The following is a 56,080-nucleotide window of genomic DNA, read 5'->3' on the forward strand; positions in this document are numbered from 1 at the left end:
GAACCCCGACCACTACACCCACCACGAACCCCAAACAACACCCGCCCGAACCAACGACCCCTGGCGCTCCTCCAGCATCTGCGCAAAGGTCACCACCACCAACGAAAACGGCGAAACACAAGAAGTGACCGCCTGCGTCTCCGTCGCCATCATCACCATCTGAACCCCACCAGCCCAAAGATGAAAACACCCACCGGCCCCTGCCGGCGACAATGATCCACACCGCCCATAGAGCAGACGAGAATGAACGGGACGGACACCGTGGCAGACGCAGCGGATGACCACCAGGCTCAGCGGGTCATCGCGGTTCGCGACAGCAAAGATCCCGACGGCCCCAAGCTGTTCTTCAGCGTGAGCGCCTGGCGCGACCTACTGACGCGAATCAAAGCCGGGGAACTGGAACTTCCCGAGGACATGCGCGAGACCCTCGACGAACGCTTCCGCTGATCGGCACAGGGACGCCTCACCGGCGACCGGTCGTCCTCGCCGAACACAACGGCGCCCACGGCAGGCAACACGACTGGGGCGAGGACAAGGGCCGGCACACACGACCACGCCGGCTGCGGTCCTGGTACAAGCTCTGGAAGGGCTGCTCGTACACGTCGCGGTCGGCTGCCTGTAGGGCGGTCTCCCGGGCGAATCCATCGTCATCCTGGCGGAGGACCTCGGAGGAGACGTGATCCTCCGACCTCGTTACCGGTTGGCCTCGGCGAGCAGGACCAAGCCGATAATCATCCGGATGCCCCCGAACTGCATCGGCCGCCGGGCGACGATGTGCACCCCCGCTGCTCCCGGACGCGTGCGAGTACCTGAAGACGGTGTCCAACGACCCGATCACGAAGAACGCCGCGCCGGCACGCCGTGGCGGTATTTCAGCGATCATCAGGAGCCCGACCTTGCCCGGGCTGTTAGTGAGGGCCGCCGTCGGGAGTTCGCCGGTCACGGCTGGGCGTCGGAGGACGTTCCCGACCCGCAGGATCCTGAGACCCACCGGGCCTCGGTTCTGAGTTGGAGCGAACTCGGCGAGCCGGGCCGCCGGGAGCTATACGCGTGGTATCGCGCTTTGATCGCGCTGCGGCGGGCCGAGCCTGAGTTGACCGATCCGCGTCTGACGGAGGTGGCGGTCGAGTACGGCGAGTCCTGGCTAATGATCCACCGAGGTTCGCTCGGGATCGCGGCGAACCTGGGCACGGACCCGCTGCCTCTGCCGGAGGGCGACGTCGTCCTGGCTTGCTCCACCGAGGCGGAGGAGGCGAGACTCCCGGGCGAGTCCTCCGCGACCCTCCGAGTCCTCAGGTGAGGCCGGACGTCACCGCCTGCTTTTGGCGAGCAGGACCAGACCGAAGATCATCCGGCCGGCGCCGAGCAGCATCGCCCCCCAGGTGACGAGGGAGACCCCGCCGCTCTTGGACGAATGCGAGTACGTGAGCACGGCGATCACCAAGGTGCACACGAACACCACCGCGCCGACCCCAATGGCGCGCATGGCCTTGCGCCGCTCCGCGTCCTTGGCGGGCGCGCCCGGGAACGGCCCGTTCGGGTCCTGCGGGTCCTGCTGGGGGGACCCCTGATCCGGTCCGTTCGGATCCGGAGTCTGGAAGCCGCCATACTCCCGAGCGCTCGGGGCGGCGGGCGGAGTGCGCGGGTGATCCGGCTGGGGCGGTACGGCCCCTGGAGAGTGCTCTGTCATCTCTTCGGCTCATTCGATGGCGGACGGCAGCATGATCTTCGCGCCTACCACCGTAGTGGGCCTCTGCCGATCCCACGTGCCATTCGACTGAGAAGAGCGGATTGCGGCGGATGCCCCGGAAGGCTGCGACCATGAAGCCTTGCTCGCCCTTACAGGGCATACCAGGGACCGGGCCGGCTCCCGGGCGAGCCTCAGTCGCGATGCTGCGAACGCCCGGCCAGGGCCGGACGTGACCCGCGTTACCGCCCGCTCTTGGCGAGCAGGACCAAGCCGGTGATCATCCGGATGACGCCGAACAGCATCGGTCCCCAGGCGACGACGTAGACCCCGCCGCTCCCGGACGCGTGCGAGTACGTGAGCACGGTGATGAGCAACCCGATCACGAACAACACAGCACCGACGCCGATGGCGCGCGTGGCCCTGCGCCGCTCCGCGTCGTTCACCGGCACGCCTTGGAACGGCGCGTTCTGCGGCGCACCCGGATACGGCTGCGGCGCGTTCTGGTACGGCGCGTTCTGATAAGGCGCGCTCTGGTAGGGCCCGTTCGGGTAGGGCGGATTCGGCTGGTACGGGCCATGGCTCGGCGGAGCCTGATACGGCGCCTGGTAACCGCCGGCCTGCTGCGGAGCACCCTGGTAGGGGGCGGCGGGCGGCGTCTGCGGGTACTGGGGCGGAGGTGGCACGGCCCCGGGATATTGCTCTGTCATGTTCTCCGCTCATTCGATGGCGGGAGGCCGATCTGAGGCAGGACGCCAGCCACCGTAATGGAGCCCCCATCGACCCCACGTGCTATTTGACCAAGAACGCCCGATCCGGGGGAGTGGCGTGGAAAGTGCGGCGGTAGGCCAGCGGCGAGACGCCGATCGTCGCGTGCAGGTGCTGGCGCAGGGAGACGGCGGTGCCGAACCCGGCCTGCCGGGCGATCTGGTCCACCGGCAGGTCGGTGGTCTCCAGCAGGTGCCGGGCCAGCTCGACGCGCTGCCGGGTGAGCCAGCGGCCGGGGCTCATTCCGGTCTCCTCCTGGAACCGGCGGGTCAGCGTGCGCACGCTCATCCCGGCCCGGGCGGCGAGTTCGGACAGCGAGATCGGCCGGTTGAGGTGCTCCAGCGCCCAGGCGCGGGCGGGCGCGGTGCCCTCGTCGTACGGCTCGGGGACCGGGCGCTCGATGTACTGCGCCTGGCCGCCGTCCCGCCACGGTGGCACGACGGTCCGGCGGGCCACCCGGTTCGCCACCTCGCTGCCGTGGTCGCGGCGCACCAGGTGAAGGCACAGGTCGATGCCCGAGGCCGCCCCGGCCGACGTCAGCACGTCGCCGTCGTCGACGAACAGCACGTCCGGGTCGACCCGGGCCCGGGGGAAGAGCCGCTGCAACTCCGCCGCCTCGTTCCAGTGGGTCGTCGCCGGTCGCCCGTCGAGCAGGCCGGCCGCCGCCAGAACGAATGAGCCGGTGCAGATCGACATGATCCGGGTGCCCGGCCGGATCAGTGCCAGGGCCGCCGCCAGGTCCTCGGGGAGCCGGTCGATCGGCCGGCAGCCGCCGAACGGCGGGATGACGACGGTGTCCGCGGTGGCCAGCACGGAGGCGTCGTGCTCCACGGCGATCGAGAAGTCGGCGTGCGTGCGCACGGGCCCGCCGTCCAGCGTGCAGGTCACCACGTCGTACAGCGGCTCGTCGTCCGGCCCGCGGGCCCCGCCGAAGATCCGTCCGGGAATGCCCAGCTCGAACGGGATCACGCCGTCCAGCGCCAGCACGACGACACGGTGCGGAGATCGGGTCATGGCCAGATCTTTTCACAGGATGTCCATATGGCCACTCCCGATCGGCCTGCGACTGCCAGAGGCTTTGGCTCAACGCAACTCGTTTGGAAGAGGAGATTCGATGAGCACCATGCGGGCGATCATTCAGGAGGCGCCGGGCGGCCCCGAGGTCCTCAAGGTCGCCGAGATCGAGCGGCCGGAGCCGGGCCTGCTGGAGGTCCTGGTCCGGGTGCACGCCGCCGGCGTGAACCCCACGGACTGGAAGGGCCGCGCCCGCGGCACGTCGATGACCGGAGTCGCGCTGCCGAGGCTCGGCTTCGACGTGTCCGGTGTGGTCGAGGCCGTCGGGCGGGGGGTGACGATGTACGAGCCCGGGGACGAGGTGTTCGGGATGCCGCGCTTCCCGCACCCGGCGGGCGCGTACGCCGAGTACGTCACCGCCCCGGCGCGGCACTTCGCCCGCAAGCCCGCCGGGATCGACCACGTCCAGGCCGCCGCGCTGCCGCTCGCCGCGCTGACCGCCTGGCAGGGCCTGGTCGACACGGCGCGGGTCCAGGCCGGGCAGCGGGTCCTCGTGCACGCCGCCGCCGGAGGCGTCGGTCACCTCGCGGTGCAGATCGCCAAGGCCAAGGGCGCGTACGTGATCGGCACCGCCCGCGAGGCCAAGCACGAGTTCCTCCGCGGCCTGGGCGCCGACGAGGTCGTCGACTACACGAAGGTCGACTTCGCCGAGGTCGCCCGGGACGTCGACATCGTGCTCGACCCCATCAGCGGGGACTATGGCCCCAGGTCCCTGGAAACGCTCCGCGACGGTGGCGTCCTGGTCTCCCTCCTGCCCTCGGTCGGGGACGACGTGCTCGCCGCGGCCGAGAAGCGGGGGATCAGGGCCGGCTGGACGCTGGTCGAGCCGGACCACGCGGGCATGAAGGAGATCGCGGCGCTCGTCGAGGCCGGCCGGCTGCGCGCCGAGATCGACTCGGTTTTTCCCCTGGAGGAGGCGGCGAAGGCCCACGAGCGCGGCGAGACGAACCGGACGACCGGCAAGATCGTCCTGACCGTCGTCCGCTGACGTCGTTCACTGGAGTTCCGCGGCACGGCGGGCCTTCATCCGCCGTGCCGCCGGACGATCCGGTCACGTCTCGTGACGCCGTACCCACCCTGAGCAGGGGAGGCCGGGCCGGGGCCAGGAGTCTTTACTTTGCATTAGCGCGGTTATCGGTATGTCTGGTCCAGCCCTATGACTGGAAGATCGCAGGTCAAGGCCCCGCTACTGCCGAGGAAACGTTCTTGAATAGCTCTACGATCGGTTCATGACCTCAGTTCTGCTCGCCGAGGACGACACGTCCATATCCGAGCCTCTCGCCAGAGCGCTGCGGCGGGAGGGATACAACGTCGAAGTCAGTCCCGACGGTCCGCAGGCTCTCGAGCGAGCGCTCGGGGGCGGGGTGGACCTCATCGTCCTGGACCTCGGGCTGCCCGAGCTCGACGGGCTCGAAGTGGCACGGCGCGTACGCGCCGAGGGCCACGGCGTGCCGATCCTCATCCTCACCGCCCGCGCCGACGAGGTGGACACCGTCGTCGGCCTCGACGCGGGCGCCGACGACTACGTCACCAAGCCGTTCCGTCTCGCCGAGCTCCTGGCGCGTGTCCGCGCGCTGCTGCGCCGGGGGAGCACCGAGACGCCGATCGTCCAGGGCGTCCGAATAGACGCCGAGTCCCGTCGCGCCTGGATGGGCGACCAGGAGCTTCAGCTGACGACCAAGGAGTTCGACCTGCTGCGCGTGCTGGTCCGCGACGCGGGCAAGGTCGTCACCCGGGAACAGATCATGCGGGAGGTATGGGACACCAACTGGTGGGGCTCGACGAAGACCCTCGACATGCACATCTCCTGGCTTCGGCGCAAGCTGGGGGATGACGCGGGCAGCCCGCGTTACATCACGACCGTACGAGGAGTGGGTTTCCGCTTCGAGCGCGGTGACTAGTCGTGTGAACCCGGCGTGACCACCCCCTGGTCACGTCCCGGGCGAAAGAGAGGGACCCCCATGAGGCGACGGCTCCTGCTGTCGACGCTGGCCGTCGCGGTCGTCGCCGTGCTCCTGCTCGGCATTCCCCTGGCGTACTCGACCCATCGGCTTCTCTACGACGAGGCCGAACAACAGGTCGAGCGGGAGGCGGCGACCGTGGTGGCCGGCGTGAACCTGAAACAGGAAGGCAAGCAGTCCGTCATCGGCGACCAGATCGCCAAGGAGTTCCCCAGCCGCTACATCGTCATCACCCTGGCCAACGACGAGGTGATCACGGCCGGGGTCGCGCCGCCCAAGGGCGCGCACGTGATCAAGAAGACCGCGAACGACCACGGCGTCCGGGTGCAGGTCTCCCGGGACGCCGCCGACATCGAGGCCGAGGCGCTGCGCACGCTGGTGCTGATCGGCAGTCTCGTCGTGCTCGGCGTCGGGGTCGCGGTCGGGCTGGCGATGGTCCAGGCGCGCAAGCTGACCCTGCCGCTGATCGACCTCGCGGAGACCGCCGACCGCCTCGGATCCGGCAACGCGCGACCGCGCCGCCGCCGGTACGGCGTGCCCGAGGTCGACCGGGTCGCGGAGGTGCTGGACCGCAGCGCCGTCCGGATCGCCGACCTGCTGGCGGCGAGCCGGGAGTTCGCCTCCGACGCCAGCCACCAGCTGCGTACGCCCCTGACGGCGCTGTCCATGCGGCTGGAGGAGATGGTCGAGGCCGCGGAGTACCCCGACGTCGTACGGGAGGAGGGCGCCGCCGCCGCGGCGCAGGTCGAGCGGCTCGCCGCGGTGGTCGAGCAGCTCCTCGCCCGCGCCAAGCACGACCCCACGGGCGACGCGGTGCCCGTCGACGTCGACGACATCGTCGCGCAGCAGGTCGAGGAGTGGGAGCCGGTCTTCCGGCGGGAGGGGCGCCGGCTCGAGGTCTCCGGCGTCCCGGAGCTCACCGCCGTGGCCAGCCCCGGCGGCCTGTCGCAGATCGTCGCCACCCTGCTGGACAACTCGCTCGTGCACGGGGACGGCACCGTCACGATCCACACCAAGGAGACCGCCACGTCGATCGTCGTGGAGGTCGGGGACGAGGGGGTCGGCGTGCCGCCGGAGCTGGAGCGCCGGGTCTTCGACCGCAACGTCAGCGGGCGATGGCAGGGGACCGGGCTCGGCCTCTACCTCGCGCGCTCGCTGGCGACCGCGGACGGCGGGCGGCTGGAGCTCATCCGCGCCCGGCCCGCCACCTTCGCGATCTTCCTGCGGAAGGGCGACGAGGTGCTGCGGGCGCGCGAGCGCGTCGTCAGCGGCCCCGCTTGACGGCCTGCCCGGCGGGCATCCGGGGCGAGGGCAGCGCGGCGTCGCCCCGCGCGGTGTCCTCGTCAGGGTTCTCGGGCAGCCCGGTGTGCGGGTCGACGGGCGGCGCGGTCGGCGGCAGGAACACCCACTTCTTGTACGCCCAGTACCGGAACAGGGTCGCCACGCCGGTGCCGATGATCTGCGACGCGTTGAAGGCCAGGCCGCTGCGGATGCCGAGGACGTAGTGGGTGAAGCCGATGACGATCCAGGTGATCACCAGGCCGACGCCGTTGAACACGAAGAACAGGACGTACTCCCGGCCCAGGCCCGACCGGTCGCGGTGACGGAAGGTCCAGAACCGGTTGGCGAAGTACGAGAAGGTGGTCGCCACGACCGTGCCGACGCCGAACGACGTCAGCGGGCCGACGCCGAACCCCAGATGCAGGATGTCGGAGATGCCGATGGTGATGACGAAGTTGAGCGCGCCGATCGTCCCGAACGCCGCGAGCTCATGGATGAGATGGGCGAATCTCCGATAGAGACGGCTGACGAAGCTCACGAAGCGGGACCTCTCGTTCCGGCGTGGGCGCCTACGAGGTTAGACGGCCTTCCCGCGCCTGTTGTTCCCGCGCCCGTCGCCCGGCGAACCCGCACGCTGAGCACGGCGGATAGGCTTCCCCCGTGACGGACAGGCAAGACATACCAGTCGTCGGCATGGTCGGCGGCGGGCAACTGGCCCGGATGACGCAGCAGGCGGCGATCGCGCTCGGCGTGCCGCTGCGGGTGCTCAGCGACAGCGCTCACGCGTCGGCGGCGAAGGTGATCTCCGGCGTGCGCATCGGCGACCACCGTTCCCTCGACGACCTGCGGGCCTTCGCCAAGGGCGCCGACGTGGTGACCTGGGACCACGAGCACGTCCCCGGCGAGCACATCCAGGCGCTGGAGGCCGCCGGCGTCGCGTGCCGCCCGGGATCCGCGGCCCTGCTGCACGCCCAGGACAAACGGGTCATGCGCGAACGCCTCACCGCCCTCGGCGCGCCGTGCCCGGAGTTCGCCGTCCTCGACCCCGAGGCGCCCCTGACCAGCCTTGAAAGTTTCGCGGAGCGGACCGGCTGGCCGGTCGTGCTCAAGGCGACGCGCGGCGGCTACGACGGCAAGGGCGTATGGGTCTGCGCCTCGCCGGAGGAGGGCCGCGCCGTCGTCGAGCGCGCCGCGGCGGAGGGTGTCGGTCTGCTGGCCGAGCGGCACGTGCCGTTCCGCCGGGAGCTGGCGGCCCTCGTCGCCCGCTCGCCGTACGGGCAGGGCGCCGCGTACCCGATCGTGGAGACCGTCCAGACCGACGGGATCTGCACCGAGGTGATCGCCCCGGCGCCGGGCCTGGATTCCGACCGCGCCGAGGAGGCGCAGCGGCTGGCCCTCGGCCTCGCCGACGCGCTGGGCGTGACCGGCCTGCTGGCCGTCGAGCTGTTCGAGACCGAGGACGGCGTCCTCGTCAACGAGCTGGCGATGCGGCCGCACAACTCCGGGCACTGGACGATCGAGGGCTCCCGCACGTCGCAGTTCGAGCAGCACCTGCGGGCCGTGCTCGACCTGCCGCTCGGCGACACGACGCCCACCGCGCCGTACACCGTCATGGCCAACGTCCTGGGCGGCGACGACCCGGAGATCTACAAGCGCTACATCCACGTCATGGCCCACGACCCCGCCGTGAAGGTGCACTTCTACGGCAAGGAGGTGCGGCCCGGCCGTAAGATCGGCCACGTCACCGCGCTCGGCGACGACCTGGAGGAGACCCGCGAGCGGGCTCGCCACGCCGCCGACTACTTGAGGAAAGGCCCCACCCCATGACCGTCGGTGTCGTGATGGGCAGCGACTCGGACTGGCCCGTGATGAAGGCCGCCGCCGAGGCGCTCGAGGAGTTCGACATCCCGTACGAGGCGGACGTCGTCTCGGCGCACCGGATGCCGCACGACATGATCACGTACGGTTCGGAGGCCGCCTCCCGGGGCCTGCGTGTGATCATCGCCGGCGCGGGCGGCGCCGCCCACCTGCCGGGCATGCTCGCCGCCGTGACCCCGCTCCCGGTCATCGGCGTGCCGGTGCCCCTGAAGTACCTCGACGGTATGGACTCCCTGTTGTCGATCGCGCAGATGCCGGCGGGCGTGCCGGTGGCGACCGTCGCGATCGGCAACGCCCGCAACGCCGGTCTCCTGGCCGTCCGGATCCTCGCCGCGAGCGACCCGGAGCTGCGCGAGCGCATGGAGGAGTTCCAGCGTGACCTGCACGCCCAGGCCAAGCGCAAGGGCGAACGCCTCCGCCGCGGCTGACCCGCGGGCCCCCTGCTCCTGAGGGAGCAGGGGGCCTCGTCGGGGGCGCCGGATCATTTCAGGAGCTGGCGGGCCATCACCACGCGCTGGATCTGGTTGGTGCCCTCGTAGATCTGGGTGATCTTGGCGTCGCGCATCATCCGCTCGACCGGGTAGTCCTTCACGTAGCCGTAGCCGCCGAGGAGCTGGACCGCGTCGGTGGTGATCTCCATGGCCGCGTCGGAGGCGAAGCACTTGGCCGCCGAGGAGATGAAGGTCAGGTCCGCGATCTTCTCGCCCTCCATCGCGCGCTCGGACTTCGCGGCGGCGGCGTAGGTGAGCTGGCGGGCCGCCTCCAGCTTCATCGCCATGTCCGCGAGCATGAACTGCACGCCCTGGAAGTCGCCGATCGGCCTACCGAACTGCTTGCGCTCCTTGACGTACCCGATCGCGTAGTCGAGCGCGCCCTGGGCGATGCCGAGGGCCTGGGCCGCGATCGTGACGCGGGTGTGGTCGAGGGTGGCGAGCGCCGTCTTGAAGCCCGTGCCCTCCTCGCCGATGATCCGGTCGGCCGGGATCCGCACGTCCTCCAGGATGACCTCGCGCGTCGGCGAGCCCTTGATGCCGAGCTTCTTCTCCGGGGCGCCGAAGCTCACGCCGGGGTCGCTCTTCTCGACCACGAAGGCGGAGATGCCGCGGGCGCCCTTCTCCGGGTCGGTGACGGCCATCACGGTGTAGTACTCCGAGACGCCCGCGTTGGTGATCCACCGCTTGGTGCCGTTGAGGACCCAGTGGTCGCCGTCGCGTACGGCCCGGGTCTTCATCGCGGCCGCGTCGCTGCCCGCCTCCGGCTCCGACAGGGCGTAGGAGAACATGGCCTCGCCGCGGGCCACGGGGCTCAGGTAGCGTTTTTTCAGGTCTTCGGAGCCGGAGAGGAGAATGGGGACGGTTCCGAGTTTGTTCACCGCCGGGATCAAGGAGGAGGCGGCACAGGCCCGAGCGACCTCTTCGATGACGATCACCGTGGCGAGGGCGTCTGCGCCGACTCCCTCGTACGCCTCGGGGACGTGGACGGCGTGCAGGTCCGCCTGCACGAGCGCGTCATAGACGGCCTGGGGGAACTCCCCGGTCTCGTCGGTCTCCGCGGCCCGTGGAGCGATCTTGTCATCGGCCAGCGAGCGAACCGTCTCGCGGAGCATCCGGTGCTCTTCGGAGAGTTCGTACAGAGGAAAGTCTGCGGTCATGTGCCGATGGTACGCGGTCAACCTACTCGCCAGTAGGGCCGATAGCATGCCGAGCGGCCCGTGGGGGACGTAAACGGGGTCGGGCACGGAACTCTGAGGAAAGGAGGCGGGACCTTGGCACAGCGTTTGACGGTGATCGGTACCGGCTACCTGGGCGCCACCCACGCGGCATGCATGGCCGACCTGGGATTCGAGGTGCTGGGCGTGGACGTGGACGCCGAGAAGATCGCCCGACTGACCCGGGGCGACCTTCCGGTCTACGAACCGGGCCTCGAGCCGATCCTGCGCCGCAACCTGGAGAACGGCCGGCTGCGGTTCACGACGTCGTACGAGGAGGCCGCCGAGTTCGGCGACGTGCACTTCATCTGCGTCGGCACGCCGCAGAAGCCCGGGGAGTACGCCGCCGACATGAGGTACGTCGACGACGCGGTCGACTCCCTCGCGCCGCTGCTCACCCGCGCCTGCGTCGTCGTCGGCAAGTCCACCGTCCCCGTCGGCACGGCCGAGCGGCTCGCGCGGCGGCTGACGGAGCTCGCCCCCGCCGGGGACGTCGTCGAGCTCGCCTGGAACCCCGAGTTCCTGCGCGAGGGCTACGCCGTCGAGGACACCCTGCACCCGGATCGCATCGTGGCCGGCGTCCGGTCCGACCGCGCGGAGAAGGTCCTGCGCGAGGTGTACGCCTCGATGATCGCCGACGGTGTTCCCTTCATCGTCAGCGACTTTCCCACCGCCGAGCTGGTCAAGGTCTCGGCCAACGCCTTCCTCGCGACGAAGATCTCGTTCATCAACGCGATGGCCGAGGTCTGCGAGGCCGCGCACGCCGACGTGACGAAGCTCTCCGAGGCCCTCTCCTACGACGACCGGATCGGCGGCAAGTTCCTCGGCCCGGGGCTCGGCTTCGGCGGCGGCTGCCTGCCCAAGGACATCCGGGCGTTCATGGCCCGCGCCGGCGAGCTCGGCGTCGACCAGGCGCTGTCGTTCCTGCGCGAGGTGGACGCCATCAACATCCGCCGCCGCATCCGCATGGTCGACCTGGCCCGCGAGCTGCTCGGCGGGTCCTTCATCGGCCGTACGGTCGGCGTCCTCGGCGCGGCGTTCAAGCCCAACTCCGACGACATCCGCGACTCCCCGGCCCTCGACGTCGCGACGTCGATCCGCGCGCAGGGCGGGCAGGTGACGGTGTACGACCCGCAGGCGCTGGAGAACGCCCGCCGGGCGCACCCGGACCTGGGCTACGGCTCGTCCGCGACGGACGCCGTCGAGGGTGCGCACGTCGTGCTGCTGCTGACGGAGTGGAAGGAGTTCCGGGACCTCGACCCGGAGATCCTCGGCACCGCGGTGGCCGAGCGCAACATCGTCGACGGCCGTAACGCGCTGGATCCGGAGCGGTGGCGCGCGGCGGGCTGGCAGTACCGCGCGCTGGGGCGCCCGTAGTCCACGCCCGTGGTCCCACGCCCGTCGTCCCGCCCGGGAAGCCCGCGGGGTGTGCGGCGGTTGGCAGAGTCATGAGCGACTCCTACGCCGATGAGGCCGTGATCCGCCGCGTCCTGCTCGACTCGCGGACGTGGGCGTTCGTCGGGCTGCGCGACAACCCGGGCCGGACCGCGTACGACATGGCCGGGGTGCTGCGGTCGCGCGGCAAGACGATCGTCCCCGTCCACCCCGCCGCCGAGACCGTCCTCGGCGAGCCGGGCGTTCCCTCGCTCGCCGGCGTCCCGGGGCGGGTGGACGTCGTCGGCGTCTACCGGCGCGCCGAGCACGCGGGCGCGGTCGCCGACGAGGCGATCACGCTGTTCGCGGCGTACGGTCCGCGCCGGGACGACGAGGTGCGGGCGGTCTGGTTCCCCCTCGACGTGGTCGACGAGGCCGCCGCCCGCCGCGTCCGGGACGCCGGGATCGACGTCGTCATGGACCGCTGCCCGGCCATCGAGTGGGCCCGCCTGCGCCTCCCGCGCTGAGGGCGTCAGGACGCCACGGCGCCGGCGACGGTGAGGAGGGCGTCGTCGACCGTGTCATGGACCGGGATGGCGGAGGCGATGCCGGTCAGGGCGACGACCCGGGAGGGTCCGCCGCGCAGGCCCGCCAGGCACGGCCGGCCGCCGAGCCGGCGCGTCCGCTCGCCGGCGGCCAGGATGACCCCGAGGCCGCCGGTGTCCATGAAGGTCAGCTCGGCGAGGTCGAAGACGAGGTCGTCGCCTTCGTGCAGGACCTCGGAGAGGAACGTCTCGAGGTGCCGGGCGGTGCCGGCGTCGAGTTCGCCGCCGATCGTGACGACGGTGGTGCCGGGCAGACGTCGGTGCGTGAGCGTCAGCTCTTCCATGGGGCTTCTCCGTGTATCCGGGTGGTGGGCAGGAGAATCACGTCGGTCGGCGTGCCGGGTCCGGCCGGCCGCCGTCAGGCGAACGCCCAGCCGTCGTCCCGCGCGGGCGCGGGTTCCTCGGCGGGCGGCGCGATGAGGACTCCGGTGAGGGGCTCGGCCGTATCGGTGTGGCCCGGCAGCGCTTCGAGAAGGGCCTGGGCGAGGGTCTCCAGCAGGCGGGCGTCGGCGCGGGCTCCGGTGTGCAGCGCGCAGACCCAGACGTTGCGGACGCATCGCTCGATCGTCTCGGCGGGGACGCGGTCGAACCGCTCGATCAGCCGCCGGGTGGCGATGTCGCAGACGATGGAGGGTTCCCAGACGGAAATGGCCATGGTGAGAGTCCTTCTCGCGAAGAGGAGACTGTCCCGAGCCACTTCTTGACCGGTATGCCGGATCTTACGACGTTTGTCCGCTGAACGCCACACCCGCCCGGAGCGTCACATCATTCGCGCGCCGCCACAGCAGCCGCTCTTCACTGCGGACGGCGCATCTCCCGAGTGCCGCCGTCCTCGTCCCGGGGGCTGAACGGTGACCGGCCTCCCTGGGGGCGTTCCGGCTCGTACAGCGGCACGTCGAACTCCGTCTGACCGTACGCGGTGGCGGCCGGCTCCGCGTCGGCGTAGCGGGAGGTGCCGTGCGCGGGGGTGCCGTGCGCGGGGGTGCCGTGCGCGGGGGTGTTCCCGTCGCCGCGCGCGGCGTGCCGGCCCCGGCCGCCGCCGGAGGCCGAACGCCGCCCGTACGTCTCGTCGGACTCGGGCAGGCCGTACTCGTACGCCGGGTCCTCGTCGGCGTCCGGCCGGGCCCTCCACCGCGAGGGGAAGAACGACGCGAACAGCAGGCCGACGCCCGCGAACAGGATGAACCCCTCCTCCTCCAGGCCGGCGAGCGTGACGCGCTGGCCCTTGAAGGGGAACCGGTTGATGAGGTCGGCGGTCGTCTTCTGGGAGACGAAGAACAGCACGCCGGCGGCGGTGAGGATCAGCCCGCCGACCAGCGAGCCCAGCGGCGAGAGCCGGGAGGCCGCGAGGAGGGCGAAGACGACGGCGGCGCCCGCCAGCAGCCCCCCGCCGAGCCACTTGTCGGTCTTGTGGCCCTGCACGACGAAACCGTGCTGCAGGCGGTAGGTGCCGAAGATCAGAAGTCCCGCGAGCGCGGCGGTGAGGACCACGCCCAGGAGAAGCCCCCAGGTGTGACGGGCGCCGTTCGACATCGCTGTCCTCCCAGTGGCCGACGACCGGCGCGGCCGCCGGTACAGCAGAAGGCTAGTGGTCCGGCGAACGCGTCAAAAGGCACATTGAGGTCACTCGTGAGATCACGCGCGGGCTCACTTGCAGAGGTTCTGCGTCGCCGTGCGCGCGGTCACCTGCTGCTGGGAGTCGCCGGACGGCGCCTTGGCGGGCGGGCTCACGGTGACCTTCTTCGCCCCCGACCAGGACGGGCCCACCAGGACCTGCAGCCGCGAGCCGAGCCCGGGCACCTGCCTCAGCCGTGCCCCGGGGATCGCGGCCTTCAGCGTCCGTGCCGAGTCCGCCCGGCCCGGACCGTACTGGATGACGGTCGCCGTGGCCCCCGGCCGGGCGCCCGGCACCACGACCGCGCCGAACCCGGCGTCCCGCAGGTCGCCCGCGGCCCGGGCGGCCAGCCCGCGAGTCCCGACACCGTTGACGACCCGCACGGTGATGTCCCGCGGGGCCACGGTGAGGGCGTCGGGGTCCGGCGAACGCGACGGGGACGCGCTCGCCGAGGCGCTCTGGGCGGGTTTCGGCGGCTCGACGATCGGCTTGTCCCGCTGGATCTCCTCGAAGAGCCGGCCGGCGGCCCGGTCGTCCCACAGCACGGTCGACTGCCGCAGCCCCCCGATCGTCGTCAGGTGGTTCTGGTCGGCCAGCGGCACCGTCGTGAAGGCGATGCCGTCGGTGCTCATCCCCTTCATCTGGGTGGCCAGGGACGTCAGCGTGCCCTTCGACAGCTCCTTGTCGGCCCGGATCGTGCTCAGCGCGGCGCCGAGCACCGCCGGATACTTCGTCGGATCGCTCAGCGCCTGGTGCGCCACCGCCGACATGAACTGCTGCTGCCGCTGGATCCGGCCGAGGTCGCTGCCGCCGGTCAGGGTGTAGCGGGCGCGCGAGTAGGCCAGCCCGGTCTTGCCGTCCACGGTGCTCTTGCCGGCCGGCAGCCGCAGGCCGCTCTTCGGGTCGTCGATCGGCTGGTTCGTGCAGATGGTCACGCCGCCGAGCGCGTCGACGACCTTGATGAAGCCAAGGAAGTTGACCTCGACGTAGTGGTCGACGTGCACCCCGGTGACGCGCTCCACCGTCTGTACGGCGAGCGTCGGCCCGCCGTACATGTACGCCCAGTTGAGCTTGCCCTGCCGCTCGCCGACCGCGGTGCCCTTCGCGCCCTCACTGCCGTTCGACCGGTGCGACGGGATCGTGACCAGGGAGTCGCGCGGCAGGCTGACCACGGTGACCTTGTCGTGCTTGGACGAGATGTGCACCAGCATCATCGTGTCGGAGCGCTCGCCGTCGGCCTTGCCGAGGTGCAGGTCCCGGATCTGCTGGTCGGTCAGCCCCTCACGGCGGTCGACGCCGGCCAGCAGGATGTTCATCGAGCCCTGGGGCCCGGCGTCAGGGCGGTTCTTCAGCCCGTCGAAGGCGTTGACGCGCCGGACGCTGCCCAGCACGTAGTCCTGGAACGCCCAGCCGCCGCCGGAGAACAGCAGTACGGCCGTGGACAGCAGGCCCGTCGTCACGAGGTACCGGCGCTGCCGCCGCGCGCCGTCCGGCGCCACCGCAGCCGGTGCCGGTGCCGCGCGCGAGCGGCGCTCGACGCGCACGTGGGAGGACTCGGTGTCGCCGAGCGCGACGCCCTCCACCTCCGCGGCCTCGTCGTCACCCGGAGCGCCCGGACGGGGACGGAAGTAGCGCTCCTGAGGGTCGGACTCCTCGTCGTGTGCCATGACGGCTCGCCTCTCCGGGGGGTGCGAAGTCTTGCCTTCATTGCGGCGTTCCTCGCGTTCGTACAGTAGCGTGGCGCCGTCATGAATCCCTCGCCCAACACACAGGTCGCCCGAAACCGCGTATGGCCGGCCGTGTCAGTGATCATGCCCGTGCTCAACGAGGAACGACATCTCGCGGAGGCGGTCGGGTCCATCCTCACCCAGGACTACCCCGGTGAGCTGGAGCTCGTCATCGCGGTCGGCCCCTCCCGTGACCGTACGCAGGAGATCGCGGAGAAGCTCGCGGCCGACGACCCGCGAATCGTCGTCGTCGCCAACCCGACGGGCCGCACCCCCAACGGCCTGAACGCCTGCATCCAGGCCTCCCGGCACCCCATCATCGTCCGCGTCGACGGCCACTCGCTGCTGCCGTCCGACTATGTCCTCGCCGCCGTCGAGACCCTCGAGGAGACGGGCGCGGACAACGTCGGCGGCGTCATGGCGGCCGAGGGCGTCACACCGTTCGAGAAGGCCGTCGCCCGCGCGATGACGACCAAGATCGGCATCGGCAACGCGACGTTCCACATCGGCGGGCAGCCCGGTGAGGCCGAGACCGTCTATCTCGGCAGCTTCCGGCGCAGCGCCCTCGACCGGGTCGGCGGGTACGACGAGACGTTCGTGCGCGCGCAGGACTGGGAGATGAACCACCGCATCCGCCAGACCGGCGGCAAGATCTGGTTCACCCCCCGGATGCGCGTGACGTACCGGCCGCGGCCGAACCTTCGCGCGCTGGCCAAGCAGTTCTTCCACACCGGCAAGTGGCGGCGCGTCGTCGGCCGCGAGCACCAGGGCACGCTCAACCTGCGCTACCTCGCGCCACCGATCGCCGTGGTGGCGATCGTGGCCGGCGCGGTCGCGGGCGTGTTCGGCTTCTGGCCCGGCTGGATCATCCCCGGCGGGTACGCCGCCGCGATCCTCGCCGGCTCGGCCGCGACCGGGCGCGGTCTGCCGTTCTCGGCCTGGGTGCGGCTGCCGCTCGTCTACGCGACCATGCACCTCGCGTGGGGCGCGGGCTTCCTGCTCAGCCCGCCGAGCCTCGGCCGCTCTCCGCAGCGCTGACCCGCCCGGTCTCCCCGGCGGTGAGCTGCTCAGCCTGCCGAGCGATGATCTGCTCGGCGATGAGCAGGTCGACCGGGTGCGTGATCTTGATGTTCTGCTCGCTGCCCGGGACGACCCTGATGGGCGTCTCGGGCAGGTAGCGGTGCACGACGCCGCAGTCGTCCGTCGGCGGCCGCTCGGCGAACCCCGGGTCGGCCAGCGCCCGCTCGTACGCCGCGCGGATGACGGCGAGCCGGAATCCCTGCGGCGTCTGGAAGCGGCGCAGTGAGTCCCGGCGCGGCATCTCGGCCACCCGGTCGCCCTCGACCACCACCACGGTGTCGGACGAGGGCACCGCGACCGCGACGGCCTCCTCGCGCTCCAGCGTCGCGACGCACTCGGCGATGATCCGCGCGTCCACGAACGGGCGCGCGGCGTCGTGGAACAGCACGCGCGCGTCGCCGGGCTCGTGCTCCAGCGCGGCCAGCGCCCGCAGCGTCGACTCCGTACGGGTGGAACCGCCCTCGATGACCCGGCGGACCTTGGCGTACGGTTCGGCGATCACCTCGGCCTCGGGGACGTGCCCCGCCGCCATGACGACGATGACCTCGTCGATGTCCGGCGCCGACTCGAACGCCTCGATGGCGCGGGCCAGGATGGGGCGGCCGCCGACCGCGGCCAGCTGCTTCGGCGCGCCGAGTCCGAGGCGCAGTCCCGTCCCACCGGCGAGGACGACCGCAACGGTTCTCATTCGCCGCACTTTACCGACCGGGTGCGTACGGACCGACCACGCGCGTACGGACCGACCGGGTGCGTACGGCCGTGAGGACTCACAGCGCCGAGGCAGCGGTAACCTATGGGGGCTCTCGCCGCGTCACCCGGCTGAACGGATGTTTACGGCGAGGAGGCGGCGCGCTACTAGTCGCGGTATGGTCGGCGCTCGCATCTCACGGCCCCGGCCGGAGAGAGACCCCCACCCCAGACCTGAGGACTACAGAGATGAAGTTCGGAGGGTGCCGATGACGTTGGCAGTGGTTCTCGCGACCGAGGCGGTCGCGTCCGGTTCCACGCCGACGGCCGGCCTCACACTCCCGGGCGGCGCCGCCGTCGTCACCCGGTTGATCGCCCAGCTCCAGTCCCTCGACGTCGCCGACCGGCGCGTGATCGCCCGCCCCGAGTTCGCCGCCGCCCTGCGCGAGGCCGGTTGCGAGGTCGTCGAGTCCAAGGGGCTCGCGGACGACCTGCGCGAGATCGCCCGGGTGGCTCGCACCGCGAACCGGCCGATGCTCGTCGTGCACGGTGACGTCGTCGCCCACCGTGAGGTGTTCGCCCGGCTCATCTACAACTCCAAGGCTCCCGCCTCGGCCGTCGTCGCCCGCGTGCCCGTGAGCGACGACCGGCTGACCCGTCCCCTCATCCGGATCCGCAGGGGCCGCATCCAGTCCGCGGGCTCCCCGTACCACCAGGTGACCGACCCGAACGCCGTCTTCCGCGGCATCGTGCGGGTCTCGCAGGAGGAGACCGGGACCCTCGCCACGGTGGCCGAGGAGCTGGCCGACCTGGCGGACAGGCCGGACGGCTTCACGGAGATCAGCCCGCTCCGCCGGCTGTGGGACGCCCCGGATGACACCGGGGACGTCGAGATCGAACAGGCCGGCGGCGTGCACCTCGAGGCCCTGGCCACCACCCCGGTCACCGGGGACGACGCGCCGGCCCTGCTCGTCGTCGGCCTGGTGCGCTCGGGGGTGAAGGTCACCGGCCGTGGCAACAGCACGCTGGTGTGCGAGCGGGTCCTCGACCAGACGCAGGCGGACGCGGCTCAGCGGGCCGTCGACTCCGTCGACGAGGACAAGGTCCGGCTCGCCGCGGCGGTCAAGAACAACGACGGCTTCTTCACCACCTACGCGGTCAGCACCTACTCCCGCTACATCGCGCGCTGGGCCGGTAAGCGCGGCTGGACGCCGAACGCCGTCACCGCGATCTCGATGGGCATCTCGATCGTGGCCGCGGGGTTCTTCGCCCTCGGCCAGCGGTGGGGGATGATCCTCGGCGCCTTCTCGCTGTACTTCGCGTTCGTCTTCGACTGCGTGGACGGGCAGCTCGCCCGCTACACCCGGCAGTTCAGCACGCTCGGCGCGTGGCTCGACGCGACGTTCGACCGGGCCAAGGAGTACACCGTGTTCGCCGGTCTCGCGGTGGGCTCGACCGCGGCCGTGGCCGGCGGCTCGGTGCACGGCGGTGACGTGTGGTTCCTCGCCGCGACGGCCATCACGGCGCAGACCTGTCGGCACATGGTGGACTTCGCGTTCGGCGCCTCGAAGCGGCGCCTGCCGCCGGAGCCCATCCCGATCGTTCCGCTCGGCACGCCCGGTGACAGCATGCTGGACGAGCCGGAGCCGCCGAAGAGCCGGCCCAAGGGCAGCGGTCTCAGCCACTTCGCGGTGTGGCTGTCCGCGCGCTCGGAGCAGATCCGGGTCTTCCACTGGTTCAAGAAGATGATCGTGCTTCCGATCGGGGAACGGTTCGCGCTCATCGCCCTCACCGCCGCGATCTTCAACGCGCGCGTGACGTTCTTCGCCCTGCTCACGTGGGGTGGCGTCGCCGCCTTCTACACGATCGTCGGCCGTATCCTCCGGTCCCTCACCCAGCCGAGGTCGGTGGCAGTTCCCAAATGAGTGTACTTCCTGGTATGTCCCCGGCGGCCGGCAAGCCCGCCGCGGCCCCCGTTCCCGACGCCGAGCTCGCCTACCACGGCAGCCGGCTGGTCGCCTACCGCGACGACGGCCCCATCGCGCTCGCACTGGGCCGGCTGACCAAGGGTCAGCTGCCGCCGTTGCTGCCGTTGCTCGTCGCCGGGATCGTCACCGCGATCCTGCTGGTGGTCGGCGTCAGCGGCCAGACCAGCCCGGCGGTCTTCGCTCCGGTGCTGGTGCTGCTGCTGGCCGGTCCCGGTTCGACGCATCCGCACAGCGGGCGCCTCGACTGGCTCGTGCCGCCGCTGATGCGGGCGATCGAGTACGGTTACCTGGCGACGCTGGGCTTCTCGCACGACGTCTCCAAGCCGCTGGTCTACGCCTTCCTGGGCGTGCTGGCCTACCACCACTACGACACCGTCTACCGCACGCGCCAGCGGTTGTGGCCGGCGCGGTGGGTGTTCGTGGCCGGTCTCGGCTGGGAGGGCCGCCTGCTGATCGCGGCTGTCGCCACGCTCGCGGGCAGGCTGCCTGTCGTGCTGGCCGTGCTCGGCGTCTACTTCGCCCTGCTGTTCGGCATCGAGAGCGTCTACACCTGGGTGCGGACCGGTACCGGCAAGGGCGTGATGGTGAATCTCGAGGATGAGGAGGAAGCCGGCTCATGATCGGCATGGTTCTGGCCGCGGGCGCGGGGCGCCGTCTCCGCCCGTACACGGACACGCTGCCCAAGGCCCTGGTGCCGGTCGACGGTGACACGACGATTCTCGACATCGCACTCGGCAACCTCGCGGAGGTCGAGCTGACCGATGTCGTCATCGTCGTCGGCTACTGCGCCGAGGCGGTCGAGCAGCGCAAGGCCGCGCTGGAGAGCCGGTACGGCGTGTCCATCACGCTCGTGCACAACGACAAGGCCGAGGAGTGGAACAACGCCTACTCCATGTGGCTGGCGCGTGAGCACTTCGGCGAGGGCGTCCTGATGGTCAACGGCGACACGGTCCACCCGGTGAGCGTGGAGAAGACCCTCCTGGAGAACCGCGGCCCGGACATCCTCCTCGCCGTCGACAACGCCAAGAAGCTCGCGGACGAGGAGATGAAGGTCATCCTCGACGCCGACGGGCACCTTCAGCGCATCACGAAGCTGATGGACCCCTCCGAGGCGTACGGCGAGTACATCGGCGCGACCCTGCTGGAGCCGGCCGCGGCCGAGCCGCTCGCCGACGCGCTGAAGGCCACCTGGGAGCGCGACCCCGACCTCTACTACGAGGACGGCTACCAGGAGCTGGTGAACCGAGGCGGGAAGATCTCGGTGGCCCCGATCGGCGCGGTCGACTGGGTCGAGGTCGACAACCACGACGACCTGGAGAAGGCCCGCCGGATCGCCAAGGAATACTGATGCCGCTGCTCACGCGGATGCTCCCCGCGCCGCTGTCCATCGATGTGCGGCGCGGGGCCATCGCCCACCTCGGGGAGCTGCTCGCGGACCGGCGGATCGCCACGGAGGGCCGCGTCGCCATCGCGGTGGGGCCGGGGCAGGGCGACCAGATCGCCGAGCACATCCGGCCGAGCCTGCAGGCGTGCGAGGTGTTCCACGTCGACGGCGGCACGGTCGACGCCGCCGTCGAGCTCGGCTCCCGGCTGCGCAGCGGATCGTACGAGGCCGTCGTCGGCATCGGTGGCGGCCGGACCATCGACGCCACGAAGTACGCCGCGACGCTGGCCGGCATGCCGATGGTCTCGGTCGCCACGAACCTCTCCCACGACGGCATCTGCTCACCCACGGCCTCCCTGGAACACGAGAAGGGCAAGAACACCTTCGGCGTGACGATGCCGCTGGCCATGGTCGTCGACCTGGACTACGTACGCGCCGCGCCGGAGCGTCTGGTCCGCGCCGGGGTCGGCGACGTGCTGAGCAACTTCTCGGCGGTCGACGACTGGCTGCTGGCGGGCCGGGAACAGGGCGACCCGATCGACCGGCTCGCGCTGACCCTCTCCCGTACGGCCGCCGAGGCGCTCATCTACCAGCCGAAGTCGATCGAGTCGGACGAGTTCCTCACCGTGCTGGCCGAGGGGCTGGTGCTGTCGGGGATGGCGATGTCGTTCGCCGGGTCCTCACGCCCGTCGAGCGGCGGCGACCACGAGATCCTGCACGCGATCGACCACCTGTTCCCCGGCACCGCCAACCACGGCGAGCTGGCGGGGATCGGCGCGGCGTTCTGCTACCACCTGCGTGCCACCCACCTCGGTGAGGGCGCGGAACGCCTCGAGCAGATCGTGACGTGCCTCGACCGTCACGAGCTGCCCAAGACACCGCATGACATCGGCCTGACCGAGGAGCAGTTCGCCCAGGCGGTGCTCCACGCTCCCCAGACACGGCCCGGCCGATACACCATCCTCGAGCACCTCGGACTCGACGAGGGCGCTGTGCTGAAAGCGGTACGCGAATATGTCGGCACCTTCGCTGGCTGAGGTCCGGGCGGGCGGACAGCCACCCGGCCTCAAGGAACGCCGGAACGAAGAGCACTGGGCGGGACGGCTGTACATGCGCAGCATCTCGCCCCTGTTCACCTGGCTCTTCATCCGGATCGGGTTCAGCCCGAACCAGCTCACCTACATGATGATCGCCTGCGGCGTCCTGGGCGGCGCGGCCGTGGCGGTCGACGGCCGCGGGACGGCGGGCCTGATCTGGGCGGTCGTCGGCGCCCTGCTCATCCAGGCGTACCTCCTGCTGGACTGCTCCGATGGCGAGGTCGCGCGGTTCCGCAAGCGCACCTCGGTCACCGGCGTGTTCCTCGACCGGATCGGGCACTACATGTCGGAGGTCGCGCTGCTGGCCGGCCTCGGCGTGCGCGCCCAGGGCGCGTGGGAGAACGGCGGCTACGTCGAGCTGGGCCTGCTCGCCGCGCTCGGCGCGGCACTGATCAAGGCCGAGACCGACAACGTCGTGGTCGCCCGCGCCAAGTCGGGCCTGCCCGCGGATCCCTCGAGCGGGGACCGCGCGCTGCGCCCGGAGTCGACGGGCCTGGCGCTCGCCCGCGAGGCCGTGTCGCTGCTGAAGTTCCACCGGATCATCGGCGCGGTGGAGCTGTCGCTGCTCATCGTGGTCGCGGCGGTCATCGACCATGTGACGGACGGCCTGACCGCCACGCGGGTCCTCGCCGTCGCCGTCGCGGTGGTCGCGGTCCTGCAGACGGGCCTGCACTTCGTCAGCATCGTGGCCTCCCGGAGGCTCAAATGAGGCGATTTCAGATGAGCTCCTCCGGGGTTCACGGCGAGTCGTGGAGGCGCGTGTGAGGATCTCCGTCGTCGTGCTGACCATGGGGAACCGGCCGGTCGAGCTCGAACGCGCCGTCAAGAGCGCGCTGGGCCAGGTCGGCGTCGAGATCGAGGTCGTCCTCGTCGGCAACGGCGCGGACGTTCCCGGTTCCTGGCCCGAGAACGTCAAGGTCCTCCGCCTCCCGGAGAACGTCGGCATCCCGGCCGGCCGCAACCGGGGCGTCGAGGCGTCGTCCGGCGAGCTCATCCTCTTCCTCGACGACGACGGCTGGTACGAGTCGATGGAGCTGGGCGCGCGGCTGCGGGACATGTTCACCGAGGATCCGAAGCTCGGCATCGTCTCCTTCCGCGTGCGCGATCCCGAGGGCGGCCCGGGGGAGCGGCGGCACGTTCCCCGGCTCCGCGCCGGCGACCCGCTCCGCTCCTCGGAGGTCACGACGTTCCTCGGCGGCGCCTGCGCCATGCGCCGCGCCGCGTTCGACGCGGCCGGCGGGCTCCCCGAGGACTTCTTCTACGCCCATGAGGAGACCGACCTCGCCTGGCAGGCGCTGAACGCCGGATACCGCATCGTGTACGACGCCGAGTCGGTGATGTTCCACCCGGCCGTCGCGCCGACGCGGCACGAGATGTTCTACCGGCTCAACGCCCGCAACCGCGTCTGGCTCGCCCGGCGCAACCTGCCCTGGCCGCTCGTCCTCGTCTACCTCGGGGTGTGGGTGGGGATGACCGTCCTGCGCGAACGCAAGCCGGCCTCGCTCCGCCCGTGGTTCAGCGGCTTCCTCGAGGGCTGGCGCAAGCCCGCCGGCCGGCGCCGCCCCATCTCCTGGCGCACCGTCTGGCGCATGACCCGCCTCGGCCGCCCCCCGGTCATCTAGGCGGTCCGCGCGCCTGCCGATCCGGCCAACGCGACAGAACGTCACGGATCGGTACGGAAGCGGCTCCGGGGGAGGCCATGTCTCTTCCAGGGCCGTCTACTCACGCGAGCAATTTCTTGTTTGAGTAGACGGCCCTGGAAAAGAGCGCCCTCCCCCGGGGACCTGCTTCTCAGGCTTCCGCCTCCGGGCCTGGCGTCGTGTTGTCCACAGCCTGGGGACGACGGTGGATTCGGGCCGGCTTCACGGCGGATGATTGCTGTCATGTCCGGGGGGAGCAAGCAGCGGATCGGAGCGCTGATCAGGCAGGCGAGGATGATGCGGCGGTTGTCCCTGCGGGAACTCGCCGAGCTGTGCGACGTCAGCGTGGCGACCTTGAGCGCCATCGAGCGGGGTTCGCGCAACGTCAGTCTTCCGCTCGCCGATCGGATCCTGGGGGCGATGGAGCTGGAGCTGCATCTGGAGACCCAGCCACGGTGGGAGACGATCGACGCGGCGATCGCCGAGGCGGCCGGTCGGCCACTCAAGGAGCGGATCGCCGGCTGGGCTCGCTCCTGCGCACGATGCCCATGCTGACCCGGGTGAGACTTCCCCTCGTGCCGCTCGCGGAGGTCGAGACGGCGGACGCCTATGCGCGCAGGGTCCTGGACCGCATGCGCCGGGGCGCCCGAGTCGGCCGGCGCCGGGTCGGGTGAGTCATCCGGTGCCGGACAGGAGGGCCTGCCAGTCGGGGGCGGTGGTGAGGACGGTGAGCCGCTGGGTGGCGCGCGAGACGGCGACGTAGAGCGTGCGCAGTCCCGTCCGCGCGTAGTCCGCGATCTCCCCCGGCTCGACGATCAGCGCCGCGTCGAACTCCAGGCCCTTCGCCTCCAGGGCGTCGAGGACCTGCACCCGCTCGGGCAGGCCGGGCAGCGGCGGGGCCGGGCGGCCCACCGGCAGGATGACGCCGACGGTGCCCTCCACCGCGTCGGCCAGGGCCGCCGCCTCGGCGCGCACGGTGCCGTCGAGCTCCGGGACGTGGCGGATCACGGGGCGGTGGCCGGAGGCACGGACGGCGCGGGCCGGCCGGGCCTCGGGAACCGCCCGCGCCAGGACCCGCGCGGCCACGTCGGCGATCTCGACGGAGTTGCGGTAGTTGGTGGTCAGCTCGAACGCGTGACGCGGCCGCCGGCCGAGCGCGGTGTCCATGGCCTTGCGTGCGGCGGCGGAGTCCTCCCACGCGCTCTGGGCCGGGTCGGCCACGATCGTCCAGGTGGCCGTCCGGCCGCGCCTGCCCAGCATGCGCCACTGCATCGGCGACAGGTCCTGCGCCTCGTCGACGACGATGTGGGCGTACTCCACGGGGAGGTCCTCGTCCTCCTCGTCGTCACGGCGCATCGCCTGCTCGCGGCGCTCGACGTACGTGGTCAGCTCGCGCAGCGTCGGCTCGTCGTCGTCCTCGGTCTCCACGCGCTCACCGGTGAAGACGTTGACGCCGTCGATGACGAACGGGTCCTCCGCCTTGCGTCTCCGGCCGCGCGGCGGTCGTGGCGGCGGCCCCAGGATCGCGCCGGCCTCGTCGAGCAGCGCGATGTCGAGGTACGACCACGGGCCCTGCCAGGACTCCGCGAGCAGCCGGACCTGCCGGTCGTTCAGCGAGCGGCCGGCGGCGCGGCGCAGCCGGCCGGGGTCCGCGAGCGCGCGCAGCACCTCGGCCGGCCGGCGGACCGGCCACCAGGCACGCAGGAACTCGACGAAGCGACGCTCGTCGCGGACGTGCGCGGTGAACGCCGCGCGGGTCGTCCCGGGTGCGTCGTCCGGCCCGCCGACCTCGCAGAAACGCTCCCACAGCGCGCCGAGGAGCAGGTCGGCGGCGCGGGGGTAGGCGGTGTTGACCGAGCCGTGCGCGGTGCGGTGGACCTCGCGGCGGATGCCGTCCAGGGCCTCGCGCCGCAGCGTCACGACGACCCCGCGGTAGACGGTGCGGAGGGTGTCCGGGCTGCCCGGCGGGGCGTCCTGGACGGCCCGCCGCAGGACACGCGTCATCATGGTGGCGCCCTTGACGCGCGCGAGCTCCGGGGCGTCGTGGGCGGCCGCCTCCGCGCCGGTGACCAGGTCGCCGAGCGAGCGCAGGGTGGCGCCGCCCTCGCCCAGGGACGGGAGCACGCGCTCGATGTACGCGGTGAAGCGCGGGTTCGGGCCGAGGATGAGCACGCCGCGCGAGCCGAACCTGCGGCGGTGCCGGAACAGCAGGTACGCCACCCGGTGCAGGGCGACGGCGGTCTTGCCGGTGCCGGGGCCGCCCTGGACGATGACGGTGCCGTCGGCCGGGGCGCGGATCACCTCGTCCTGCTCACGCTGGATGGTGGCGACGATGTCGCGCATCGTCCCCTCCCGGCTGCGGGCCAGCGACGCGAGGAACGCCCCGTCACCGACGATCGTCAGGTCCGGCCGGGCACCGGGGATGAGCAGGTCGTCCTCCAGGTCGACGACCTTACGGCCCCGGCAGTGCAGCACCCGGCGGCGTACGACGCCCCGCGGGTCCTCGGGGGTCGCGCGGTAGAACGCCTCGGCCGCCGGAGCGCGCCAGTCGATGACGAGCGAGTCGTGCTCGCTGGTGCGGACGCCGACCCGCCCGACGTACAGCGTCTCGCCGCCGGCCAGGTCGAGCCGCCCGAAGACCAGGCCCTCCTCGGCGACGTCCAGCGCGTGGCTGCGAAGCGCCGCCTGGTGGACCATCGCGTCCCGGTCGACGAGCGACCCCCTGGTACCGGCCTGAGCCTGGCGGTAACCCTCTTCCAGCATCCGGCGAGCGCCCGCGCGCATCTCCTCGAGACGTGCGTAGGCTTCGTCGACGCGGGACTGTTCCGCGGCGATCTGCTCGTCCTTGACGGTCGGCACCATGGGCCAATTATCGGTGTGAAGCGCCGGAACCCCGTACCCTCGGCGGTGCGTGGCATCAACAGGAGGTGATCACGGTCGAGTCCGCGCGGAGCCGTAGGCACATCATCTTGAGCGTCCTGACGGCCCTGCTGACCGTGATCGTCGGTGGGGTGCTCGCCGACCACTTCGTCCTCCAGGCGGAGTGGTGGCAGGTGAATCGCACCGTCACGAACGCGCCGCGGCCGCCGCTGGCCGATCTGGGGCCGCCGGCGGCGCCGTTGACCACAAGCTGGCAGCTCAGCACGCCCGTCGGCGACAGCGACCTGCCCGCCTACGACCGGGTGGCGTACTCCATCGTGGACGGCCAGCTCGTCGTCGTGTCCGGGCGCGGCCTCGACGTACGGGACGCGCGCACCGGCCAGGAGCGCTGGCACTACCACCGCGCCGAGTGGTCGATGCTCGGCTGGGCGCGCACCGTCGGCGCCGGCCGCCGGACGGTCCTCGTCGCGTACCTCGAACGCACCGGGCACCGCGGCAACCGTCTCATGGTCGGCCTGGACGCGGTGAGCGGCACGCTGCTGTGGCGGCAGCGGGGTGACGTGCCCGCCACGACCGACCGGACGACGCTGCGCTGGCCGGCCGCCGGGGGAGTGGTGTTCGTCACCGAGGACGGGCGGCACACGCTGTACGGCCGGTCGGCGCAGACGGGCCGGCTGCTGTGGCGGAAGCGGCTCCCGCACGGCTGCCTGCTGCCGGAGGCGGTGCCGCACGCCTCCGACAGCAGCGAGAGCATCGCGGCGTTCAGCATCGACTGCGGCGCCGCCGACCGGATCCTGGTCGTCGACCCGGTCAAGGGGCACACGGAGTTCACCGTCCTCACCCGGAACACCGCGCGTTCGGCGCTCGCGGTCGGCGGGGACGTCACGGTCGTCTTCGACGGCTCGTCGCTGCAGGCGTTCGACCGGAGGGGGCACGTCTTCCTGAATCGCGCCGGTCAGGACCTGTGCCGGGACATGTGCCCGATCGCGGTGACCGCGGGTCATCTGCTGGTCGCCTACGAGATCGGGCGGCGGCCCCAGGACGCCACGCCGGTGCGCCGCCTGGAGTCGGTGGACATCGCGTCGGGGTCGTCGTCCTGGCATCGGGACATGCCCGGCTACAGCGCCCTGTCGGTCGCGGGCGGGCTGGTGTACGGGCTGCGGTCGCGGCTCGCCGATCCGCTGCTGCCCGCCGGGATGGACGTCATCGACCCGGTCAGCGGGCACGGCACGACAGTGCCGATCCCCGTCGTCCTGCGGGCGGGTCTGGACGGCGTACGGCCCTGGCTCGCCGCGGGCGGCGGGCTCCTGTACGTCGCCGCGCCGGCGGCGCGCCCCCGCCCGTTCGGCGCGGCCCGGCTGGTGGCCCTGCGCGGCGGCCTGCGCGGTGCGGGCCCTCCCGAGCTGGCCGGCGTACCGGCCCGCCAGTGGCCGGACGCCTGCTCCCTGCTGCCCAAGCGCGACCTGCCGCGGGGGTACTCCGGCGAGGCGGCGTCGGCCGCCGTCGACGGTCTGCGCCTGCCCGCGGGCTGTGTCTTCCGGCCGCGTCGTGCGCGCGGCCGGGCCCCCGACGGGCCGGAGCGGGAGGCCGGGGCCCTGTCGGTCACCGTGCAGTGGGTCGCTCCGGACACGCCTGCCGCGAAGGTGCTGTTCGCCGCCGCCCGTGACACGCAGAACGGCGCCCGGGACCGGGTGCGCGCCGGCGACGAGGCGTACGCGGTCGGCACCTCGTCGGGCACGGTCGTGATGCGGGTCGGGCGGACGATCGTGACCGTCAGCTCCGGCCTGCCCGACACGGCTACGCGGCTGGCCACCGTGATCGCCGCGCGCCTGTCCGCCGCGGCCTAGACGACGCCTGGACCCAGCCCGCACGCCGCCTGGACGCGCCTGCAGCGCCTGCAGCGCCTGCACGCCGTCTACACTCCGGCCCACTCCTCCAGCTGGGCGACGAACAACCGGCCCTGTTCGGGCCAGTGAAACCGCGCGCGGGCCGCCTCGTGACCGCGCTTGCCCATCTCCCGCCGCAGCTCCGCGTCGTCGCGCAGCCGCCGGACCGCCGCCGCGGTCGCCGCGGGGTCCTCGTACGGCACGACGAGGCCGCAGCCCGCCTCCTCGACGATGCGGGCGGCGATCGGGTTCGGCGTGCTGACGACGGGGATCCCGCGTGCCATGTACTCGACGACCTTGGTGGGCATCGAGTGCCGGTAGTTCGGCGTGTCGTGCAGGAGCGACAGGCCCGCGAGGGCGCCCTCCGCCAAGCGCAGCGCCCGGTCGTTCGGCACGAACCCGTACCACCGGAGGAGCCCCTCCCGCTGCGCGTCGCGCAGCAGGGGCCGGACGTCGGCGTCGGCGCCGCCGACCAGGTCGAGCGTGATCCCGTCGGCGTGCACGAGCCGGGCCAGCTCGATCAGGTCGTTCACGCCGCGGGCGAACGAGAGCTGCCCGACGTAGATGATCCGGTCGTCCCCCGGCGGGGCCGGCGGCAGTTCGGGGACGTGGGTGGTGTTCGGCACAACCGGGTGCGGGCGCCGGAACCGGTCGCGGTAGCCCTCCTCCGCCAGCAGCAGCTTCAGCCGCCGTTCGGCGCGGCGTTCGACCCGGTGTACGGCGAACCGCAGCGGGACGCGCAGCGGCGCGGGCAGCCAGCCCTTGGCGCCCAGGGCCGCCGCAGTGTCCTCGTGCACGTCCCAGACCGTGCGCGACCGGAGCCGGCGCGGCACCGCGAGCAGCAACTCGGGGTCGTGCAGCAGGAGGAGGTCGGCGTCCTTCGCGTGCGCGGCGAGGACGCGCCGCGCCCTGCGCAGCGCGTGAAGCCGGTTCCGGCCGGTCGCCCGCGGCACGTCGAGCGGATCGACCTCCGGCCAGGGCGTCACATTACAGGCGCGGAACGGCGCCACATAGGTCACGTCGTGTCCGGCGTCCAGAAGCGCACGGATCTGCCGATGCAGAATTCGCGCGTCCTCCGGGTGGTGCACGACGGTGCACACGAATATCCGCATCTTAATTTCCGGTGAATTCCACGTCACAGCAATTCGACGCGTTCGGCGGCCGTCTCATCGAGGCGGCGTGTCGCGCCGCGGGTGTCGAACAGCAGCCGCGCGTGCCGGGTGAGGCTCTCCGGGTCGTACTCCCGGTGGTCGGTGAGGACGATCACGAGGTCGGCCTCCGCGAGCGCCGTGTACAGCACGCGGGCGCGCGGCACCGGTTCGCCGTCGACCTCCCAGGACTCGACGTGCGGATCGTGGAAGCTCAGGTCGGCGCCCATCTTCCGCAGCCGCCGGGCGACCGGGCGGGCGGGCGACTCGCGCTGGTCGGCGATGTCCGGCTTGTACGTCACGCCGAGGATGAGCACCTTGGCGCCCTTCATCGCCAGGCCCTCGCGGTTGAGCAGGGCCTGCGCGCGCTCGACGACGTACCGCGGCATCCGGTCGTTGATCTCCTGGGCCAGCTCGACGAAGCGGAATGGGTAGCCGAGGGACCGCACCTTGTACGACAGGTAGTTCGGGTCGATCGGGATGCAGTGCCCGCCGACGCCGGGGCCCGGGTAGAACGCCTGGAACCCGAACGGCTTCGTGGCGGCGCAGGCGATCGAGTCCCACAGGTCGATGCCCAGCTCGTTGCAGAACACCGCCATCTCGTTGACCAGCGCGATGTTGACGTGCCGGTAGGTGTTCTCCAGCAGCTTGGCCATCTCGGCCTCGCGGGTGCCCTTGGCCTGCACGACGTGCTCGACGAACTTGCCGTAGAACGCGGCCGCGGCGTGCGCGCAGGACGGCGTCAGGCCGCCGACGATCTTCGGGGTGTTGTGCACGCCGTACACCGGGTTGCCCGGGTCGATCCGCTCAGGGGAGAACGCCAGGTGGAAGTCCTCGCCCGCGACCAGGCCGGACTCCTCCAGGATGGGCCGGACGACCTCCTCGGTGGTACCGGGGTACGTCGTCGACTCCAGGACCACGAGCGTGCCGGGGTCCAGATGCCGCGCGACGGTCTGCGCGGCGGACCGGACGGCCGTCAGGTCCGGGCCGCCGTCGTTCGACAGCGGCGTCGGCACGCAGATCACGATGGTGCGCGCCCCGTCGAGGATGTCCTCGTCCCGGGACGGCGTGAAGCCGGCGGCGAGCATCCGCTCGACGTCCTCGGCGCTCACGTCGTCGACGTGGGACAGGCCGGCCTTGAGCCCGGCGACGACACGGGCGTCGCGGTCCAGCCCGCCGACCCGGAGGCCGGCGCGGCCGGCCTCCCGCACGAGCGGGAGGCCGACGTAGCCAAGTCCGATGACCACCAGATCCACCAGTGGCTCCCTTCAGGATGCTGCGGAGGCGAGGTCCCGGTAGGCGCCGAGACAGCGGGCGGTGACGGCCCGCCAGGTGCGGTTCGCCGCGACCCATTCCCGGGCCGCCTGCCCGATTTCGCCGCGTAGCTCCGGACTGTAAATGAGCTGGTCCAGACAATTCGCCCATGCTTCCGGGTCTTCTGGAAGAGTTAACGTGCCGGTCACGCCGGGTTCGATGATTTCGCGAAGCGCTTTGACATCACTTGCTATCACCGGGATTCCCGCTGCCATCGCCTCCAGCGGTTTCAGCGGAGTCACCAGCTGGCACACCCGGTCCGCCCGCCGCGGGACCGCGAAGACATCGAGGACTGCGTGATACCGACGTACCTGATCGACCGGCACCCGGCCGGTGAAGATCGCCGGGACATCGAGCTCGGCGGCCCGGCGTTCCAGCGCCGGCCGCTCGGGTCCGTCGCCGACGAGCAGGAGTGTGAAGTCGCGCCGCAGCGCCGCCGCCTCGATGAGCGTGTCGATGCCCTCGAAGCCGTAGAACGTCGAGGTGAGGCCGACGACGACCTCGCCCTCGGCGATGCCGAGGTCGGCCCGCAGCTTCCCGCCGTCCGGCAGCGGCTCCAGGAACGTGTCGTCGACGGCGTTCGGCACGACGAGCACGTCGCCGACGCCGCCGCGTCCCAGGATCTCGGCCCGCATCGCCTCGCCGAGCGTCACGACCAGGTCGGCGTCGCGCATCCGGGCCGTCTCCAGCTCGCGGGTGAGCCGGTAGAACTCGTCCTCCGTCGAGCGCGCCGGGTCGCGCGACAGCCAGGAGTCCTCCAGGAAGCCGCGGACCTCGTACACCACCGGCAGGCCGTACCTGCGGCGCAGCTCCAGCGCGACGGCGGCGTTGAGGTGGTTGCTGGCGGCGTGCAGCACGGACGGGCGCAGCTCCTCGACGAGCCGTCCAGCCAGGTCGGCGGCCTTGCGCACCTCGCGTACCGGCCCCTTCGGCGGCGTCCACGGCAGCAGCCGGTGGTAGGGGATCCCATCGACCTCGCAGCGCGGCCGCGCGTCCCGGAGGCCCTGGGTCAGCGGGTAGCCGAGCCGCGTCACGACGTGCGGGTCCAGGCCGAGCTCGCGCTGCGCGGACACGACGCGGTGCGTCCGCACGGTGTACCCGGCCTGCGTGCGCGGCAGCGCGTTCGTGACCAGGTGCAGCACCGTCATCCGCGCCCCGGACGGGCGGGCGGGGACGGGACGCCCGGCCCGCGGCCTCACCTGAGCGGCGTCGTCGAGCAGCTCCCGCAGCTCCCGGGACTCACGGTCCTGACGCTGCGGGGCCGGCGCGGCGAGCGCGCGGAACCGCGTGCGCACCGGGCCGGGTGCCACGCGGAGCGCCAGCCGTACGGCCAGCCGGACCGCCCGGCGGGGATCGGCGCTCACGTGCCGCCACGCGAGCACCGACCAGAAGAAGAACATCTTGGCCACCTGCATGGCGGGCGAGGTTAGGGATCGTCCGTGAACGAAAGGGAAACGCAACTGTGATCTCGCATGTACTCGGCGCGCGGCCGAACTTCGTCAAGGCCGCGCCGGTGATCGCCGCGCTGTCCGGGACGGGCCGCGGGCAGCGGGTGATCCACACGGGTCAGCACTACGACGAGCGCATGTCGGAGGTGTTCTTCCGCGACCTCGGCCTGCCCGAACCCGACGTGAACCTGGAGGTCGGCTCCGGCAGCCACGCGGCCCAGACCGCCGCGATCATGGTGGCGCTGGAGAAGGAGTTCATCGAGCGTTCACCCGAGCTCGTCATGGTGTACGGCGACGTGAACTCCACCATCGCCGCCGCCCTCGTCGCGGCCAAGCTCCGCATCCCGGTCGCCCACGTGGAGGCGGGGCTGCGCAGCTTCGACATGACCATGCCGGAGGAGGTCAACCGCCGGCTCGTCGACCAGCTGTCCGACCTGTGCCTCGTGACGAGCCCGGAGGCGGTCGGCCACCTCGCCGCGGAGGGGGTCGCGGTCGAGCGGATCCACTTCGTCGGCAACCCGATGATCGACACGCTGCTCGCGCACCTGGACCGGTTCGACACCGGGGCCGTGCGGCGGGCGTACGACCTGCCCGAGCGGTACGTCGTCGCGACGCTGCACCGGCCCGCGAACGTCGACGACCCGGAGGTCGCGGCGGGCCTCGTGAAGCGGCTGCACGAGATCGCCGAACTCGTGGACGTGGTCATGCCGGTGCATCCGCGCGGCCGGAGGGTGCTCACCGAGGCCGGGCTGGACGCGCATCCGCGCGTCCGGCTGCTCGAGCCGCTCGGCTACGTCGAGTTCGTCGCGGCCGTCCGCGGCGCGGCCGCGGTCGTCACCGACTCCGGCGGCGTGCAGGAGGAGACGACGATCCTCGGCGTGCCGTGCCTGACGCTGCGGCCCAACACCGAGCGGCCGATCACGATCACGCATGGCACGAACCGGCTCGTCACCGCCGACGACGTCGTTCCCGCCGTCGCGGAGGCCCTCGCGGCCGGCCGTGGCGAGGGGGACCGCCCGCCGCTGTGGGACGGCCACGCCGGACCGCGCATCGCCCGCGTCGTGGAGGGATGGCTCGATGGCTGACCGGCAGGTGGCCCGGCTCAAGGCGGCGCTGGCCGACCGTGAGGCCCGGGTGAAGATCCTCGAAGCGCGGGTCGCGGCCCTGGAGGGCTCCACGTCCCTCAAGGTCGGCCGGGCCGTCACCGACGCCGCCCGCAGGCCAGGCAAGGGCGTCGTCCAGCTGCCGCGCGAGCTGTACCGCATGTGGCGGCACCGGGGCGCACCGAACGTCGTGACGTCCGTGGACGCCCGCGAGCGCCCGATGTTCACCGCGCGCGACGAGGACCGGCTCATCGCGGCGGCGCCCGCGACCGGCCTCGTCGTCGCGGGCGTGCTCGGCCCGGCCGCCGCGGAGGCTCTGGCGGAGGTCGCGCACGTCGTGCCCCTGATGCCGCACGACGCCGCGCTCGTCCTCGACACGACCGACGTCGACCTGGTGATCGTCGACGCCGCCGCGGGGCAGCCCGGCGGCCCGTGGGCCTACCTGGGCGTCCCGGGCGTCCCGGACCGCGACCGGGCGCTGCTCGCCCTGATGGGCGTCGCCCGCGACCGTGGCCGTCCCGTCGTGCTGGCCGGCTCCGCCCCGGCGATCGCCGGGTTCGGCTGGGACGCGACGGTTCCGCCCGGCACGCCGGTCGCCGAGGCGCTGCCGGGCCTGTGCGCCCGGTTCGGCATCGAAGAACTCCGATGATCCTGCGAGAAGGAGAACGCGTGCGCGCTCTCGTGTACGGCGACGTCGACCTGAACCTCATCGACGGGTCCGCGATCTGGGCCCAGGGGATGGTGCAGGCGCTTCAGGCCGCCGGCGTCGAGGTGACGCTGGTCCTCAAGGCCCCGGTGCGGACCGGGCGCCTCGTCGAGCCGCTCGAACGGCTGGCCGGGGTGACCGTACGGCGGCGGCCCGACGACGCGACCGCGTCGCTGACCGTCGAGGAGGCCGCCGGGCTGCTCACCGAGCTCGACGCCGAGCGGCCGTACGACCTCGTCGTCGTGCGCGGGAAGCGCCTCGCCGTACGGCTGACCGCGACGCCGCTGGCCGGGCGGCTGTGGACGTACCTCACCGACGTGCCGCAGACCGTCGCCGAGCTGGACGGGAAGACGCGCGGCGAGCTGGCGGCGGTCGCCAGGGCGTCGCGGTTCCTGCTCTGCCAGACCGAGGAGCTGCGCTGCCACCTGGAGGGCGTGCTGCACAAGGCGGCGGGCAAGTGCGTGCTGTTCCCGCCGGTCGTGGCGCTGCCGGAGGGCCTCGAACCCGCGGCGGACCGGACGCCCGGCCGGCCGCTGCGGCTCGTCTACACCGGCAAGTTCGCGCCGCGCTGGAACACCTACGAGATGACCGCGCTGCCGCGCCGCCTGGCCGCCCAGGAGGTCGACGCCGAGCTGCACATGATCGGCGACAAGATCCACCACGACCGGAAGGACCCGGGCTTCTCCCGCCGCATGCGGGTGGCCCTGGAGTCGACGCCCGGCCTGACCTGGCACGGCGGGCATCCGCGCGCCGAGGCCATGCGGGTCTCGGCCGGCTGCGACGTGGGGCTGTCCTGGCGCCATCCCGAGCTCGACGCGAGCCTTGAGCTGTCGACGAAGGTCCTGGAGATGGGGGCGCTCGGCCTGCCGGTCGTCCTCAACCGCACGCCGATGCACGAGAACCTCCTCGGCGCGGACTATCCGCTGTTCGCCGCCACCGAGGACGACGTCGTCGACGTCCTCGCGGCCGTGACCGACCCGGAGGTCTACGCGCTCGCCCGCCGCCGCTGCCTGGACGCGGCGCGGTCGTTCAGTCTCGACGCGGCGGCCGGCCGGCTCCGTACGTACCTGCGGCAGGCATTCCCGCCACCGCTGGGCGGCGGCGACGGGACCGGGGACAGAACGCGGATCGTCGTGGCCGGGCACGACCTGAAGTTCTTCACCCGGCTGCTCGACCACATCGGCGCGCTGCCGGACGTCGAAATGCGCGTCGACCGCTGGCCCGCCCTCGGCACCCACGACCCGGAGGTCAGCGCCGAACTCGCCGAGTGGGCCGACGTGATCATCTGCGAGTGGTGCGGCCCGAACGCCGTCTGGTACAGCGAGTGGCGCAAGAAGCACGGCCGCCCGGACCAGCGCCTCATCGTCCGGCTGCACCGCTTCGAGCTGTACGGGGCGTGGCCGGGCCGGCTCGACATCGACCTGATCGACCAGGTCGTCTGCGTCAGCCCGTCGTACGCGGAGCTGACGCGCAAGATGACCGGCTGGCCCGCCGAGAAGATCACCGTGATCCCCAACTGGGTGGACGTCGCGCAGTTCGACCGCGCCAAGCTTCCCGGCGCGGAGTTCCACCTCGGCATGATCGGGATCGCGCCCTGGCGCAAGCGCCTCGACTTGGCCGTGGACGTCCTGGAGGAGCTGCGCCGGCGGGACCCGCGGTTCACGCTGTTCGTGAAGTCGAAGCTGCCCTGGGACCTGCCGTGGATCTGGAACCGCACCGAGGAGCGGGAGGCGTTCGAGGCACTGTTCCGGCGGATCCGGCGGTCGCCGCTGCTGGCGCGCTCGGTCGTCTTCGACCCGGCCGGGCCGGACGTCGCCGCGTGGCTGCGCCGGATCGGCTTCGTGCTGTCCACCAGCGACGACGAGAGCTTCCACCTGGCGCCGGCCGAGGGCATGGCGTCCGGGGCGGTGCCCGCCCTGCTGCCCTGGCCGGGCGCGGACACCATCTACGACCGGCGCTGGATCCACGCGTCACCGCCCGCGATGGCCGAGGGGATCGCCGCGACGGTCGCGGAGGGCCGCTGGAACGAGGCGAGGGCGCAGGCCCGCGCGGAGGTCGCGCGATCCTACGCCCTCGATCTGGTCGGTGAGCGGTGGGTGGAGCTGCTCAGGCCCTCTTCGGCCGCCGCAGCGGCACGAACGCCCACGACATGTCCGGCTCCAGCGCCCAGTGCATGAGCTTGCGCACCGGCGGGGTGCAGAGCAGCGTCGCCACCACCGCGCCGGTCGCCGCGGTCAGCAGCACGCCGGGGATGGTGTGCAGGAACGACACGTCCCACCAGCCCATGTACTCCAGCAGCTTCGTCAGGAAGCCGTGCAGCAGGTAGGCGTACAGGGTGGCGGCACCGAGGTCGGTGAACCACGTCTGCTTCGCCGGGACGATGGTCAGGAACGCCGCGACCAGGACGGCCGCGGCGATCATGAGGCCCAGCCGCATGCCGGTGCCCATGAGGTTGCCGACGTGCATCGTGGAGTTCGGGCTGCGCCAGTACACCCACTCGGTCGTCATGTGCCGGTCGGCGACGAGGTAGGTGAAGACGAACCCGACCAGGAGCGTCAGCACGCCCAGCACCCGGGCCCTGGTCTGCTTGAGCAGGTCGAAGTGCTCCTGCTTGAGCATGAGACCCAGGACGTAGAACGGCACGAGGCCGATCGTCCGGTGCATCTCGAGCTCGTCCGGCAGGTCGCTCATGCCCGACAGCAGGGAGATCACCACGGCGACCAGCACCGGCCAGCGGATCTGCTGCCAGACCGGCGTGGACAGGCGCCACAGGAACAGCGCCATCAGGAACCAGGTGAGGTAGTACGGGTCGAGCAGGCTGATCTGGAAGTCGGAGTGACCGACCGCCCAGTGGTACGTGGAGTAGGCCGTCTCGAAGACGACGTACGGCACGCCCAGGTTGGTGAGCAGCTTGCGGGCCTTGCCTCCGGAGAACGTGAAGTTCCGGGAGAAGTAGCCGGTGATCACGATGAACACCGGCATGTGGAAGGTGTAGACGAACAGGTACAGGGCATGCGCGAACCGGACGTCGCGCAGGTTGACGATCGAGTGGCCCATCACGACCAGGACGATCGCCAGGAACTTGGCGTTGTCGAAGAACGGGTCCCGCCGGCGGCGCGTGCGGGACGCGGGCACGGCGGGCAGCGCCGGTGAGACGGCGTACAGGTCGGGGATCGTGGTGGCGACGGGGTTCAGCGGAGGTTGTTGTGCGGGGTGCGCTGTCGGCCAGGTCATGGGTTCCAGAGAGTGGAGACGGTGTTCCGGGCCCCGAAACCACGGGGGCGAGAAACGACCATACCGACAGTCGGAGGCACATGCAGGGCAACGGCCGAGGCTGTGAGGAACCTTTCAGTTACGCGCGGCCACCGCGTCACGGACGGCCACCGCGTTACGCGCGGCCGCCCGGCTCAGGACTTGTCGGAGCAGACGTCCGCGGCGGCGTTCACCGCGCCGGCGGCGCTCGAGGAGGGGATGTCGGTCGACTGTGAGGTCTTCAGGCCCTCCCAGTCCGGGCCGAGGACGAGGTCCACGCTGCCGGCCGGGGTGTCCTGCCCGGCGACCGGCTTGGCGTTCGGGACGACCTGGGCCAGGGCCGCGGCCTGCTGGTCGGCGCCGGTGCCGTAGCGCACCTCGGTCTTGGCCGGCTTCGCGCCGGTCAGGGTGCCGACCTTGACGACCTGGTAGCCGCGTGCCTTGAGCTGCTCCCCGGCCCGCCCGGCGAGGCCCGGGGTGGCCGTGCCGTTGAGGACCCTGACCGTGACCTGCGCGGGCTGGAGCTTGACCTTCTTGACCTTGGCGGGGGCCTGCACCTGGTTGTCGTTGCGGATCGCGGCGAACAGGTTGTCCGCGTCCGGCTGCTTCCACGCGATGCGGTTGGGGTCGGGGGCGTACGCCCCCCACGGCACGGTGATGAACTGGACCTTGCCCGCCGACATCCCCTGCACGCTGCCCGCGACCTTCTTCATCTCGTCGAGGCTGAAGTCCTTGTCGGTGGTGACCGACTTGGTCGCGGCGTCGAGGAAGCTCAGCAGTTTCGACGGGTTGGTCAGGGTGCCGTTGCTCGTCGCCTTCTTCACGACGGCGCCGAGGAACTTCTGCTGGCGCTTGATGCGGTCCGTGTCGGAGCCGTCGCCCAGGCCGTGGCGCGTGCGGACGTAGGCCAGCGCCTGCTCACCTTTGACGATGTGCCGCCCGGCGGACAGGTACAGCTTGCTGCTCTTGTCGGCGACACGTCTGGGGAGGCAGATCTCGACGCCGCCGAGGGCGTCCACGACGCGCTTGAAACCGGAGAAGTCGACCTTGACGAAGTGGTCGATGCGGATCTTCGTCAGCGCCTCGAGGGTCCGGATCGTGCAGGCGGCGCCGCCGTTGTTGAACGACGAGTTGATCATGGCGACGCTCTGCGCCGGGATGGTGCGGCCACTGCTCGTCTTGCAGGCGGGGATCGGCACCATCGAGTCCCGGGGGAAGCTGATGCCGATGGCCTTCTTCCCGCCCGGGGACAGGTGCAGCAGGATCATCGTGTCGGAGCGCTCGCCGACGTCCCTGCCGTACTTGGCGTTCGCGCCGTTCCGCTGGTCCGAGCCGATGAGGAGGACGTTCAGCGCGTTGTTGAGCTTGGGCGGGCGCTTCTTGCCCAGCTGCGCGGTGACGTCCTCGTGCTTGATGTTGCCTTCGAGCTTGCGGTACGCCGCGTACGCGGTCAGGCTCGTCCCGACGAGGACCACCGCCATCGCGATGGACGCCCAGCCGATGACGCGCCACCAGATCCCCCGCTTCGGCGGGGGGCCGGACGGGTAGTCCTGGTCCAGGTAGTCGTAGTCGCTGATCATGGCCCCATCGGCTAGGCAAAAGGCGTGGAACGGGCGATCCGGTCAGATCACGGATGTCACATGTTCTACTGAGATCCGGCGCTCCAAACCTGTTTCGTCAAGGTTTTGGCAGATTATTACTGATCCGTCGGCGGTCAAGGGTCCGAGCAGACCTCTCAGGAGACCTTCAGGTGTGTCGAAGCCCACAGTGGTGAGCACTCGCGCACCCTCCGGCGTGCCCAACGCGCGGGCCTCCGCGAGGAGTTCCGCCCCCGTCAGGACCCGCCCCGCGAACTCCACCACCGGGGCGTCCGGATCGAGGACGCCGCCGGAGAACCGGTCACCGTACGCCCGCACCTCCACCGCATAGTCGGTCACACCCGGCGGGCAGTCCGCCAGCGGCGCGCCGAGCGCGTGCAGGGACAGCCCGACGACCTCGGCGTCCGTGTCGGCCGCTTCGGACAGCCGGGCGGGCCCCGCCGCTACGATGTCGGCGTCGCCCGGGATGGCGCCGTCGCCCACCGGCACCGCCGTCAGCCCGGCCGACCAGCATGCGAACAGCCAGACGGCGGTCTGCCAGTGCCCCGGAAGGGCGAGGGCCACCCGTCCGGACGGTACCGCACCGAGTCCGTCGACCAAGAGGTTCGCGGTCTTGGCCACCCAGTTGTCGAACGTCTTCACCGACAGCTCGACACGTTCGCCGGTGGCGTCGTCGTAGAAGGTGACGAGCGGACGGGACGGGTCGGCGGCCAGGGCCCCGCGCAGGAGCTCAACGGGATGTGACATGAAAGTGAAGATTACGGCCACCCGGCCGTCAGGCTCCCGCGGCCGTTACTCTCCGGACTCGATGGACGACATCGACGGAGGACTCGGGGCGTCCCGGGCCGACCTCCTCCTCGCCCGCGTCACGGCCGCCCCGGCCCTGCTCCTGGCCTCCTGGCTCGTGGTCGCCCTGCCGCTGCTGATGGCTGGGATCCTCCGCCCGTGGGCGGCGATCCCGCTGTACGTGCCGGTGGCGGCGCTCGCGCTGTGGTTCGGCCTGCGGGCGGTACGGCCCTCCGGGCGGTCGGGCGGATCCCCCCGGTGGCCGGTGATCTGGCTCGTCGTCGTCGCGGCGGCGTTCGGCGCGCTGCAACTCGTGATGTGCTCCCAGCAGATCGTCGTGCGCCGCGACCCGGCGTCGTACTTCAACTTCGCGACCTGGCTGGCGCACCACGGCTCGCTGCCGATCCCGCAGACGCGGGGGGCGTTCGGCGGCGGAGACGGCGCGCTGACGTACGGCAGCCCCGCGTTCTACCAGCGCGGCGGCGTGCTGGTCCCGCAGTTCATGGCCGGCATGCCGCTGACCGTCACGCCGGGCGCCTGGATCGGCGGCCCGTACGCGACGCTGGCGATGATGCCGCTGATCGGCGCGCTGGCCCTGATCTCGTTCGCGGGCACGGCCGCCCGGCTGATCGGCCCGCGCTGGGCGCCCGTCGCCGCGCTCGCGCTCGGGCTGACCTGGCCGATGATGATGATCTCCCGGTCGATCTACAGCGAGACCGGGGCGCTGATCCTCCTGTTCGGAGGCGTGTCCCTGACGCTCGACGCGGTCCGCTCGGGCCGCCGCCTGCCGGCGCTCCTCGGCGGCCTGGCGCTGGGCCTGACGATCCTCGTGCGGATCGACGGGATCCGCGACGTGCTGCCGGTGGTGGCGTTCGCGGGATTGCTGCTGGCGCTGCGGCGGCGTGCCGGACTGCCGCTGGCGGCCGGGCTGACGGCCGGCGTCGGCGCGGGACTGCTCGAGGCCGTCGTGATGTCCCGGCCGTACCTGCACTACCTCAGCGCGTCGCTGCACCCGCTCCTGTACATCGCGGTGGCCGTGGTCGCGGCCACGGTCGTCGCCGGCCTGGCGATCCGCCGCTGGGGGCTGCCGGACCTCACCCGGTTCCGGCTGCCGGACCTGGCGCTCCCGGCGACCTTCGCGCTGCTGGCGTTCTTCGCCGCCCGCCCGATGCTGCAGACCGTGCGCCGGGTGCCGAACAACCCCGACGACCGGGTCAACGCCTCCTTCATCGCCGCCCTGCAGCGGTCCCAGAACCTGCCGCTCGACCCGAACCGCCAGTACTCCGAGCTGAGCCTGCACTGGGTCGCGTGGTACATCGGGATCCCGGCCGTCCTGCTGGCCGCCGTCGGCGCCGCGCTGGTCCTGCGCGACCTGCTGCTGCGGCGCCGCACCGCCTGGCTCCTGCCGTACGGGCTGATCGTCTGGACGACGGTGGCGACGCTCTGGCGGCCCGGCATCACCCCCGACCATCCCTGGGCGAGCCGCCGCCTGATCGGCATGGTGATCCCGGGCCTGCTGCTGTTCGCGCTGTGGGGCGTCGCCTGGGTGGCGCGTCAGGTCCGGCGGTTCGCCCCGGACCGCCGCGCCGTCGCGATCGGCGCGGCCGTCGCCGGCGCGCTGCTGATCCTGGCGCCGACCGCGTGGGCCTCGGCGCCGATGGCCGTGGTGCGGACGGAGGAACGCGAGGTGTCCCAGGCCCAGGCGATGTGCCGGGCGATCGGCCCGAACGCCTCGGTGCTCTTCGTCGAACGCGTCACCGGTGACCGGTTCGCCCAGCTCATCCGCGGGATGTGCGGCACGCCCACGGCCCGTGTCCGCATCACCCCCGGGTTCAAGACCCCGCCGGCGGCGGACGTCCGGCGGGTGGTGGGGAAGGTCGTCGCGGCGGGCCGCCGCCCGGTACTGCTCGGCGCGGACTCGATCGACGTGGCGCCGTACGGCACGGCCCGGCGGGTCTTCCACGTCCACACCCGCCGCGACGCGAGCACCCTGGTGTCACCGCCCCGGGGCACCTGGTCCCTGACGATCAACGTCTGGATGACCGATCCCGTGTACGGAGGGTGAACGTTGCGTACGCTTGGAACCGTGCACCGGAGTGGGCGACTATCCTCGCCGGGCGTGACTACCACGCCCCACGTGACGATCGTCCTGCCGTGTTACAACGAGCAGGACCATGTCATCGACGAGGTCGAGCGCATCTGCAAGGCGATGGACGCCAGCGGGCACACCTACGAGTTGCTGGCCGTGGACGACTGCTCGACCGATGAGACCCTCGCCCGGCTCGAGGCGGCGGCCCCGCAGTTCCCGAACATGCGGATCATGCCGTTCCACCGCAACGGCGGGTCGGGCACCGTCCGGCGGATCGGCTCCCAGCAGGCCCGGGGCGACATCGTCGTCTGGACCGACGCCGACATGACCTACCCGAACGAGCGGATCCCCGAGCTGGTCGACATCCTCGACCAGGACCCCACCGTCGACCAGGTGGTGGGCGCCCGCACCAGCGAGGAGGGCACCCACAAGGTCCTGCGGGTGCCGGCCAAGTGGTTCATCCGCAAGGTGGCCGAGCGGCTCGCCGGGCAGAAGATCCCCGACCTGAACTCCGGGATGCGTGCCTTCCGCAAGGACGTCGCCGAGCCCTACCTGAAGCTCCTGCCGCCCGGCTTCTCCTGCGTCACGACGATCACCCTGGCGTTCATGTCGAACCAGCACGACATCCGGTACGTCCCGATCGACTATTTCAAGCGGGCCGGCAGCTCGAAGTTCCACTTCGTGCATGACGCGTACCGGTACATCCTGCAGGTGCTGCGGATGGTGATGTACTTCAACCCGCTGAAGGTCCTGATGCCACTCGCGCTGTGGCTGCTGGGACTGGGCGTGGCCAAGGGCATCCTCGACATGGTCCTGCACCCGCTGCGGTTCGCGATCAACACGGTGCTGATCTTCGTGACCGGGCTGATCATCGCGTCGATGGCGTTGCTGGCCGACCTGATCGTGCGATCGCGGGGAGACACGTGAGGATCGCCGTCATCGGGCCCGCGTTCCCGTACAAGGGAGGCGGCGCCCACCACACGACCGAGCTGGCGCACCGGCTGGCCGCCGCCGGGCACGACGTGACCCTGGAGTCGTGGAAGGCGCAGTACCCGTCCTTCCTCTACCCGGGCGAGCAGACGATCGCGACGCCGGAGGGCGAGCCGTTCCCCGGCACCCGGCACGCGCTGGCCTGGTACCGCCCCGACGGCTGGCTGCGCACCGGCCGCCGCCTGCGCGCCCAGGACCTCGTGATCCTCGTGGTGCTCTCGCCCGTGCAGGTCCCGGCCTACCTCGGCATGCTGTTCGGCCTGGGCGGCCGGAACGGCCGGGGCCCGCGCGTCGTCGCGCTGTGCCATAACGTCCTGCCGCACGAGCGCAAGCCGTACGACGTGCCGCTCATGCGCCGGCTGCTGAAGGGCGCCGACGGCGCCCTGGTGCACTCCGCCCAGCAGGCGCAGCTCGCCCGCGACCTGGCGCCGGGCACGACGGTCCGCACGGCCGTGCTGCCCGCGCACCTGCCGACGCCGGGCCCGGGGGCCGGAGCGCGCCCGGGCGCGCCGGAGGGGCCCTGGAACCGCCTGCTGTTCTTCGGCATCGTCCGGCCGTACAAGGGCCTGGACGTGCTGCTGCGCGCGCTCGCGCGGGTGGACGACGTCGCCCTGACGGTGGCGGGGGAGTTCTGGGGCGGCACGGACGAGACCCGCGCGCTGATCTCCTCGCTCGGGCTGGAGGAGCGGGTGGAGCTGCGGCCCGGATACGTGCCGGCCGCCGAGGTCCCCGGGCTGTTCGCCCGCGCCGACGCCCTGGTCCTGCCGTACCGCACCGCGACGGCCTCGCAGAACGTCTTCATGGCCTATGAGCACGGCGTCCCGGTCATCGCCACCCGCGCCGGCACGCTCGCCGACCACGTCCGCGAGGGCGTCGACGGTGTCCTGTGCGAGCCGGGCGACGTCGACTCGCTCACCGACGCGCTGCGCCGGTTCTACGCGCCGGGCGAGCCGGCGCGGCTGCGGGCGGGAGTGCGGCCCGTCGACTCCGAGCCGCACTGGTCCGCCTACCTGGAGCAGCTCCTCACGACCGGCCCGCTCGTGACGAGCGGGACCGATGGTGAGGAGCGTACGGCGTAGTCCGAGCGATCAGCCGATGTGCGGCGTGATCTCCTTGAGGAGGGCGCGCTTCGGCTTGGCGCCGGTGATCTGCGCGACGACCTCGCCGCCCTTGAAGAGCAGGAGGGTCGGCAGGCCGAGCACGTTGTAGGTGTTCGGGGTCGCCGGGTTCGCGTCGTAGTCGAGCTTGGCGATCTTGAGCTTGCCGGCGTACTCGGCGGCGATCTCGTCCAGGACCGGCGCGATCATGCGGCACGGCCCGCACCACGACGCCCAGAAGTCCACCAGCACGGGCGTGTCGCTGGCCAGGACCTCCTGGTCGAACGTCGCGTCGGTCACGGTGATGGGTTCGGCGGCCACGGGAGCCATTATCTCTCCTTCCGGTGCGCCGCAGGAGGCGGCGTCGGGCAACACGCATCTCAAGGCCGGCGGCCCCGGCGATATTCCAGAGCGCCCGAGACTAGTCGACGGGCCGGCCGACCGGTTCGGCCTCGTCCTCGGCGAGGACCGGGTGCCGGGTGCCGAGGAGCACGGCGGCGCCCGCCCACGCGAGGTCGGCGACGGTCAGCACGACGCGGGAGGCGAGCGCGACGACGAGCGGCGCGCCGGCCGCCGGCAGCACCGGCCCGAGCGTCACGGTGAGCGCGGCCTCCCGCACGCCCACCCCGCTGGGGGCGATCACGATGATGAACCCCGCCGTGAACGCGAGGGCGTACGCCCCGGTGGCGAGGAAGAAGCCGTGGCCGCCGGACGCGCGCACGAGCAGCCAGGTGTGCGCGCCGAACAGCAGCCACCCCACCGCGGTCCAGGCCACCGCGCGGGCCATCGTGCCGAGCCCGGCGGTACGGGCCAGTGGGGGGCGCTTCACGAGCCGCAGCGCGCGGTTCAGCGCGAACGCCAGCACCCGCGGGTGCAGCATCGCGAGGAAGACCGGCGCGAGGATCAGCAGCCACCAGTAGCGGCGTGTGGCGTCCGGCGAGGTGAGCGGCAGCGTCACCGCGGCGACCGCGCATCCCGTGGCGATCGTGGTCGCCATCGACAGGACGCCGGCGCTCGCGCCGCGGTCGCGCGGCACCCGGTGCTCCTTGGCCAGCTCCATCTGGGCGACCAGCGCCCACACCGAGCCGGGGATGTACTTGCCGAGCTGGGAGACGAAGTAGACCCGCACCGCGGCCCGCAGCGGCAGCGGTGAGCCCAGGCCGGCCAGCAGGCGGCGCCAGGCGAGCATCCACGCGCCGAGGCCGAGCACGCCCGCCAGCAGCGCGGCGCCGGCGTACGGCCAGGACAGCCGGCTCAGCGCGTCGCGCGTGTCGTCCCAGCGGGCGAACAGGCCATAACCGCAGAAGCCGAGCGCGACGACGACCAGGGCGACGCGCGCCAGACGGCTCGCTCGCAAGCGGGAGATCACCCCGCCAGACTAGTCGGTACGCGCCGATGAACACTCGGTGATCAGCGGGTACCCGCCCCACCGGGGCCGTACAGTAGGGACGCGATGAAACTCAATGACGCGAAGGCCTTCGTCGGCCACCAGGTGCACGTCTGCCGCTTCCGTGAGGCCGGGACCCTCCTGCGCTGGATGGGCGACGACCTGCGCGGCAAACGGGTGCTCGACGTGGCGGGCGGCGACGGCTACTGGGCCGGGCAGGCCCGCAAGCGCGGCGCGTACGCCGTCTCGATCGACCTGGCGCGCGGCAAGATGCTCTACGGCCGGACGCTGAAGCACCCGCCGGCCCTGATCGAGTGCGACGCCCTCAAGCTGCCGTTCGCCGACGGCAGCTTCGACGCGGTCCTGTCGGTGTGCGCGATCGAGCACTTCGACGACGGCGGCACGGCCCTGGACGAGATGTCGCGGATCCTCAAGCCGGGCGGTGAACTTTTCATGTCCGCCGACGTGCTGAGCCGGTCCCGCGAGTGGCCCAAACTTCGCGCGGCGCACTGCGAGAAGTACCACGTGCAGCACACCTACACGCATGAGAGCCTCGGCGGCCTGCTGGCCGAGCGGAACATGGAGCTCGCCGAGTACTCCTACCAGTTCCGCAGCAAGACGACCGAGCGTCTCTACCTCTCCCTGTCGGCGTACGGCGGCCGGGTCGGGTTCAACGCCGCCGCGCCGCTCACGCCGCTGGTGGCGCTGGCCGACCGGCGCAGCCCGAACGACCGCGGCAGCATCATCCTGATCAAGGCGCGCAAGAAGGGCTGACGTCCCCCTGTCGGCGATCGATCGGCGTAGGCTTCCGATCGGGGAGTGATCCCGACCACATCGGCACCGAACGGAGGGGGTGACAGACACCGTGGTGCCTCGTGTGCTTGTCGACGCGACCGCCGTACCCGCCGACCGCGGGGCGCTCGGCCGCTACGTCGACGGGCTGATCGGCGCGCTGCACCGCGCGGATGCCGATCTGGCCGTCGTCTGCCAGCGGTCGGACGAGGAGCGGTACGCCAAGCTCGCGCCGAAGGCGCGGGTCGTGGCCGGTCCGCCCGCCATCGCGCACCGCCAGGCGCGCCTGGCCTGGGAGCAGTCGGGCCTGCCGCTCGTCGCCCAGCAGGTCGGCGCGCACCTCATCCACGCGCCGTACTACTCGATCCCGCTGCGCCCGGGCCTGCCGACCGTCGTCACGGTGCACGACATGGCCTACTTCACCGACCCGGAGGCGCACAACCCGGTCCGGACGACGTTCGTCCGGTCGGCGACGCGCACGGCCGTGCGGCGCGCGACGCGGGTGATCGTCCCGTCGAAGGCGACCCGCGACGAGCTCGTCCGGCTGCTCGGCGCGGATCCGACCCGGATCGACGTCGCCTACCACGGTGTCGATCACTCGATCTTCCATCCGCCGACCGCGGAGGAGCGGCGGCACGTCTCCGACCGGCTCGGCCTGCACGGGCGCCCCTACATCGCGTTCCTCGGCGCGCTGGAGCCGCGCAAGAACGTCCCGAACCTGATCCGCGGCTGGGTCCGCGCCGCGGAGGGCCTCGACGGCCCGCCCGCGCTGATCCTGGCCGGCAGCGGAGGCTGGGACGACGAGCTGGACGCCGCGCTGGCCGACGTCCCCGCCCACCTGAGGGTCATCCGCCCCGGCTACCTGCCGTGGCCGTCGCTGCCGGGCTTCTTCGCCGGGTCGCTGGCCGTGGCCCTGCCCAGCCGGGGTGAGGGGTTCGGCCTGCCGGTGCTGGAGGCGATGGCCTGCGGCGCCACCGTGCTCACCACCCACCGCGCCTCGCTGCCGGAGGTGGGCGGCGACGCCGTCGCCTACACCGACCCCGGCGTGGACGACATCGCGGCGGCGCTGCGGGCGCTGATCGACGATCCGGAGCGGCGGCGGCGCCTCGCGGAGGCGGCGCACGCGCGTTCCCGAGAATTCACCTGGGCTGCATCCGCCGAGGCCCATCTGGCGGCGTACCAGCGCGCCGTCGAACAGTAAGGTGGCTGGCCGGTACCGGATGAGGGAGGGGCGCCCTGGAAGCGATTCTGCTGGTCGGCGGTAAGGGCACGCGGCTGCGGCCGCTGACGATCTCGACGCCGAAGCCACTGCTGCCGACGGCCGGGGTGCCGCTGCTGGAGCACCAGCTGCGCAAGGCCGGCGCGGCGGGCATCCGCCGCGTCGTGTTCGCGACGTCCTACCGCGCCGCGATGTTCACCGAGGCGTTCGGCGACGGGTCGCGGTTCGGGCTGGAGCTGGTCTACGTCACCGAGGACGAGCCGCTGGGCACGGCCGGCGCCATCCGGAACGCCGCGGCCGAGCTGACCTGCGACGACGACAGCCCGGTCGTCGTGCTGAACGGCGACATCCTCTCCGGCCACGACCTGGTGTCCCAGGTCGCCATGCACGAGAAGTCCGACGCGGCCGTCACGATGCACCTGACCCTGGTCGACGACGCCCGGCGCTACGGCGCGGTGCCGACGACCTCGGAGGGCAAGGTCATCGAGTTCGTCGAGAAGTCCCCGAAGCCGCCGACGAACCAGGTGAACGCCGGCTGCTACGTCTTCCGCCGCTCGGCGATCGACGCGATCCCCACCGGCCGGGTCGTGTCGGTGGAGTACGAGACGTTCCCGCAACTGCTCGCCTCCGGCGAGACGATCATGGGATACGTCGAGGGCGCGTACTGGCTGGACGTCGGCACGCCGGCCGCGTTCGTGCAGGGCTCCTGCGACCTGGTGCTCGGCCGGATGGAGTCGCCCGCCGTACGGCCGGGCGGTGGCGTGCTGTTCCTCAACGGCTCGGTGGTCGCCCCGGAGGCCGCCGTCTCCGGCGGCACGACCGTCGGCGCGGGGGCCGTGGTCGAGTCGGGTGCGACCGTGGAGTCCAGCGTGCTGTTCGACGGCGCCGTCGTCGAGCGCGGGGCGCGGGTGTCGCGGTCGGTGCTCGGCCGGGGCGCGCGGATCTGCGCGGGCGCGGTCGTGTCGGACGCCGTGATCGGCGACGGGGCGATGGTCGGCCCGGGCAACGAGCTGCGGGACGGCCTGCGCCTGTGGCCGGGCGTGCAGCTGCCGGAGACGGCCGTGCGGTTCTCCTCCGACGTGTAGGACCCGGACATGCTCACCCGCGAGGCATCCTCGACCCGGACGTGGCGGCCGCCCTGGCCGGTCGACGTGCGCCTGACGCTGGCGCCGCACCGCCGGGGCAGCGGTGACCCCGCCTTCGCCGTGACGCCCGACGGGGCGGTGTGGCGGGCGTCGACGACCCCGGAGGGGCCGGGCACGCTGCGGTTGCTCGCCCGCGGCGACGTGATCGAGGCCGAGGCGTGGGGGCCCGGCGCGGCGTGGCTGCTCGACGGCGTGCCCGATCTCCTGGGCGCGGCCGACGACCCGGCGTCGTTCCGGCCGGAGCATGAGATCCTGCGCCGCGCGGCGCTGCGCCTGCGGCACTTCCGCGTCGGCCGGACCCGTAATGTCTTCGAGGCGCTCGTCCCGGCGGTCCTGGAGCAGAAGGTCGTCGGCAAGGAGGCCTGGCGGGCCTGGCGTTACCTGGTGCGCCGGTTCGGCGAGCCCGCGCCCGGCCCGCTGGACCTGTGGGCGCCGCCCCCACCCCGCACCTGGGTGACCATCCCGTCCTGGGAGTGGCACAAGTCGGGCATCGAGGCGGTCCGGGCCCGTACGATCATCGGCGCCGCGCGGGTGGCGGGCCGGCTGGAGTCCGGCGACACGCTGGAGCTGGACCGGCGGCTCCGCTCGCTGAGCGGCATCGGCGTGTGGACGTCGGCGGAGGTCCGCCAGCGGGCCCTCGGCGACGCCGACGCGGTCTCGGTCGGCGACTACCACATCCCCGGCATCGTCGGCTGGGCACTGAGCGGCCGGAAGGTCGACGACGCGGGCATGCTGGAGCTGCTCGCGCCCTATGCCGGGCACCGGTACCGCGTGACCCGCCTGCTGGAGCTGTCCGGCGCGGCCCCGCCGCGCCGCGGCCCGCGCATGCCGGTCCGCGACTACCGCCACTTCTGACCGGTCCGGGGGCAGCGCGAGGACCGGATACCGGCCGGGCGTATGTTGCCCTCATGAGTGATCCGATCGTCCCGGCACCCTCGCCCACCGCCCTCCGCCGTGCGCTCGCCCGCGTGCGCGACGGCAAGTCGATCGACGTGTCCGAGGCCGAGGTGCTGCTGCACGCCCGCGGCGAGGACCTGGAGACCCTCCTGACGTACGCCGCCCGCGTCCGCGACGCGGGCCTGGAGGCCGCCGGCCGGCCCGGTGTGATCACCTACAGCCGCAAGGTCTTCATCCCCCTGACGCGCCTCTGCCGCGACCGGTGCGGCTACTGCACGTTCGCGACGGTCCCCGGCCGGCTGGAGGCGCCCTATCTCAGCCCCGACCAGGTCCTGGAGATCGCCCGCCAGGGCGCCGCGCTGGGTTGCAAGGAGGCGCTGTTCACCCTCGGCGACCGGCCGGAGGACCGCTGGAGACAGGCGGGGGAGTGGCTGCACGCGCACGGCTACGACGACACGCTCTCGTACGTGCGCGCCATGGCGATCCGCGTCCTGGAGGAGACCGGGCTGCTGCCGCACCTCAACCCCGGAGTGCTGGGCTGGCGGGACCTGCAGCGGCTGCGGCCGGTCGCGCCGTCCATGGGCATGATGCTGGAGACGACGTCCCGGCGGCTCTTCGAGGAGAAGGGCGGCGCCCACTTCGGGTCCCCGGACAAGGACCCGGCCGTACGCCTGCGGGTGCTGGAGGACGCGGGCCGCTCGAACGTGCCGTTCACGACCGGGATCCTCATCGGCATCGGCGAGAGGGTCCGCGACCGCGCCGAGTCGATCTTCGCCATCCGCAAGGTGATGCGGGAGTACGGCGGGATCCAGGAGGTCATCGTCCAGAACTTCCGCGCCAAGCCGGACACCAAGATGCGCGCCACGCCCGACGCGGAACTGGAGGAGCTGGCCGCGACCATCGCCGTGACGCGCGTCGTCCTGGGGCCGAAGGCGCGGGTGCAGGCCCCGCCGAACCTGGTCGACGCCGAGTACGCCCTGATGCTGCGGGCGGGCATCGACGACTGGGGCGGCGTCTCACCGCTCACCCCGGACCACGTCAACCCCGAGCGGCCGTGGCCGCAGATCGAGGAACTGGCCGCCCGTACCGCCGACAGCGGCTTCACGCTGCGGGAGCGCCTCACGATCTACCCGGAGTACGTCCGGCGCGGCGAGTCCTGGCTCGACCCCCGTCTCGCCGCCCACGTCGCCGCGCTGGCGGGCCCGGACGGCCTGGCCCGCGAGGACGTCACACCGGCCGGCCTGCCCTGGCAGGAGCCGGACGGGAGCTGGGGCGAGGCGGGGCGCACCGACCTGCACGTCGCGATCGACTCCGAGGGCCGTACGAAGGACCGCCGGGACGACTTCGATGAGGTGTACGGCGACTGGTCCGAGGTGGGCACCCGGATCCGCCCGGCGGAGCGGTTCGACGCCGACGTCGCGGCGGCGCTGCGGAGCGCCGAGCGCGACCCGGGCGGCCTGTCCGACGAGGACGCCCTCGCACTGCTGCACGCCGACGGCCCCGAGCTGGAGGCCCTGGCCCGGCTGGCCGACGACCTGCGCCGCGACGCCGTCGGTGACGACGTGACCTACGTCGTCACCCGCAACATCAACTTCACCAACGTCTGCTACACCGGCTGCCGGTTCTGCGCGTTCGCCCAGCGTCGTACGGACGCCGACGCGTACACGCTGTCGATCGAGCAGGTCGGGCGGCGGGTCGATGAGGCCTGGGCGGCCGGGGCGACCGAGGTGTGCATGCAGGGCGGCATCCACCCGGACCTGCCGGGCACCGCGTACTTCGACCTCGCCCGCGAGGTGAAGCGGCGGGCGCCGGAGATCCACATGCACGCCTTCAGCCCGATGGAGGTCGTCAACGGCGCCGCCCGGACGGACCTGTCGATCCGCGACTTCCTGCTGGAGGCGAAGGCGGCGGGCGTGGACTCGCTGCCCGGCACGGCCGCCGAGATCCTCGACGACGACGTGCGCTGGGTGCTCACGAAGGGCAAGCTGCCGACGTCGGCGTGGGTCGAGGTGGTCACCACCGCCCATGAGGTCGGCCTGCCGACGACGTCCACGATGATGTACGGCCACGTGGACACCCCGGCGCACTGGGTCGCGCACCTCAAGCTGATCCGCTCGATCCAGGAGCGCACCGGCGGCTTCACGGAGTTCGTGCTCCTGCCGTTCGTGCACCACAACGCGCCGATCTACCTCGCCGGCCTGGCCCGGACGGGGCCGACGGCCCGGGAGAACCGCGCCGTCCACGCGCTGGCCCGCATCCTGCTGCACGGGGCGATCCCGAACATCCAGTGCTCGTGGGTGAAGCTCGAGGACGACCTGTGCGCGCAGGTCCTGCGGGGCGGCGTCAACGACCTCGGCGGCACGCTCATGGAGGAGACGATCAGCCGGATGGCCGGGTCGGAGAACGGCTCGTTCAAGACGATGTCGGCGCTGGAGGAGCTCGCCGCGAAGGCCGGGCGCCCGGCGCGGCAGCGGACGACGCTGTACGGCCCGGTCCCGGAGGAGCGGCGCGCCGCGGCCCGCCGGACGGATGGCGTCGGCCACTTCCTCCCGGTCGTCGGCTGACGCCGTCCCCGGAGAAGGACCGTGCCTCCGGAGGCGGCTGGGCCTCCGGAGGCACGGAACAGATTCGAGACGCTCAGGCCCAGGCGAGGCAGGTGCTGGGCACCCAGCCCACGATCTTGGCGTGGCCCTTGGGCTTGTAGGTGATGTGGTCCCAGTAGTTCTTCCAGCCGCTCCTGTCCTTGCAGGATCCCTTGAAGTTGTACTTGCCGCCCTTCTGGAACTTGTCCGAGCAGACGACCTTGCCGCGGGGCAGGACGCCGAGGGCGGTCGCGCTGATCTTCTTGGACGTGCGGATCTTGACGTTGTACCGGGCCTTGAGGCGGTACGTGCAGGACGCGGCCGACACGTCCGAGTGAGAGGAGGTGGCGGCCGAGGCGATGGGGGCCGTGCCGAGGCCGGTGATGGTCAGCGCGGCGGCCGCCGCACCCGCCACCAGAAGCTTCTTCATGGGGGAGTCTCCTTTTCGATCATCTCTACCGCCGGTCCGGGCACCCTGTGTCGGCGCTCGGTCACAGGCGGGATGACGGGAATGAAGCTAGTCGGCGCTCCCGGGATACGGCGAGATCCAAATGACTCAATTGCGAGACCTGAATTAGACCTGGAGTCCTAAAAGGCTCTGAAGTTCCGCAAGATGGCAGCGGGCCGAGCCGGGAGTCTGGTAGAGGACGGACGCGAGCGCGCTATTCTCCGGATCATGGCCGTGACCAGGAAGGACCCCCGGATCAGGCTGCTGGCCGCCGGTGCGGTGCTTCTCCTCGCCGGCCTGTCCGCCGGGTGGTACCTCCTGCGCGACCCCCCGCGGGCCTGCCGGGGCGAGACCCTGCCGGTCGGGGTGGTGGCCGCCCCGGACATCACGCCCGCGCTCGCCGCGCTCGCCGCACGCTTCAACGTGCAGCCCCACGAGATCGGCGGGCGGTGCGCCCGGATCGAGGTCGAGGCGCGGGACCCGGGTACGGTCGCCCGTTCCCTCGCCAAGGGTGACGTGTCCGGGGTGGACGCCTGGGTCCCCGACTCCTCGATGTGGCTCGTCCGCGCCCGCGCGACCGGAGCGCGGACGGCCGGTTCCGGGTCGCCCCTCGCCGCGACCCCGGTGGTGATCGCAGCGCCGCGCGCCGTCGCCGCCGAGCTGCGGGACGACGGGATCCCCGCCGGCTGGCGCCTGCTGGAGAAGGCCCCACTGCTCGCGGCGGTGCGCGTCCTCGACCCGGCGCGCAACGCCGCCGGCGCCGCGGTGGTCCTGGCCGCCCGCGCCACGATCGGCCGCGTCACGGCGCCGCGCGCCCCGGACCCCGCACGCCTCTACGCCTCCTTCGCGGGGCTGAAGGACCTCCGCCGCCCTCTCGTCGCCGCCTCCGAACAGTCGGTCGTCGCCTACAACGACGCCCACCGGCCCAACCCGGCGTCGGTCATCGTCCCCGAAGAGGGCACCCTCCTGCTCGACCACCCGTTCGTCGCGGTGAGCACCGACCCGCTGCGCGCCCAGGCCGTCGACGCGTTCCGCTGGGCCCTGCGGGCGCGGCAGGCCGCCGACACCTTCCAGTGGTACGGCTTCCGCACGCCGGACGGCCGGCTGGGCGCCCGCGACGCGACCCGCCTCGGCCTCCGCGCGACCCTCCCCAAGATCCTCCCGCCCCCGGCCCCGGACCAGGTGGCGTCGGCCATGCGCGGCTGAGAGCCGCCGGCGCCGAGGATGTCCGTCGTTCCGGCGACGGACATCCTCGGCGCTCAAGACGCCGACCGCTCGGCCCCCCAGTCCCAGAGCGCCTGCAACACGGGGCCGAGGCGCTCACCGTGCGGGGTCAGCCGGTAGCGGGTCCGGGGCGGCACACCGCTTTCACGATGACGCTCCAGCACGCCGGCCTCGACCAGGTGGGCCAACCGGTCGGACAGCACCTTGTCCGAGAGCCGGGGCAGTGCCCGGCGGAGGTCGCCGTAGGAACGCTCGCCTCGGAGCAGTTCACGGAGCACCAGGGTCGTCCAGCGACCACGCAGGGCCGCGAGCGTGATCTCCACCGGGCAGGTCGGCGTCGGCTCGGCGACCTCGGCGCGTGGGTCGTCGGGCAGTCCCGGGTGGGACTCACTCACCGTTTGGTGAGTCATGACGGCGCCTCCTAACGTCTGCCGCGTCCGAGTGAAGTCCACTCGTCAAGGAGAAGATGCATGATGCGACTCGCGGATCGCCCCGAGGACGTTCCCCTGGTCTTCGCGGACCGGTTCAACCGCGGTGACGCCGCCGCGGTGGCGGAGGTCTACGAGAGCGGAGCGGTCTTCATCCCCCAGCCGGGGAGCCCGGTGACCGGTTCGGCGATCCATGCCGCCAACGCCCGGTTCCTGGAACGGGGACTCCCGATCAGGGTCCTTCCCCGGCACGTCTACACCACCGGTGACCTCGCCCTGCTGATCGTCGACTGGACCATCGAGGGCACGGACCCGGGCGGCCGGCGGGTGCGCATCGAGGGCACCGCCACCGACGTCACCCGCCGCGGACCCGACGGTCATTGGCGCTACGCGATCGACAACCCTTTCGGCACCGGGCAGGGCATGACCTCGTGAGCGCCGACGATCCCCGTCGCTGCAACGCCGGAGATCCTCGGCCGGACCGGGGTGAGCGGGTTGCTCTCCCGGAGGCAGCCCGCTGCGGTTCAGCGGCGGAGGATGAAGTCGTCGGGGTCGCGGGGCGGGCGGTCGCGCGGGGGAGCGGCGGGGTGGCCGACGCCGACCGCGCCCATCGGGTCCCAGTTCGGTGGCAGGCCGAGCGTCTCGCGCACGACGTCGGCGCAGAAGAGCGTGCTCGACACCCAGCAGGAGCCGAGCCCCTCGACCGCCAGCGCGACGAGGAGGTTCTCCACCCCCGCGCCCATCGCGACGAGGAACATCTCCCGCTCGGCGCGGGAGCGGCGCGGGTCCGGGTAGTCGTGCGCGCCGTCCGCCACCAGGCACGGCACGACGAGGTACGGGGCGCGGCGCAGCACCTCGCCGCGCCGCAGCCGCCGGGTGATCGACTCCTCGCTGAAGCCGTCGCCGCGCAGGTCGGCCTCCCAGGCGTCGCGCATCGCGTCGAGCAGCCGGTCCTTGTGCTCCTCGACGAGCACGAACCGCCAGGGCGTCGTGTGGTGGGGGGCGGGCGCGGTGATCGCGGCGGCGACCGCCCGGCGGACCGCAGCCGGGTCGACCGGCTCCGGCGCGAACTCCCGGACCGTGCGGCGGGCCGTCAGGACGTCCGACGAGCCGTACCGGAACATGTCCTCGTCGGCGGACCGTACGAGCGCCCGCGCGCCCGGCCCGTCCTCGTCGGTCACGAGGCCGGTCAGGCCGCGGACGACCGCGACCGGGACGCCGGCGAGCTTGCCCTTCACGAGTTCGGCGGCCGAGGCGATCTCGTCGGCGACCGAGACGACCGTGGCGTCGAGCCGGTTGCCGTACGCGTCGACGCGGCCCCGCAGGTCGTCCACCGGCGCGACGCCGGCCGCGCCGATGGCGGCGTCGGTGAGGCCCAGCCGCCAGGGGCGGCCGAGCGTGTCCGAGACGATCACGCCGACCCGGACTCCGGTCAGCTCCCGCAGGCGCGCGCGGACGCGCCGCGCGGACGCGTCCGGGTCCTCGGGCAGGAGCAGCACCGTGCCGGGCTCGGTGTTCGAGGCGTCCACGCCCGCGGCGGCCAGGACGAGGCCCTGACGGGTCTGCACGATCCGGGTGGCGCCCCGGCGGGCCACGACGCGCGCGGTCTCGGCGTCGATCGCCTTCTCCCGGTCCTCGGCGACCAGGATCCGTCCCTCCGCCTTACTGATGATCTTTGAGGTGATGACGACCACGTCGCCGTCCCGGAGATCCGCCCCGGCGATCAGTTCCGCGACGTCGTCGCCCTGACGGACCTCCGGGAGGCCGCCGACGCCGAACACCTCGTATCTCACGCGAGCTCCCCGGCGAGGTCGATGGCGGCGCGGGCGATGTCCGCGGCCGCGTCCACGTCCGTCATCAGCAGCGGCCGGGCGCGGACGGCGATGCCGCCGAGGTCGCCCTCGAGGGCGGCGTCCGCCGTGTCGACGAGCCACCCGTCCAGCAGTTCGGCCCCGTAGTGCGCGGCCACGGCGCCGGCGGAGGTCTCCACGCCGATCGCGGTGAGGCAGGCGTCGGCCATGCCGCGTACGGGCGCGCCGCCGATGATCGGGGAGACGCCGACCACGGTCTTGGCCGCGACAGCCGGGCGGATGCCCGGTACGGACAG

General features: G+C 72.2%; 54 protein-coding genes (1 of these 54 cut by a window edge). 31 read left to right on the forward strand and 23 right to left on the reverse strand.

The genetic code is table 11. The features are described 5' to 3' along the window. Positions 1–243: 243 nt before the first annotated feature. Positions 244–447 carry a DUF397 domain-containing protein gene (locus NE235_RS34500; RefSeq protein ID WP_252810625.1) on the forward strand — a complete coding sequence of 68 codons (204 nt, stop codon included), beginning with the start codon at positions 244–246 and terminating at the stop codon, positions 445–447. A 325-nt stretch (positions 448–772) separates the two neighbouring features. Then, positions 773–1,300: a DUF3459 domain-containing protein gene (locus tag NE235_RS37940; RefSeq protein ID WP_289849646.1), complete on the forward strand. Its 528-nt coding sequence runs from the start codon at positions 773–775 to the stop codon at positions 1,298–1,300. Positions 1,301–1,309: 9 nt separating this feature from the next. Here the strand turns inward: NE235_RS37940 and NE235_RS34510 are convergent, their stop codons facing one another. The 3 genes from NE235_RS34510 to NE235_RS34520 all read right to left on the reverse strand — a co-directional run bounded on the left by NE235_RS34510 (position 1,310) and on the right by NE235_RS34520 (position 3,469). Further along, positions 1,310–1,690 carry a hypothetical protein gene (locus NE235_RS34510; protein ID WP_252810629.1) on the reverse strand — a complete coding sequence of 127 codons (381 nt, stop codon included), beginning with the start codon at positions 1,688–1,690 and terminating at the stop codon, positions 1,310–1,312. 239 nt (positions 1,691–1,929) lie between these two features. Continuing rightward, positions 1,930–2,397, reverse strand: a complete 468-nt coding sequence (locus tag NE235_RS34515) for a hypothetical protein (RefSeq protein ID WP_252810631.1) — start codon at positions 2,395–2,397, stop codon at positions 1,930–1,932. 82 nt (positions 2,398–2,479) lie between these two features. Continuing rightward, positions 2,480–3,469: a GlxA family transcriptional regulator gene (locus tag NE235_RS34520; RefSeq protein WP_252810632.1), complete on the reverse strand. Its 990-nt coding sequence runs from the start codon at positions 3,467–3,469 to the stop codon at positions 2,480–2,482. A gap of 109 nt (positions 3,470–3,578) precedes the next feature. On the opposite strand from NE235_RS34520, the gene NE235_RS34525 reads away from it, so the two are divergent. From NE235_RS34525 to NE235_RS34535, 3 genes are all read left to right on the forward strand, one after another. Next, positions 3,579–4,517: an NADP-dependent oxidoreductase gene (locus NE235_RS34525; protein ID WP_252810725.1), complete on the forward strand. Its 939-nt coding sequence runs from the start codon at positions 3,579–3,581 to the stop codon at positions 4,515–4,517. Positions 4,518–4,758: 241 nt separating this feature from the next. Continuing rightward, positions 4,759–5,430 (forward strand): response regulator transcription factor, encoded by a 672-nt coding sequence (locus NE235_RS34530; RefSeq protein WP_141956913.1) that lies wholly within the window; start codon positions 4,759–4,761, stop codon positions 5,428–5,430. Between the two features lie 60 nt (positions 5,431–5,490). Continuing rightward, the gene (locus NE235_RS34535; RefSeq protein WP_252810634.1) at positions 5,491–6,771 is read left to right on the forward strand and encodes a sensor histidine kinase; all 1,281 of its coding nucleotides are present in this window, start codon (positions 5,491–5,493) and stop codon (positions 6,769–6,771) included. Here the strand turns inward: NE235_RS34535 and NE235_RS34540 are convergent. Continuing rightward, complete coding sequence (locus NE235_RS34540) at positions 6,755–7,309, reverse strand: GtrA family protein (RefSeq protein ID WP_252810636.1); 555 nt, start codon at positions 7,307–7,309, stop codon at positions 6,755–6,757. The two genes, NE235_RS34535 and NE235_RS34540, sit on opposite strands and share 17 nt — an antisense overlap. Positions 7,310–7,431: 122 nt before the next feature. Between NE235_RS34540 and NE235_RS34545 the strand changes: the two genes are divergently transcribed. Together NE235_RS34545 and purE are read left to right on the forward strand one after the other, a co-directional pair. After that, positions 7,432–8,598: a 5-(carboxyamino)imidazole ribonucleotide synthase gene (locus tag NE235_RS34545; RefSeq protein WP_308206199.1), complete on the forward strand. Its 1,167-nt coding sequence runs from the start codon at positions 7,432–7,434 to the stop codon at positions 8,596–8,598. Then, positions 8,595–9,077, forward strand: a complete 483-nt coding sequence (gene purE, locus NE235_RS34550; protein ID WP_252810638.1) for a 5-(carboxyamino)imidazole ribonucleotide mutase — start codon at positions 8,595–8,597, stop codon at positions 9,075–9,077. Before NE235_RS34545 ends, purE begins: the two co-directional genes overlap by 4 nt. A 53-nt stretch (positions 9,078–9,130) precedes the next feature. On the opposite strand, the gene NE235_RS34555 is transcribed toward purE, so the two are convergent. Next, positions 9,131–10,300 carry an acyl-CoA dehydrogenase gene (locus NE235_RS34555; RefSeq protein WP_252810639.1) on the reverse strand — a complete coding sequence of 390 codons (1,170 nt, stop codon included), beginning with the start codon at positions 10,298–10,300 and terminating at the stop codon, positions 9,131–9,133. Between the two features lie 114 nt (positions 10,301–10,414). Between NE235_RS34555 and NE235_RS34560 the strand changes: the two genes are divergently transcribed. Then, positions 10,415–11,734, forward strand: coding sequence for a UDP-glucose dehydrogenase family protein (locus tag NE235_RS34560; RefSeq protein WP_252810640.1), 1,320 nt, complete (start codon positions 10,415–10,417; stop codon positions 11,732–11,734). Positions 11,735–11,805: 71 nt separating this feature from the next. Further along, complete coding sequence (locus NE235_RS34565) at positions 11,806–12,258, forward strand: CoA-binding protein (RefSeq protein WP_252810641.1); 453 nt, start codon at positions 11,806–11,808, stop codon at positions 12,256–12,258. A gap of 5 nt (positions 12,259–12,263) precedes the next feature. On the opposite strand, the gene NE235_RS34570 is transcribed toward NE235_RS34565, so the two are convergent. From NE235_RS34570 to NE235_RS34585, 4 genes are all read right to left on the reverse strand, one after another. Then, positions 12,264–12,620, reverse strand: a complete 357-nt coding sequence (locus tag NE235_RS34570; protein WP_252810642.1) for an STAS domain-containing protein — start codon at positions 12,618–12,620, stop codon at positions 12,264–12,266. A gap of 74 nt (positions 12,621–12,694) precedes the next feature. Next, positions 12,695–12,991, reverse strand: coding sequence for a hypothetical protein (locus NE235_RS34575; protein ID WP_252810643.1), 297 nt, complete (start codon positions 12,989–12,991; stop codon positions 12,695–12,697). A 140-nt stretch (positions 12,992–13,131) separates the two neighbouring features. After that, positions 13,132–13,869, reverse strand: a complete 738-nt coding sequence (locus tag NE235_RS34580) for a hypothetical protein (RefSeq protein ID WP_252810644.1) — start codon at positions 13,867–13,869, stop codon at positions 13,132–13,134. A gap of 114 nt (positions 13,870–13,983) precedes the next feature. After that, positions 13,984–15,618, reverse strand: coding sequence for an LCP family protein (locus NE235_RS34585; protein WP_252810645.1), 1,635 nt, complete (start codon positions 15,616–15,618; stop codon positions 13,984–13,986). 81 nt (positions 15,619–15,699) lie between these two features. Between NE235_RS34585 and NE235_RS34590 the strand changes: the two genes are divergently transcribed. Further along, complete coding sequence (locus NE235_RS34590; protein WP_289849644.1) at positions 15,700–16,716, forward strand: glycosyltransferase family 2 protein; 1,017 nt, start codon at positions 15,700–15,702, stop codon at positions 16,714–16,716. On the opposite strand, the gene ispD is transcribed toward NE235_RS34590, so the two are convergent. Beyond that, on the reverse strand, positions 16,679–17,446 hold the full coding sequence (gene ispD, locus NE235_RS34595) for a 2-C-methyl-D-erythritol 4-phosphate cytidylyltransferase (protein WP_252810646.1): 768 nt from the start codon (positions 17,444–17,446) through the stop codon (positions 16,679–16,681). The two genes, NE235_RS34590 and ispD, sit on opposite strands and share 38 nt — an antisense overlap. A gap of 268 nt (positions 17,447–17,714) precedes the next feature. Between ispD and NE235_RS34600 the strand changes: the two genes are divergently transcribed. From NE235_RS34600 to NE235_RS34630, 7 genes are all read left to right on the forward strand, one after another. Continuing rightward, positions 17,715–19,370, forward strand: coding sequence for a CDP-alcohol phosphatidyltransferase family protein (locus NE235_RS34600; RefSeq protein WP_252810648.1), 1,656 nt, complete (start codon positions 17,715–17,717; stop codon positions 19,368–19,370). Positions 19,371–19,384: 14 nt separating this feature from the next. Beyond that, entirely contained in the window at positions 19,385–20,053 is a 669-nt protein-coding gene (locus tag NE235_RS34605; protein WP_252810650.1) for a DUF5941 domain-containing protein, read from the forward strand. After that, positions 20,050–20,781 (forward strand): phosphocholine cytidylyltransferase family protein, encoded by a 732-nt coding sequence (locus NE235_RS34610; RefSeq protein ID WP_252810652.1) that lies wholly within the window; start codon positions 20,050–20,052, stop codon positions 20,779–20,781. The genes NE235_RS34605 and NE235_RS34610 overlap by 4 nt, the downstream gene beginning before the upstream one ends. Before the next feature lie 17 nt (positions 20,782–20,798). Beyond that, positions 20,799–21,854, forward strand: a complete 1,056-nt coding sequence (locus tag NE235_RS34615) for an iron-containing alcohol dehydrogenase family protein (RefSeq protein WP_252810730.1) — start codon at positions 20,799–20,801, stop codon at positions 21,852–21,854. Further along, positions 21,832–22,623 (forward strand): CDP-alcohol phosphatidyltransferase family protein, encoded by a 792-nt coding sequence (locus tag NE235_RS34620; RefSeq protein WP_252810654.1) that lies wholly within the window; start codon positions 21,832–21,834, stop codon positions 22,621–22,623. Before NE235_RS34615 ends, NE235_RS34620 begins: the two co-directional genes overlap by 23 nt. Before the next feature lie 79 nt (positions 22,624–22,702). Further along, positions 22,703–23,536 carry a glycosyltransferase family 2 protein gene (locus NE235_RS34625; protein WP_252810732.1) on the forward strand — a complete coding sequence of 278 codons (834 nt, stop codon included), beginning with the start codon at positions 22,703–22,705 and terminating at the stop codon, positions 23,534–23,536. Between the two features lie 261 nt (positions 23,537–23,797). Beyond that, on the forward strand, positions 23,798–24,109 hold the full coding sequence (locus tag NE235_RS34630) for a helix-turn-helix domain-containing protein (protein ID WP_252810656.1): 312 nt from the start codon (positions 23,798–23,800) through the stop codon (positions 24,107–24,109). A 120-nt stretch (positions 24,110–24,229) separates the two neighbouring features. On the opposite strand, the gene NE235_RS34635 is transcribed toward NE235_RS34630, so the two are convergent. Beyond that, positions 24,230–26,416, reverse strand: coding sequence for a HelD family protein (locus tag NE235_RS34635; RefSeq protein ID WP_252810658.1), 2,187 nt, complete (start codon positions 26,414–26,416; stop codon positions 24,230–24,232). Between the two features lie 107 nt (positions 26,417–26,523). On the opposite strand from NE235_RS34635, the gene NE235_RS34640 reads away from it, so the two are divergent. Beyond that, positions 26,524–28,281, forward strand: coding sequence for an outer membrane protein assembly factor BamB family protein (locus tag NE235_RS34640; protein ID WP_252810660.1), 1,758 nt, complete (start codon positions 26,524–26,526; stop codon positions 28,279–28,281). A gap of 68 nt (positions 28,282–28,349) precedes the next feature. Here the strand turns inward: NE235_RS34640 and NE235_RS34645 are convergent, their stop codons facing one another. The 3 genes from NE235_RS34645 to NE235_RS34655 are packed head-to-tail and all read right to left on the reverse strand — an operon-like array spanning position 28,350 to position 32,197. After that, positions 28,350–29,432 carry a glycosyltransferase gene (locus NE235_RS34645; protein WP_252810662.1) on the reverse strand — a complete coding sequence of 361 codons (1,083 nt, stop codon included), beginning with the start codon at positions 29,430–29,432 and terminating at the stop codon, positions 28,350–28,352. Between the two features lie 23 nt (positions 29,433–29,455). Beyond that, positions 29,456–30,724: a nucleotide sugar dehydrogenase gene (locus tag NE235_RS34650; protein ID WP_252810671.1), complete on the reverse strand. Its 1,269-nt coding sequence runs from the start codon at positions 30,722–30,724 to the stop codon at positions 29,456–29,458. A gap of 12 nt (positions 30,725–30,736) precedes the next feature. Next, on the reverse strand, positions 30,737–32,197 hold the full coding sequence (locus NE235_RS34655) for a glycosyltransferase family 4 protein (protein WP_252810674.1): 1,461 nt from the start codon (positions 32,195–32,197) through the stop codon (positions 30,737–30,739). Between the two features lie 50 nt (positions 32,198–32,247). On the opposite strand from NE235_RS34655, the gene wecB reads away from it, so the two are divergent. From wecB to NE235_RS34670, 3 genes are read left to right on the forward strand one after another with little or no spacing between them, the layout of a single operon-like run. Further along, a complete protein-coding gene (gene wecB / locus NE235_RS34660) occupies positions 32,248–33,315 on the forward strand; it encodes a non-hydrolyzing UDP-N-acetylglucosamine 2-epimerase (RefSeq protein ID WP_252810733.1) in 1,068 nt (355 codons plus the stop codon). Beyond that, on the forward strand, positions 33,308–33,982 hold the full coding sequence (locus NE235_RS34665; protein WP_252810676.1) for a hypothetical protein: 675 nt from the start codon (positions 33,308–33,310) through the stop codon (positions 33,980–33,982). Before wecB ends, NE235_RS34665 begins: the two co-directional genes overlap by 8 nt. Further along, complete coding sequence (locus tag NE235_RS34670) at positions 33,979–36,216, forward strand: glycosyltransferase (protein ID WP_252810677.1); 2,238 nt, start codon at positions 33,979–33,981, stop codon at positions 36,214–36,216. Before NE235_RS34665 ends, NE235_RS34670 begins: the two co-directional genes overlap by 4 nt. On the opposite strand, the gene NE235_RS34675 is transcribed toward NE235_RS34670, so the two are convergent. From NE235_RS34675 to NE235_RS34685, 3 genes are all read right to left on the reverse strand, one after another. Next, a complete protein-coding gene (locus NE235_RS34675) occupies positions 36,146–37,273 on the reverse strand; it encodes an acyltransferase family protein (RefSeq protein WP_252810679.1) in 1,128 nt (375 codons plus the stop codon). The genes NE235_RS34670 and NE235_RS34675 overlap by 71 nt on opposite strands. Before the next feature lie 173 nt (positions 37,274–37,446). Beyond that, complete coding sequence (locus NE235_RS34680) at positions 37,447–38,871, reverse strand: LCP family protein (protein ID WP_252810681.1); 1,425 nt, start codon at positions 38,869–38,871, stop codon at positions 37,447–37,449. A gap of 42 nt (positions 38,872–38,913) precedes the next feature. Beyond that, complete coding sequence (locus NE235_RS34685) at positions 38,914–39,636, reverse strand: TIGR03089 family protein (RefSeq protein ID WP_252810683.1); 723 nt, start codon at positions 39,634–39,636, stop codon at positions 38,914–38,916. A gap of 61 nt (positions 39,637–39,697) precedes the next feature. Here NE235_RS34685 and NE235_RS34690 point away from each other — a divergent pair, with 61 nt between their 5' ends. Genes NE235_RS34690 through NE235_RS34700 form a run of 3 tightly spaced genes read left to right on the forward strand, consistent with a single transcriptional unit; the run spans position 39,698 to position 43,833 of the window. Continuing rightward, on the forward strand, positions 39,698–41,740 hold the full coding sequence (locus NE235_RS34690) for a hypothetical protein (protein ID WP_252810685.1): 2,043 nt from the start codon (positions 39,698–39,700) through the stop codon (positions 41,738–41,740). 54 nt (positions 41,741–41,794) lie between these two features. After that, complete coding sequence (locus NE235_RS34695) at positions 41,795–42,691, forward strand: glycosyltransferase family 2 protein (protein ID WP_252810687.1); 897 nt, start codon at positions 41,795–41,797, stop codon at positions 42,689–42,691. Then, positions 42,688–43,833: a glycosyltransferase family 4 protein gene (locus NE235_RS34700; RefSeq protein WP_252810689.1), complete on the forward strand. Its 1,146-nt coding sequence runs from the start codon at positions 42,688–42,690 to the stop codon at positions 43,831–43,833. Before NE235_RS34695 ends, NE235_RS34700 begins: the two co-directional genes overlap by 4 nt. Before the next feature lie 9 nt (positions 43,834–43,842). Here the strand turns inward: NE235_RS34700 and trxA are convergent, their stop codons facing one another. Together trxA and NE235_RS34710 are read right to left on the reverse strand one after the other, a co-directional pair. After that, positions 43,843–44,181 carry a thioredoxin gene (gene trxA / locus NE235_RS34705; protein ID WP_252810691.1) on the reverse strand — a complete coding sequence of 113 codons (339 nt, stop codon included), beginning with the start codon at positions 44,179–44,181 and terminating at the stop codon, positions 43,843–43,845. Positions 44,182–44,272: 91 nt separating this feature from the next. After that, the gene (locus NE235_RS34710; RefSeq protein ID WP_252810693.1) at positions 44,273–45,208 is read right to left on the reverse strand and encodes a lysylphosphatidylglycerol synthase transmembrane domain-containing protein; all 936 of its coding nucleotides are present in this window, start codon (positions 45,206–45,208) and stop codon (positions 44,273–44,275) included. A 96-nt stretch (positions 45,209–45,304) separates the two neighbouring features. Between NE235_RS34710 and NE235_RS34715 the strand changes: the two genes are divergently transcribed. From NE235_RS34715 to NE235_RS34735, 5 genes are all read left to right on the forward strand, one after another. Beyond that, entirely contained in the window at positions 45,305–46,012 is a 708-nt protein-coding gene (locus NE235_RS34715) for a class I SAM-dependent methyltransferase (RefSeq protein ID WP_252810694.1), read from the forward strand. A 94-nt stretch (positions 46,013–46,106) separates the two neighbouring features. Beyond that, entirely contained in the window at positions 46,107–47,231 is a 1,125-nt protein-coding gene (locus NE235_RS38505) for a glycosyltransferase family 4 protein (RefSeq protein WP_252810696.1), read from the forward strand. A gap of 50 nt (positions 47,232–47,281) precedes the next feature. Further along, entirely contained in the window at positions 47,282–48,334 is a 1,053-nt protein-coding gene (locus NE235_RS34725; RefSeq protein ID WP_289849651.1) for a mannose-1-phosphate guanylyltransferase, read from the forward strand. Between the two features lie 9 nt (positions 48,335–48,343). Beyond that, positions 48,344–49,249 carry a DNA-3-methyladenine glycosylase family protein gene (locus NE235_RS34730; protein ID WP_252810698.1) on the forward strand — a complete coding sequence of 302 codons (906 nt, stop codon included), beginning with the start codon at positions 48,344–48,346 and terminating at the stop codon, positions 49,247–49,249. 53 nt (positions 49,250–49,302) lie between these two features. Then, entirely contained in the window at positions 49,303–51,855 is a 2,553-nt protein-coding gene (locus tag NE235_RS34735; RefSeq protein WP_252810700.1) for a bifunctional FO biosynthesis protein CofGH, read from the forward strand. 73 nt (positions 51,856–51,928) lie between these two features. Here the strand turns inward: NE235_RS34735 and NE235_RS34740 are convergent, their stop codons facing one another. Then, the gene (locus tag NE235_RS34740) at positions 51,929–52,303 is read right to left on the reverse strand and encodes a hypothetical protein (RefSeq protein ID WP_252810702.1); all 375 of its coding nucleotides are present in this window, start codon (positions 52,301–52,303) and stop codon (positions 51,929–51,931) included. 246 nt (positions 52,304–52,549) lie between these two features. Here NE235_RS34740 and NE235_RS34745 point away from each other — a divergent pair, with 246 nt between their 5' ends. Beyond that, entirely contained in the window at positions 52,550–53,527 is a 978-nt protein-coding gene (locus NE235_RS34745) for a substrate-binding domain-containing protein (protein WP_252810704.1), read from the forward strand. A gap of 53 nt (positions 53,528–53,580) precedes the next feature. On the opposite strand, the gene NE235_RS34750 is transcribed toward NE235_RS34745, so the two are convergent. Beyond that, positions 53,581–53,955 (reverse strand): winged helix-turn-helix transcriptional regulator, encoded by a 375-nt coding sequence (locus tag NE235_RS34750; RefSeq protein ID WP_252810706.1) that lies wholly within the window; start codon positions 53,953–53,955, stop codon positions 53,581–53,583. A 60-nt stretch (positions 53,956–54,015) separates the two neighbouring features. Here NE235_RS34750 and NE235_RS34755 point away from each other — a divergent pair, with 60 nt between their 5' ends. Beyond that, positions 54,016–54,408 (forward strand): YybH family protein, encoded by a 393-nt coding sequence (locus NE235_RS34755; RefSeq protein ID WP_252810708.1) that lies wholly within the window; start codon positions 54,016–54,018, stop codon positions 54,406–54,408. 89 nt (positions 54,409–54,497) lie between these two features. Here NE235_RS34755 and NE235_RS34760 read toward each other — a convergent pair whose 3' ends face one another. Beyond that, positions 54,498–55,766, reverse strand: coding sequence for a coenzyme F420-0:L-glutamate ligase (locus tag NE235_RS34760; protein WP_252810710.1), 1,269 nt, complete (start codon positions 55,764–55,766; stop codon positions 54,498–54,500). Continuing rightward, positions 55,763–56,080: the end of a 2-phospho-L-lactate transferase gene (gene cofD, locus NE235_RS34765; protein ID WP_252810712.1), read on the reverse strand. It continues 624 nt past the right edge of the window; the window shows 318 of its 942 coding nt (coding positions 625–942); its start codon lies beyond the right edge, outside the window — the gene reads right to left on this strand; the stop codon is at positions 55,763–55,765. The genes NE235_RS34760 and cofD overlap by 4 nt, the downstream gene beginning before the upstream one ends.

Origin of the sequence: Actinoallomurus spadix, from assembly GCF_024055725.1 — a bacterium.
GTDB lineage: Bacteria > Actinomycetota > Actinomycetes > Streptosporangiales > Streptosporangiaceae > Actinoallomurus > Actinoallomurus spadix.

Coding starts and splice junctions, on each gene's coding strand:
- NE235_RS34590 (WP_289849644.1), top strand. CDS start 15,700: ATGAATCCCTCGCCCAACACACAGGTCGCCCGAAACCGCGTATGGCCG.
- NE235_RS34745 (WP_252810704.1), top strand. CDS start 52,550: ATGGCCGTGACCAGGAAGGACCCCCGGATCAGGCTGCTGGCCGCCGGT.
- purE (WP_252810638.1), top strand. CDS start 8,595: ATGACCGTCGGTGTCGTGATGGGCAGCGACTCGGACTGGCCCGTGATG.
- NE235_RS34715 (WP_252810694.1), top strand. CDS start 45,305: ATGAAACTCAATGACGCGAAGGCCTTCGTCGGCCACCAGGTGCACGTC.
- NE235_RS34570 (WP_252810642.1), bottom strand. CDS start 12,620: ATGGAAGAGCTGACGCTCACGCACCGACGTCTGCCCGGCACCACCGTC.
- NE235_RS34500 (WP_252810625.1), top strand. CDS start 244: ATGAACGGGACGGACACCGTGGCAGACGCAGCGGATGACCACCAGGCT.
- NE235_RS34610 (WP_252810652.1), top strand. CDS start 20,050: ATGATCGGCATGGTTCTGGCCGCGGGCGCGGGGCGCCGTCTCCGCCCG.
- NE235_RS34515 (WP_252810631.1), bottom strand. CDS start 2,397: ATGACAGAGCAATATCCCGGGGCCGTGCCACCTCCGCCCCAGTACCCG.
- NE235_RS34605 (WP_252810650.1), top strand. CDS start 19,385: ATGTCCCCGGCGGCCGGCAAGCCCGCCGCGGCCCCCGTTCCCGACGCC.
- NE235_RS34735 (WP_252810700.1), top strand. CDS start 49,303: ATGAGTGATCCGATCGTCCCGGCACCCTCGCCCACCGCCCTCCGCCGT.
- NE235_RS34690 (WP_252810685.1), top strand. CDS start 39,698: ATGGACGACATCGACGGAGGACTCGGGGCGTCCCGGGCCGACCTCCTC.
- NE235_RS34740 (WP_252810702.1), bottom strand. CDS start 52,303: ATGAAGAAGCTTCTGGTGGCGGGTGCGGCGGCCGCCGCGCTGACCATC.
- NE235_RS34565 (WP_252810641.1), top strand. CDS start 11,806: ATGAGCGACTCCTACGCCGATGAGGCCGTGATCCGCCGCGTCCTGCTC.
- NE235_RS34625 (WP_252810732.1), top strand. CDS start 22,703: ATGGGGAACCGGCCGGTCGAGCTCGAACGCGCCGTCAAGAGCGCGCTG.
- NE235_RS34665 (WP_252810676.1), top strand. CDS start 33,308: ATGGCTGACCGGCAGGTGGCCCGGCTCAAGGCGGCGCTGGCCGACCGT.
- trxA (WP_252810691.1), bottom strand. CDS start 44,181: ATGGCTCCCGTGGCCGCCGAACCCATCACCGTGACCGACGCGACGTTC.
- NE235_RS34670 (WP_252810677.1), top strand. CDS start 33,979: ATGATCCTGCGAGAAGGAGAACGCGTGCGCGCTCTCGTGTACGGCGAC.
- NE235_RS34580 (WP_252810644.1), bottom strand. CDS start 13,869: ATGTCGAACGGCGCCCGTCACACCTGGGGGCTTCTCCTGGGCGTGGTC.
- NE235_RS34750 (WP_252810706.1), bottom strand. CDS start 53,955: ATGACTCACCAAACGGTGAGTGAGTCCCACCCGGGACTGCCCGACGAC.
- NE235_RS34525 (WP_252810725.1), top strand. CDS start 3,579: ATGCGGGCGATCATTCAGGAGGCGCCGGGCGGCCCCGAGGTCCTCAAG.
- NE235_RS34555 (WP_252810639.1), bottom strand. CDS start 10,300: ATGACCGCAGACTTTCCTCTGTACGAACTCTCCGAAGAGCACCGGATG.
- NE235_RS34600 (WP_252810648.1), top strand. CDS start 17,715: ATGACGTTGGCAGTGGTTCTCGCGACCGAGGCGGTCGCGTCCGGTTCC.
- NE235_RS34615 (WP_252810730.1), top strand. CDS start 20,799: ATGCTCCCCGCGCCGCTGTCCATCGATGTGCGGCGCGGGGCCATCGCC.
- NE235_RS34535 (WP_252810634.1), top strand. CDS start 5,491: ATGAGGCGACGGCTCCTGCTGTCGACGCTGGCCGTCGCGGTCGTCGCC.
- NE235_RS34530 (WP_141956913.1), top strand. CDS start 4,759: ATGACCTCAGTTCTGCTCGCCGAGGACGACACGTCCATATCCGAGCCT.
- NE235_RS34680 (WP_252810681.1), bottom strand. CDS start 38,871: ATGATCAGCGACTACGACTACCTGGACCAGGACTACCCGTCCGGCCCC.
- NE235_RS34730 (WP_252810698.1), top strand. CDS start 48,344: ATGCTCACCCGCGAGGCATCCTCGACCCGGACGTGGCGGCCGCCCTGG.
- NE235_RS34630 (WP_252810656.1), top strand. CDS start 23,798: ATGTCCGGGGGGAGCAAGCAGCGGATCGGAGCGCTGATCAGGCAGGCG.
- NE235_RS34520 (WP_252810632.1), bottom strand. CDS start 3,469: ATGACCCGATCTCCGCACCGTGTCGTCGTGCTGGCGCTGGACGGCGTG.
- ispD (WP_252810646.1), bottom strand. CDS start 17,446: ATGAGAACCGTTGCGGTCGTCCTCGCCGGTGGGACGGGACTGCGCCTC.
- NE235_RS34645 (WP_252810662.1), bottom strand. CDS start 29,432: ATGCGGATATTCGTGTGCACCGTCGTGCACCACCCGGAGGACGCGCGA.
- NE235_RS34755 (WP_252810708.1), top strand. CDS start 54,016: ATGATGCGACTCGCGGATCGCCCCGAGGACGTTCCCCTGGTCTTCGCG.
- NE235_RS34635 (WP_252810658.1), bottom strand. CDS start 26,416: ATGGTGCCGACCGTCAAGGACGAGCAGATCGCCGCGGAACAGTCCCGC.
- NE235_RS34620 (WP_252810654.1), top strand. CDS start 21,832: ATGTCGGCACCTTCGCTGGCTGAGGTCCGGGCGGGCGGACAGCCACCC.
- NE235_RS34575 (WP_252810643.1), bottom strand. CDS start 12,991: ATGGCCATTTCCGTCTGGGAACCCTCCATCGTCTGCGACATCGCCACC.
- NE235_RS34585 (WP_252810645.1), bottom strand. CDS start 15,618: ATGGCACACGACGAGGAGTCCGACCCTCAGGAGCGCTACTTCCGTCCC.
- NE235_RS37940 (WP_289849646.1), top strand. CDS start 773: ATGTGCACCCCCGCTGCTCCCGGACGCGTGCGAGTACCTGAAGACGGT.
- NE235_RS34655 (WP_252810674.1), bottom strand. CDS start 32,197: ATGCAGGTGGCCAAGATGTTCTTCTTCTGGTCGGTGCTCGCGTGGCGG.
- NE235_RS34675 (WP_252810679.1), bottom strand. CDS start 37,273: ATGACCTGGCCGACAGCGCACCCCGCACAACAACCTCCGCTGAACCCC.
- NE235_RS34510 (WP_252810629.1), bottom strand. CDS start 1,690: ATGACAGAGCACTCTCCAGGGGCCGTACCGCCCCAGCCGGATCACCCG.
- NE235_RS34685 (WP_252810683.1), bottom strand. CDS start 39,636: ATGTCACATCCCGTTGAGCTCCTGCGCGGGGCCCTGGCCGCCGACCCG.